The sequence below is a fragment of the Nocardiopsis deserti genome (assembly GCF_008638355.1).
Lineage (GTDB): Bacteria > Actinomycetota > Actinomycetes > Streptosporangiales > Streptosporangiaceae > Nocardiopsis > Nocardiopsis alborubida.
In genome coordinates this window covers 171,196-228,012 of record NZ_ML703347.1, presented here as the reverse complement: position 1 = coordinate 228,012, position 56,817 = coordinate 171,196, and the positions used below count along the sequence as shown (strand labels likewise).

The 56,817-nt window shown below is 73.7% G+C and carries 48 protein-coding genes and 1 pseudogene (1 of these 49 only partly in view); 21 read left to right on the top strand and 28 right to left on the bottom strand.

The annotated features are described in order from the left end of the window. Nucleotides 1-53: 53 nt before the first annotated feature. The 3 genes from FYW99_RS01000 (at nt 54) to FYW99_RS00990 (ending at nt 4,008) form a co-directional block, all read left to right on the top strand. A complete protein-coding gene (locus FYW99_RS01000) occupies nt 54-2,057 on the top strand; it encodes a beta-galactosidase (protein ID WP_150248922.1) in 2,004 nt (667 codons plus the stop codon). Between the two features lie 55 nt (nt 2,058-2,112). Further along, nucleotides 2,113-3,270: a xylose isomerase gene (gene xylA / locus FYW99_RS00995; protein WP_150248918.1), complete on the top strand. Its 1,158-nt coding sequence runs from the start codon at nt 2,113-2,115 to the stop codon at nt 3,268-3,270. A 171-nt stretch (nt 3,271-3,441) separates the two neighbouring features. Then, entirely contained in the window at nt 3,442-4,008 is a 567-nt protein-coding gene (locus FYW99_RS00990) for a hemerythrin domain-containing protein (protein WP_223838617.1), read from the top strand. A 340-nt stretch (nt 4,009-4,348) separates the two neighbouring features. Here FYW99_RS00990 and FYW99_RS00985 read toward each other — a convergent pair whose 3' ends face one another. Both FYW99_RS00985 and FYW99_RS00980 read right to left on the bottom strand, forming a co-directional pair. After that, on the bottom strand, nt 4,349-5,332 hold the full coding sequence (locus FYW99_RS00985; RefSeq protein WP_150248913.1) for a LacI family DNA-binding transcriptional regulator: 984 nt from the start codon (nt 5,330-5,332) through the stop codon (nt 4,349-4,351). A 133-nt stretch (nt 5,333-5,465) separates the two neighbouring features. Beyond that, complete coding sequence (locus FYW99_RS00980; protein ID WP_223838616.1) at nt 5,466-6,086, bottom strand: hypothetical protein; 621 nt, start codon at nt 6,084-6,086, stop codon at nt 5,466-5,468. On the opposite strand from FYW99_RS00980, the gene FYW99_RS00975 reads away from it, so the two are divergent. From FYW99_RS00975 to FYW99_RS00965, 3 genes are all read left to right on the top strand, one after another. Then, nucleotides 6,085-6,534: a hypothetical protein gene (locus tag FYW99_RS00975; RefSeq protein WP_190394531.1), complete on the top strand. Its 450-nt coding sequence runs from the start codon at nt 6,085-6,087 to the stop codon at nt 6,532-6,534. The two genes, FYW99_RS00980 and FYW99_RS00975, sit on opposite strands and share 2 nt — an antisense overlap. Before the next feature lie 201 nt (nt 6,535-6,735). Further along, a complete protein-coding gene (locus FYW99_RS00970) occupies nt 6,736-7,104 on the top strand; it encodes an MFS transporter (protein ID WP_150248904.1) in 369 nt (122 codons plus the stop codon). Next, on the top strand, nt 7,101-7,679 hold the full coding sequence (locus tag FYW99_RS00965; protein ID WP_150248901.1) for a hypothetical protein: 579 nt from the start codon (nt 7,101-7,103) through the stop codon (nt 7,677-7,679). Before FYW99_RS00970 ends, FYW99_RS00965 begins: the two co-directional genes overlap by 4 nt. Nucleotides 7,680-7,689: 10 nt before the next feature. Here the strand turns inward: FYW99_RS00965 and FYW99_RS00960 are convergent, their stop codons facing one another. Next, nucleotides 7,690-10,164 (bottom strand): PEP/pyruvate-binding domain-containing protein, encoded by a 2,475-nt coding sequence (locus tag FYW99_RS00960; RefSeq protein WP_150248898.1) that lies wholly within the window; start codon nt 10,162-10,164, stop codon nt 7,690-7,692. A gap of 269 nt (nt 10,165-10,433) precedes the next feature. Between FYW99_RS00960 and FYW99_RS00955 the strand changes: the two genes are divergently transcribed. Further along, nucleotides 10,434-10,832: a hypothetical protein gene (locus FYW99_RS00955; RefSeq protein ID WP_150248895.1), complete on the top strand. Its 399-nt coding sequence runs from the start codon at nt 10,434-10,436 to the stop codon at nt 10,830-10,832. Between the two features lie 16 nt (nt 10,833-10,848). Further along, complete coding sequence (locus FYW99_RS00950) at nt 10,849-11,490, top strand: hypothetical protein (protein WP_150248892.1); 642 nt, start codon at nt 10,849-10,851, stop codon at nt 11,488-11,490. Nucleotides 11,491-11,705: 215 nt separating this feature from the next. On the opposite strand, the gene FYW99_RS00945 is transcribed toward FYW99_RS00950, so the two are convergent. The 5 genes from FYW99_RS00945 to FYW99_RS00925 form a co-directional block, all read right to left on the bottom strand. Next, nucleotides 11,706-12,341, bottom strand: coding sequence for a class I SAM-dependent methyltransferase (locus FYW99_RS00945; protein WP_150249814.1), 636 nt, complete (start codon nt 12,339-12,341; stop codon nt 11,706-11,708). Between the two features lie 38 nt (nt 12,342-12,379). Next, nucleotides 12,380-12,751: an STAS domain-containing protein gene (locus FYW99_RS00940; RefSeq protein ID WP_061079278.1), complete on the bottom strand. Its 372-nt coding sequence runs from the start codon at nt 12,749-12,751 to the stop codon at nt 12,380-12,382. Between the two features lie 420 nt (nt 12,752-13,171). Further along, the gene (gene meaB, locus FYW99_RS00935; RefSeq protein ID WP_150248888.1) at nt 13,172-14,260 is read right to left on the bottom strand and encodes a methylmalonyl Co-A mutase-associated GTPase MeaB; all 1,089 of its coding nucleotides are present in this window, start codon (nt 14,258-14,260) and stop codon (nt 13,172-13,174) included. Nucleotides 14,261-14,421: 161 nt separating this feature from the next. Then, nucleotides 14,422-16,638, bottom strand: coding sequence for a methylmalonyl-CoA mutase (gene scpA, locus FYW99_RS00930; protein ID WP_150248886.1), 2,217 nt, complete (start codon nt 16,636-16,638; stop codon nt 14,422-14,424). Further along, nucleotides 16,635-18,569 carry a methylmalonyl-CoA mutase subunit beta gene (locus tag FYW99_RS00925; RefSeq protein WP_150248883.1) on the bottom strand — a complete coding sequence of 645 codons (1,935 nt, stop codon included), beginning with the start codon at nt 18,567-18,569 and terminating at the stop codon, nt 16,635-16,637. The genes scpA and FYW99_RS00925 overlap by 4 nt, the downstream gene beginning before the upstream one ends. Nucleotides 18,570-19,268: 699 nt before the next feature. Between FYW99_RS00925 and FYW99_RS00920 the strand changes: the two genes are divergently transcribed. Together FYW99_RS00920 and FYW99_RS00915 are read left to right on the top strand one after the other, a co-directional pair. Beyond that, a complete protein-coding gene (locus tag FYW99_RS00920; protein WP_150248880.1) occupies nt 19,269-20,003 on the top strand; it encodes a hypothetical protein in 735 nt (244 codons plus the stop codon). A 45-nt stretch (nt 20,004-20,048) separates the two neighbouring features. Beyond that, the gene (locus FYW99_RS00915) at nt 20,049-20,903 is read left to right on the top strand and encodes a DUF4184 family protein (RefSeq protein ID WP_150248877.1); all 855 of its coding nucleotides are present in this window, start codon (nt 20,049-20,051) and stop codon (nt 20,901-20,903) included. A 124-nt stretch (nt 20,904-21,027) separates the two neighbouring features. Here the strand turns inward: FYW99_RS00915 and FYW99_RS00910 are convergent, their stop codons facing one another. The 8 genes from FYW99_RS00910 to FYW99_RS31625 form a co-directional block, all read right to left on the bottom strand. Further along, nucleotides 21,028-22,242, bottom strand: coding sequence for a sulfotransferase family protein (locus FYW99_RS00910; protein WP_223838612.1), 1,215 nt, complete (start codon nt 22,240-22,242; stop codon nt 21,028-21,030). 44 nt (nt 22,243-22,286) lie between these two features. Beyond that, entirely contained in the window at nt 22,287-22,688 is a 402-nt protein-coding gene (locus FYW99_RS00905; protein WP_150248871.1) for a spore-associated protein A, read from the bottom strand. 28 nt (nt 22,689-22,716) lie between these two features. Further along, entirely contained in the window at nt 22,717-24,351 is a 1,635-nt protein-coding gene (locus FYW99_RS00900; protein ID WP_150248868.1) for a serine/threonine-protein kinase, read from the bottom strand. 146 nt (nt 24,352-24,497) lie between these two features. Then, a complete protein-coding gene (locus FYW99_RS00895; protein ID WP_150248865.1) occupies nt 24,498-28,898 on the bottom strand; it encodes an FtsK/SpoIIIE domain-containing protein in 4,401 nt (1,466 codons plus the stop codon). 98 nt (nt 28,899-28,996) lie between these two features. Beyond that, nucleotides 28,997-29,293: a WXG100 family type VII secretion target gene (locus FYW99_RS00890; RefSeq protein ID WP_017563317.1), complete on the bottom strand. Its 297-nt coding sequence runs from the start codon at nt 29,291-29,293 to the stop codon at nt 28,997-28,999. Nucleotides 29,294-29,454: 161 nt separating this feature from the next. Further along, nucleotides 29,455-30,102, bottom strand: a complete 648-nt coding sequence (locus tag FYW99_RS00885) for a hypothetical protein (protein WP_017563318.1) — start codon at nt 30,100-30,102, stop codon at nt 29,455-29,457. A 29-nt stretch (nt 30,103-30,131) separates the two neighbouring features. Then, nucleotides 30,132-30,458, bottom strand: coding sequence for a hypothetical protein (locus tag FYW99_RS00880; protein ID WP_150248862.1), 327 nt, complete (start codon nt 30,456-30,458; stop codon nt 30,132-30,134). 187 nt (nt 30,459-30,645) lie between these two features. Continuing rightward, on the bottom strand, nt 30,646-35,463 hold the full coding sequence (locus tag FYW99_RS31625) for a hypothetical protein (RefSeq protein WP_190394505.1): 4,818 nt from the start codon (nt 35,461-35,463) through the stop codon (nt 30,646-30,648). A gap of 316 nt (nt 35,464-35,779) precedes the next feature. On the opposite strand from FYW99_RS31625, the gene FYW99_RS00870 reads away from it, so the two are divergent. Beyond that, nucleotides 35,780-37,240 carry a hypothetical protein gene (locus FYW99_RS00870; protein ID WP_190394504.1) on the top strand — a complete coding sequence of 487 codons (1,461 nt, stop codon included), beginning with the start codon at nt 35,780-35,782 and terminating at the stop codon, nt 37,238-37,240. A gap of 182 nt (nt 37,241-37,422) precedes the next feature. Here FYW99_RS00870 and FYW99_RS00865 read toward each other — a convergent pair whose 3' ends face one another. Together FYW99_RS00865 and FYW99_RS00860 are read right to left on the bottom strand one after the other, a co-directional pair. Then, on the bottom strand, nt 37,423-38,958 hold the full coding sequence (locus tag FYW99_RS00865; RefSeq protein ID WP_150248860.1) for an outer membrane protein assembly factor BamB family protein: 1,536 nt from the start codon (nt 38,956-38,958) through the stop codon (nt 37,423-37,425). A 109-nt stretch (nt 38,959-39,067) separates the two neighbouring features. After that, a complete protein-coding gene (locus FYW99_RS00860) occupies nt 39,068-39,688 on the bottom strand; it encodes a YigZ family protein (protein WP_150248858.1) in 621 nt (206 codons plus the stop codon). A 79-nt stretch (nt 39,689-39,767) separates the two neighbouring features. On the opposite strand from FYW99_RS00860, the gene FYW99_RS00855 reads away from it, so the two are divergent. The 3 genes from FYW99_RS00855 (at nt 39,768) to FYW99_RS00845 (ending at nt 41,662) form a co-directional block, all read left to right on the top strand. Continuing rightward, entirely contained in the window at nt 39,768-40,466 is a 699-nt protein-coding gene (locus FYW99_RS00855; protein ID WP_150248855.1) for a helix-turn-helix transcriptional regulator, read from the top strand. Nucleotides 40,467-40,486: 20 nt separating this feature from the next. Next, complete coding sequence (locus FYW99_RS00850) at nt 40,487-40,981, top strand: DUF3291 domain-containing protein (protein WP_150248852.1); 495 nt, start codon at nt 40,487-40,489, stop codon at nt 40,979-40,981. Nucleotides 40,982-41,044: 63 nt separating this feature from the next. Continuing rightward, nucleotides 41,045-41,662 carry a superoxide dismutase family protein gene (locus tag FYW99_RS00845; RefSeq protein WP_150248849.1) on the top strand — a complete coding sequence of 206 codons (618 nt, stop codon included), beginning with the start codon at nt 41,045-41,047 and terminating at the stop codon, nt 41,660-41,662. Nucleotides 41,663-41,690: 28 nt separating this feature from the next. On the opposite strand, the gene FYW99_RS00840 is transcribed toward FYW99_RS00845, so the two are convergent. Together FYW99_RS00840 and FYW99_RS00835 are read right to left on the bottom strand one after the other, a co-directional pair. Beyond that, entirely contained in the window at nt 41,691-42,410 is a 720-nt protein-coding gene (locus FYW99_RS00840) for a YidC/Oxa1 family membrane protein insertase (RefSeq protein ID WP_150248846.1), read from the bottom strand. A gap of 137 nt (nt 42,411-42,547) precedes the next feature. After that, nucleotides 42,548-42,838 carry a DUF6412 domain-containing protein gene (locus FYW99_RS00835; RefSeq protein ID WP_150248843.1) on the bottom strand — a complete coding sequence of 97 codons (291 nt, stop codon included), beginning with the start codon at nt 42,836-42,838 and terminating at the stop codon, nt 42,548-42,550. Nucleotides 42,839-43,097: 259 nt separating this feature from the next. Between FYW99_RS00835 and FYW99_RS00830 the strand changes: the two genes are divergently transcribed. Continuing rightward, a complete protein-coding gene (locus tag FYW99_RS00830) occupies nt 43,098-43,415 on the top strand; it encodes a hypothetical protein (RefSeq protein ID WP_150248840.1) in 318 nt (105 codons plus the stop codon). A 16-nt stretch (nt 43,416-43,431) separates the two neighbouring features. On the opposite strand, the gene FYW99_RS00825 is transcribed toward FYW99_RS00830, so the two are convergent. Together FYW99_RS00825 and FYW99_RS00820 are read right to left on the bottom strand one after the other, a co-directional pair. Continuing rightward, a complete protein-coding gene (locus tag FYW99_RS00825) occupies nt 43,432-44,394 on the bottom strand; it encodes a sugar kinase (protein ID WP_150248837.1) in 963 nt (320 codons plus the stop codon). Next, nucleotides 44,391-45,989 (bottom strand): N-acyl-D-amino-acid deacylase family protein, encoded by a 1,599-nt coding sequence (locus tag FYW99_RS00820; protein ID WP_150248834.1) that lies wholly within the window; start codon nt 45,987-45,989, stop codon nt 44,391-44,393. The genes FYW99_RS00825 and FYW99_RS00820 overlap by 4 nt, the downstream gene beginning before the upstream one ends. A 184-nt stretch (nt 45,990-46,173) precedes the next feature. Between FYW99_RS00820 and FYW99_RS00815 the strand changes: the two genes are divergently transcribed. After that, nucleotides 46,174-46,554, top strand: a complete 381-nt coding sequence (locus FYW99_RS00815) for a RidA family protein (protein WP_013156475.1) — start codon at nt 46,174-46,176, stop codon at nt 46,552-46,554. 78 nt (nt 46,555-46,632) lie between these two features. Here the strand turns inward: FYW99_RS00815 and FYW99_RS00810 are convergent, their stop codons facing one another. Continuing rightward, complete coding sequence (locus tag FYW99_RS00810) at nt 46,633-47,505, bottom strand: CPBP family intramembrane glutamic endopeptidase (RefSeq protein ID WP_190394503.1); 873 nt, start codon at nt 47,503-47,505, stop codon at nt 46,633-46,635. Nucleotides 47,506-47,579: 74 nt separating this feature from the next. Here FYW99_RS00810 and FYW99_RS32920 point away from each other — a divergent pair. After that, a pseudogene (locus tag FYW99_RS32920) lies at nt 47,580-47,654 on the top strand (RidA family protein); the annotation flags it as partial. A gap of 11 nt (nt 47,655-47,665) precedes the next feature. On the opposite strand, the gene FYW99_RS00800 reads toward FYW99_RS32920, so the two are convergent. Together FYW99_RS00800 and FYW99_RS00795 are read right to left on the bottom strand one after the other, a co-directional pair. After that, on the bottom strand, nt 47,666-48,322 hold the full coding sequence (locus tag FYW99_RS00800; RefSeq protein WP_190394502.1) for an SAM-dependent methyltransferase: 657 nt from the start codon (nt 48,320-48,322) through the stop codon (nt 47,666-47,668). Nucleotides 48,323-48,503: 181 nt separating this feature from the next. Then, the gene (locus FYW99_RS00795; protein WP_150248828.1) at nt 48,504-49,121 is read right to left on the bottom strand and encodes a TetR/AcrR family transcriptional regulator; all 618 of its coding nucleotides are present in this window, start codon (nt 49,119-49,121) and stop codon (nt 48,504-48,506) included. A gap of 207 nt (nt 49,122-49,328) precedes the next feature. Here FYW99_RS00795 and FYW99_RS00790 point away from each other — a divergent pair, with 207 nt between their 5' ends. Beyond that, nucleotides 49,329-51,080: an MDR family MFS transporter gene (locus FYW99_RS00790; protein ID WP_150248824.1), complete on the top strand. Its 1,752-nt coding sequence runs from the start codon at nt 49,329-49,331 to the stop codon at nt 51,078-51,080. Between the two features lie 10 nt (nt 51,081-51,090). On the opposite strand, the gene FYW99_RS00785 is transcribed toward FYW99_RS00790, so the two are convergent. Both FYW99_RS00785 and FYW99_RS00780 read right to left on the bottom strand, forming a co-directional pair. Then, nucleotides 51,091-51,540, bottom strand: coding sequence for a GNAT family N-acetyltransferase (locus FYW99_RS00785; protein ID WP_150248821.1), 450 nt, complete (start codon nt 51,538-51,540; stop codon nt 51,091-51,093). 201 nt (nt 51,541-51,741) lie between these two features. Continuing rightward, nucleotides 51,742-52,959 carry an ATP synthase F0 subunit B gene (locus tag FYW99_RS00780; protein WP_150249806.1) on the bottom strand — a complete coding sequence of 406 codons (1,218 nt, stop codon included), beginning with the start codon at nt 52,957-52,959 and terminating at the stop codon, nt 51,742-51,744. Nucleotides 52,960-53,357: 398 nt separating this feature from the next. Between FYW99_RS00780 and FYW99_RS00775 the strand changes: the two genes are divergently transcribed. The 3 genes from FYW99_RS00775 (at nt 53,358) to FYW99_RS00765 (ending at nt 55,781) form a co-directional block, all read left to right on the top strand. Next, entirely contained in the window at nt 53,358-53,912 is a 555-nt protein-coding gene (locus FYW99_RS00775; protein WP_150248818.1) for a gamma carbonic anhydrase family protein, read from the top strand. A 428-nt stretch (nt 53,913-54,340) separates the two neighbouring features. Next, entirely contained in the window at nt 54,341-54,793 is a 453-nt protein-coding gene (locus FYW99_RS00770; protein WP_150248815.1) for a hypothetical protein, read from the top strand. Nucleotides 54,794-55,007: 214 nt separating this feature from the next. Next, nucleotides 55,008-55,781 carry a hypothetical protein gene (locus tag FYW99_RS00765; protein WP_150248813.1) on the top strand — a complete coding sequence of 258 codons (774 nt, stop codon included), beginning with the start codon at nt 55,008-55,010 and terminating at the stop codon, nt 55,779-55,781. Nucleotides 55,782-55,790: 9 nt separating this feature from the next. Here FYW99_RS00765 and FYW99_RS00760 read toward each other — a convergent pair whose 3' ends face one another. Continuing rightward, nucleotides 55,791-56,817 carry the 3' portion of a sensor histidine kinase gene (locus tag FYW99_RS00760; RefSeq protein WP_150248809.1) on the bottom strand. Its footprint extends 188 nt past the window's final position, so 1,027 of the gene's 1,215 nt are visible here — the last part of the coding sequence; the start codon falls outside the window, past its right edge; its stop codon occupies nt 55,791-55,793.

The window sequence follows — 56,817 nt, the reverse complement described above, 5'->3', positions numbered from 1 at the left end:
AGGGTTTTCGCCCTACTTTGTTGGCGCACACACCAAACCAGAAGGAGTTCCCCATGTCCTCTCCACTGTGGTTCGGCGGCGACTACAACCCCGAGCAGTGGCCGGAGGAGGTCCAGGCGGAGGACGTGGAGCTGATGCGCCGCGCCGGGGTCAACCTCGTGACGGTCGGCGTCTTCTCCTGGGCGCTCCTGGAGCCGAAGGAGGGCGAGTACCGGTTCGAGTGGCTGGACCGGGTGCTGGACCGGCTCGCCGACGCCGGGATCGGGGTCGCGCTGGCCACCCCGACCGCCTCTCCCCCGCCGTGGTTCGGGCTCGCCCACCCCGACGCGATGCCGGTGACCGCGGACGGGACCCGGCTCACCCACGGCAGCCGCGACACCTACGACGTGTGCTCCCCGGCCTACCGGGAGGCCTCGGTCCGCATCGCCCGCGCGCTCGCGGAGCGCTACTCCGGGCACCCGGCGCTGCGCCTGTGGCACGTGCACAACGAGTACGGGACGTGGTCGCACTCCGAACACACCGCCGGGGCCTTCCGCGACTGGCTACGGGGGCGCCACGTGGACCTGGACCGGCTCAACGCGGCGTGGACCACGGCGTTCTGGAGCCAGCACTACTCGGAGTGGGAGCAGATCCAGCCTCCGCGCGCGACCCAGTACCTGCCCAACCCGGCGCACGTGCTGGACTTCCGGCGGTTCCTGTCGGACGCGATGCTCGACCACTTCCTGTCCCAGCGCGACGTGCTGCGCGCCGTCCGGCCGGACGTGCCGGTCACGACCAACCTGGCCTTCGGCGACTGGGTGCCGGTGGACCCGTGGCGGTGGGCCGAGCACCTGGACCTGGTCGCCGTGGACGACTACCCGGACCGGACCGGGCAGGGCGGGGCGGAGCAGACCGCCTTCGCCGCCGACCTGGCCCGCTCGTGGGCGGACCGCGTGCCCGGCCCGGGGCGGCCGTGGCTGCTGATGGAGCAGGCGGCCGGAGTGACCTACACGGGCGAGGTCACCCGGCCCAAGGCCCCCGGCGAGACGGCGCGGCACAGCCTGGCGCACGTGGCGCGCGGGTCGCGGGGCGCGATGTTCTTCCAGTGGCGGGCGTCCCGGGGCGGCGCCGAGCAGTGGCACTCGGGGATGGTGCCGCACGCCGGACCGGACTCCCGGATCTTCCGCGAGGTGTGCGAGCTGGGGAGCGTGCTGCCCCGCGTGGCGGAGGCGCGCGACGCCGACGTGGTCGCCGACGCGGCGCTCACCTGGGACCCCGAGTGCTGGTGGGCGCTGGGCAGCCCGTCGCTGCCCGCGCGGGGCGTGGACTACCTGGAGGCGGTACGCCAGGTGCACCGGGTGCTGTGGCGGTCGGGACGCACGGTGGACATGGTGCGCCCCGACCGCGACCTGCCGCGGGTGCCGCTGCTGGTGGTGCCCGCCCTGTACCTGCTGTCGGACGAGGCGGCCGAGCGGCTGGCCCGCTACACCGAGGACGGCGGAACGCTGGTGGTGACCTTCCTGAGCGGGGCCGCCGACCCGGACGGGACCGTGCGCACCGGCGGGTACCCGGGCGCGCTGCGGGACCTCCTGGGGGTGCGGGTGGAGGAGGTGCACCCGATGCCGCCCGGCGAGACGGTGGGCCTGGACCTGGGTTCGGTGCGCGAGGAGGTCACCCTGTGGAGCGAGCACGTCCACCTGGCGGGGGCCGAGGCGGTGGCCCACTACGCGGGCGGGCCGCTGGACGGGCTGCCCGCGGTGACGCGGCGGCGCCACGGGGCGGGCGAGGCCTGGTACCTGTCGGCCCGGCTGTCGGACCGGGGCCTGGCGCGGCTGCTGGCCGAGGCGGCGGGGACGGGGCCGTTCCCCGAGCCGGGGCTGGAGGTGGTGCGCCGGGTGGACCGGGACGGCGCGTGGGTGTTCGTCACCAACCACGACAACCGGCCGCGGTGGATAGACCCGGCCCGGTTCGGGCTGGACGCGAGCGCCCGCGACCTGGTGTCGGGCGTTTCGGCGCAGGGGATGACCCTGCCGGGCGGCGGGGTGGCGGTGCTGCGCGGCCACCCCGTTGACAATTAGTTGTGACTCTAGACAAACTATTCCGGAGTCCTGCGCCTACCTCAGGAGACACGACATGAGCAGCTACCAGCCCGTGCCCGCGGACAGGTTCACCTTCGGCCTGTGGACCGTGGGGTGGCGCGGGGTGAACACCTTCGGCGACCCCGTCCGCCCCGAGCTCGACCCGGTGGACGCCGTGCGCCGCCTCGCCGACCTCGGCGCGCACGGAATCACCTTCCACGACGACGACCTCATTCCGCCCGGCAGCTCCAACACCGAGCGCGAGGACATCCTCAAGCGGTTCCGCGCGGCCCTGGACGAGACCGGCCTCAAGGTGCCGATGGCGACCACCAACCTGTTCTCGGACCCGGTGTTCCGCGACGGCGGGTTCACCTCCAACAGCCGCGACGTGCGCCGCCACGCCATCCGCAAGGTCATCCGCAACATCGAGCTGGCCGTGTCGCTGGGCGCGAAGACGTACGTGTGCTGGGGCGGCATGGACGGTGCCGAGACCGAGGCGGGCAAGAACGACCACGCCGCCCTGGACCGGCTGCGCGAGGCCTTCGACATCCTGTGCGGCTACGTGCGCGAGCAGGGCCACGACCTGCGGTTCGCCCTGGAGCCCAAGCCCAACGAGCCGCGCGGCGACATCCTGCTGCCCACGGTGGGCCACGCCCTGGCCTTCATCAACGAGCTGGAGCACCCCGAGATGGTGGGGGTCAACCCGGAGGTCGGCCACGAGCAGATGGCCGGGCTGAACTTCGCGCACGGCGTCGCCCAGGCTTTGTGGGCGGGCAAGCTCTTCCACATCGACCTCAACGGCCAGCGCGGGATCAAGTACGACCAGGACCTGCGCTTCGGCGCGGGCGACGTCAAGGAGGCGTTCTTCCTGGTCGACCTGCTGGAGAGCGCGGGCTACGACGGCCCGCTGCACTTCGACTTCAAGACGCCGCGCACCGAGGACATGAGCGGCGTGTGGGAGTCGGCCGCGGCCTGCATGCGCAACTACCTCATCCTCAAGGAGAAGGCCAGGGCGTTCCGCGCCGACCCCGAGGTGGTGGAGGCGCTCGCGGCCTCGCGCGTGCCCGAACTGTCCCAGTCCACGCTGGGCGAGGGCGAGTCCCTGTCCGACCTGCTGGCCGAGGAGATCGACCTGGCCGAGGTCGGCAGGCGGGGGTACCACTTCGAGCGCCTGGACCAGCTCGCCATGGAGCACCTGTTCGGCCTGCGCTGATCCCCGCTCCCGGATCCGGGCCGTGTTCCGCGCGAGGCGCGGGACGCGGCCCGGACCGCGTCCGGGCCGGGGGCGGGTCGGGCCGCGGCGACCGGTCGGCGCCGTGTCTGGACGGCGGGTCCGTGGGTAGTGGCGGTGGTCGGAAGCACCACCACCGAAGCGGAGGCGAACATGGCCGAGGACGCCGTCACCCTGATCATGAAGGACCACCGGACGATGGAGGAGCTGTTCGACCGGCTCCAGTCCGAGCCCGACCAGCGGCCGCGCCTGCTGGAGGAGATCGAGGCGATCCTCACCGCGCACAGCCGTGCCGAGGAGGACGAGGTGTACCCGGCCGCCGCCAAGGCCGCTGGCGAGGGGCCGGAGGTCCGCCACGGCACGGAGGAGCACCAGGAGGCCGAGGAGCTGCTCCAGAAGCTGAAGGACTGCGACCCGAACAGCAAGGAGTTCGAGAAGCGGTGCGAGAAGTTCGTCGACGCGGTCAAGCACCACGTCGAGGAGGAGGAGAGCGACGTCCTGCCCGGACTCAAGGAGGCCGTGAGCCAGAAGCGCGCCCAGGAGCTGGGCAAGGCGTTCTGGGAGCGGCGCGAGCAGGAGCTCAAACGCTTCAACGTCGGGGGCAGGGTTCCCAAGCAGCGCGACCTCTATGAGGAAGCTCAGGAGCTGGACGTCAAGAACCGCTCCAAGATGAACAAGGAGGAGCTGGCCGAGGCCGTGCAGAAGGCCCGGCGCGGCTGAGTTCCCCTCGGGGGCGCCCCTCGGGGCGCGGGACGTGAAACGGCCCCGCCGGGCAGTTGCCCGGCGGGGCCGTCACGTACACCGGAACGGTGCGGCGGTCGCCTCACGGCGCGGTGCACAACACGGCTCCTGCCACCCTTGCGGGCGCGGTATTCCGTGAAGGCTTTGAGTGGAGCCCGGGGGACACTTTCTACCGCACCTTCCGGCACCCCGTACAACGGGAGGGCGGGGTGGGGTATTCCGCGGCCCTGGGACACTTTTTCGGGTGTCCCCCGTCACATCCCCCGGTCGGACGCGGAGCACCTCATGCGCGGAGCACGGTCAGGCGCGCGGAGCACGGTCAGGCGCGCGGAGCGGTGCTCTCCCGGGAGGTGAGCCGGGGTTCGAGCAGAGTCACCCCGGGGTTGCCGGGGCCGTCGATCTTGTCCATGAGCAGGCCGACCGCGCGGGCTCCGACCTCCTCGGCGGGCAGGTCCACCGAGGTCAGCGGCGGGGCTCCGGGCGGGACCGGGCCGATGGCGACCACGGACAGCTCGGGCGGGGTGCGGCCGTGCTCGGCGAAGGATTCGAGCAGCGGGCCGACGGAGGGCTCGTTGTGCACGATGAGACCGGTGAGACCGGGCCGCTCGCGGAGCAGGTCCTCCGCGAGGCCGTGCGCGGTGTCGGGGGAGCACGGGTGCAGGGTGGCGCGGACGCCGCGTTCGGCGGCGGCTCGCTCGAAGCCGGTGGTGGTGCGCTCGGCGAAGCCGGTGCGCCGCTCGTACACCGAGGGCGGCTGTCCGACGAAGGCCAGGTCGGTGTGGCCGAGGTCGGCGAGGTGGTGCACGCAGGCCGCACCGGCGGCGGCGAAGTCGAGGTCCACGCAGGTCAGGCCTTCGGTGTCCTCGGGGACGCCGATGAGGACCGAGGGCAGGTCCAGCTCGCGCAGGACGGGGACGCGGGCGTCGTCGGCCTCCACGTCCATGACGATGACGCCGTCCACCATGGCGCTGCCCGAGACCCGGCGCAGGCCGTCGGGGCCCTCGCCCTGGGTGAGCAGGAGGACGTCGTGGTCGTGCGCGCGGGCGGCGGTGACCACGGAGACGGCGAAACGCATCGCGACGGGGACGTGCACGTCGCCGCGGAGCGGGATGACCAGGGCGATCACGTTGCTGCGGCGGCTGGCCAGGGAGCGGGCGCCCGCGTGCGGCTGGTAGCCGAGGGCGTCGATGCTCTCCTTCACGCGCTGCCGGGTGGTCTCGGAGATCGACCGTTTGCCGCTGAGGACGTAGGAGACCGTGCTCGGCGACACGCCAGCGTGCCGGGCCACATCGGAGATCCGCACCGTGCCGTCCCGTTCGTTATCGAACCGATTCGATGCGATGTTACGCACCGTGTTGTCCCGGAGCGACGCCGATGGGCACCGCCGGGCGAGGAGCGGTCACGGAGCGTGGGGGCGAGGGGAAGGGGCGCCGTGGTCAGTCCTCGTGTCCGAGGGTACCGGAGGAGCCCGTGGAGGCGAGGTCGTAGGTCTCCCGGAACTGGCGGACCCTGCGCTGGCGGCGCATCGTGAGCGGGACGAAGGTCGCGATCATGACCACCAGCACTCCCGCCAGGAACAGGTTGACCGAGGCGAACGGGGTTCCGTTGGCGTACTGGAGCAGAGCGCTGGCGACATTGGGGACGACGAGGACGCAGCCGAACACGAGCATGAACTTCGGCGACCTGGAGGTGTCGTTCTGGTCGGCGAGGATGCGCCCGAGCCGGTTGGTCTCGGGGTCCGGGTGGAGGGTGCCCCGCATGATCTGCCAGTGCGCGGCCCAGACCTTGGCCGGATCGGAATTCCTCGGTACGGGCCTGCCCCTGACCATGCGGCGCATCATCCACGCGGTGCCGAAACCGCTGATTGTCGCCGCGAGCAGCACCAGGAGCACGGTGCCCCCGAGGAAACCGAGGAACAGGGTGTCCGCTCCCTGGGTCAGTGCCAGGGGAACGAAGAAGACAACGATGAGGAGGAGGCCGAACGCTCCGGCTGCCAGGCCTGTACGGAGACCGAACTGACGCGGGTTGTTCTGGGCGTAGACGGTGGATCGGCCCATGAGAGTGCCGAACCGCCCTGGGGCACGGGGGATGTCGCGGTTCCTGTTCATACCGGCGAACTACCCCGGGGCGTACCGCGCACATGGGACCAACGGCCCGAGGGGCGCACGGCGGGCCAAGGCGGTCCGGAGTCGAGCGACCGTGGTCCTGGGGTGCCTGCTGGTCCTGTCGGTGCCGGGGTGTCTGCTCGTGGACCATGTGGGGAGCGAGGCGGCCATGGCGTCGGGTCCGGAGGTACGGGGAACCGTCGAGGCGCTGGACAGGAACGCCGGACGAGGCTGCTGGTTCGACGTGAGGGTCTCCTACCGGGTGGAGGGCCTCCCCCACGAACGCACACCCGATATCGGCTGCTCGGAACGGGGAGGCCTCACGGTCGGCGACACGGTCCTTCTGGAGACGAGCGCGGCCGAGCCGCACCTCGTGCGGATCGCGGACCGGTCCGCGTAGCCGGACGATCTCGACCGACGTGTGCTCTGGGGAGGGCGGGGCGGAGACCGCGCCGGTCCCGGCCGTTCACGAGGACCACACGGGACTGGCCACAAGCGGCCGTGGACGCCTCACACTCCCCTCGCTTGGGTAGGTTCCCTCGCGGCGCGGACGCGCACCGCGCTGTGGCCCCCGCCCACTCCCCCAGCCAAGAGGACCGCAGTGAACCTCCACCTGCCCTACCTGATCGGACCGCTCCTCCTTCTGCTGGTGGGCCTCTTCGCGCTGGTCTGCTGCTTCGCCGCCGCGCCGGAGCGCCGTGCGCTCACCGGTCTGGGCGCGGCGGCACTGCTGGCCTCCTCCGTCCTGTCCCTGCTCGACCAGCTCTTCTCCGGCTGGGTGCGCGAACGGGTGGCGGACTCGGAGACCACCGCGCTGATCACGGGCGTGTCGTACCACCTGTCCGCGCTCCTCCTCGGCGCGGGCATGGTCCTGCTGGTCCTGGCCGCCAGCCGGAGGACGTCGCGGGCCGGGCCGCCCCCTCCGTCGCCCTCCCCCTTCGACGGACCGCATGAGGAGGCCCGGCGATGACCCAGCAGGGCCCCGACCTGGTGCAGTTCCTCCTGACACTGCTGACCGTCGTGCTCCCCCCGCTGCTGGCGGGAGTCCTCGCGCTCACCCTCGCCGGGAGGGCTCCCGGCGGGCGCGGCTTCGTACGCACCGGAGGCGGCCTGCTCGTGCTCCTCAGCATCGTCCAGGGGGCCCGGGAACTCTGGTTCCGGTTCGTCTTCCTCCCGGCCCTGGTGGGCAACGGTGAGATGCCGGTCCCGTTCGCGGTGCTGTACGTCATCGAGATCGGGTCCCACGTGCTGCTCGCGGTGGCACTCGTCCTGCTGCTGTGCGCGGTGATCAGCTCCCGCGGACGGCGACACGCGCCCCGGGGAACCGTCCCGCGGCGACCGGAGCAGCGGGGCGAACGACCGGGCGGTGTCCCGTACGACGGTGGCCGGTCCTCCGCCTACACCTCGAACGCCCACGCGGCAACGGGCGATCCCGGCCGTCGCGGCGACGCTTTCGACGGGGGAGGCGGCCACAACGGCGGCGGGGCTGACGGAGGCGGAAGCGGCCACAACGGCGGCGGAGCTGGCGGAGGAGGCGGTTTCTAGCCCCCGCCGGTCACGGTCCCTCCGGTCCCTCCGGTCCCTCCCGGTCCTCGAAGCGGACCGTGCCCGTACCGCCGTCGACGGTGATCCGCTGCCCGTCCGGGATCACCTCGGTCGCCCCGGGGACGCAGATCACGGCGGGGATGCCGTACTCCCGGGCGACCGTCGGCCCGTGCGCGATGGTGGACCCCGTCTCCACCACCAGCCCTCCGGCGGTCATGAACAGGGGCGTCCATCCGGGGTCCGTGCTCTGGGCCACCAGGATCTCCCCCGGTTCGAGCGTGGCCCCCGCCGGGTCGTGGATCACCCTCGCCACCCCGGTCACGGTCCCCGAGGAGGCGGGCACGCCGAGGAGTTCCCCGTCCCGCCCGGAGGGCAGGGCGGGCAGCGCGGCCTCCACGTCGGTGCCGTCGGAAAGCAGGACCGGGGGCACCCGGCGGCGCCTGCGCTCACGCAGGTACTCGGCGCGGCGCTCGGCGACGAGCACGCGCTGGTCCGCGCCCTCCACCAGGGCGCGCGCCTCCGGAATGCGGAGGAACATGATGTCGTCGGGCGCGTCCAGCCGCCCCGTCCCGACCATTTCGGCGCCGACGAGGAGGAGCTGCCGACGCGTCTCGGCGATGGCGAACAGCCAGGAGAACTTGGGGTACTCCCGCATCCCGGTCAGGGCGCGCGCACGGTCGAAGGAGAACGACGCAAGACGCGCGCGGACGGGCCGGGAGGCGAGCGCCCTGCGGACCAGCGCGTCCCGTGTGCGTTGGGCCTCGGCGGCGGCCCGGGCGAACCTCCGGTCGGGTTCCTGCTCCGGGTCGCTCACCCGCAGGTAGTTGGCGACCGCAGCGAACAGGGGTGCGGGGTCCTCCGACCACCGGGGCACGCCCACGTCGACCTCGGCGGCGCCGCGGTGCCCGTACCGCTCCAGGAAGTCGTCGAGGCCGATGTCGGGGAGCGTCCCCGCCCGGTACCCGGCCGCCAGGTCCTCGGGCGGTGTGTCCCTGAACAGCTCGCCGTGCCCGCGCGCCCCGACCGCCAACCGCCACAGCGCGAGGTCCATCTCCGTGGTGACGTTGTGCGGCATCCCGCCGAGGACGGCGGCGACCTCTCCCGGTTCGGCGATCCCCCTGAGCAGCAGTTCGGGCGCCTTGGCTGCGAGGATACCGACGCACAGGGGCCCCATCATCGGGACCATCCCCTCCGTCAGGGCCTCGTTCTGGAGGTCCATCGCGTGCCGCAGCCGTTGCCCGGGGGTGAGCGCGTGCTCCGGCTCGCGGGTGGCCCGCTGCCGGAGCACCTCACCGGCCCGCAGGAAGCTCCGCCTGGCGTCGTCGGGGTCGACGAGCGCGGCCACGGCGTCCGCGACGACCCTGCCGGTGAGCGGCAGCGCCCGCACGACGGCCCCGGCCGCCCTGACCGGGTTGATCCGGCCGCCCGGGCGCGCGGCGAACCGCGGGTCGTCCAGGAGGGAGCGGACGGCCGCCGCGGCCCGGGGGCCGTAGACGACCATGCTGCCCGGCAACGAGCCGCGGACCCAACGGTTGCGCAGGTAGGGGGTGAGGTCCAGGTAGAACCTGCCCGCCACGTCGACCACCGCCGTGGCGTCGCCGTCGGGGCCGGTGTTCCGGGAGCCGAGCCACGCGGAGGCGACGGCCCCCATCGCGGACAGGCCCATCGGGGTGAACGGGCGGAGCATGCCCTGCATGTTGCCGACCTCGAAGTAGGCGCGGGGCCCGTCGTCGTGGTGGTCGGGCAGCGGGAAGAGGGTGGTGACCGCGCGGGACTGGAGGATCCAGGGGGTTCCGTCGCGGTCCAGGGCCCACTCGACGTCCTGCGGTGAGCCGAAGTGACGCTGGAGCCGCTCCCCGGCGGCGTGCAGCGCCGCCACCTCCTGCGGGGACAGACATCCGTCGTCCGGCCCCTCGGTCCGGCCGTCCGCGGCCACGACGTAGTGGTCGGGCCGGACCGTGCCGTCGACCACCGCGGTCCCGAGGCCGGGAACGGCGTCCAGGACGGTCTCGCCCCGCGTGCCGGTGACCGGGTTGGCGGTGAACAGCACCCCCGCGGCCCGGGGCTCGACCATGCGCTGCACGACGACGGCCATGTGCACCCCGTCGTCGTCGATCCCCCGGTCGCGCCGGTAGGCGACGGCGCGGTCGGTCCACAGGGAGTCCCAGCACCGGCGGACGGCCGTGAGGAGATCGTCGGCCCCCTCGACGTCGAGGTAGGTGTCCTGCTGTCCCGCGAAGGAGGCGTCCGGCAGGTCCTCCGCGGTCGCGCTGGACCGCACCGCCACCCGACCGCCGCCGAGGGCCTCGTAGGCGGCGGTCACCTCCTCCTCCGGCAGCCTCCCGGAGCGGTGGGCCTCGGTCGTGACGCAAAAACCCGGCGGCACGGGTTCTCCGGCCGCGATCGCCCCGGCCAGCCCTGCGGCCTTGCCGCCGACCAGGTCGGCTTCCATCCCGTCGATCCGATCCAGTTCCACCACGAGCACGAGGTCACCTCCGGCTGTTCTGCCACCGCCTCCCATGTTCCTCGTCGGGGGCGGGTGCCGCCAGAGCCGAAAAGGATCTGTGGAAAAATCCGGCGGCGGCGGGTCCGCCGTCCCACCCCACGCACGCGGACCGCGGCGGGGCCGTCCGCGGCGACGGGCACGCGGCACCGTGCGCGCGGGCACGTGAGAGCAGTCGGTACACGCCTCGACGCGGAGAGCGACCCGGCGCTAGAGTCTGGCCCTGCGCGCCATCCCAGGAAAGGCTCCGGATGTCCGATATCTCTCCCATGTACACCCTCTTCTCCTTCTCCTCCTTCACCTCCCTGTTCTTCGAGGGCCTCTACCTGCTCTTGGGCATCATCGTGCTGGCCCTCACCGGCGTGGTGGCCGCCGACCGCAAGGGGCTCGTGGCCACAGGCGGCGCCCTGCTCGTCATCGGCGCCCTCGGCGACCTGGCGGTCCAGATCTGGGGCTTCTACGCCCTGTACGTGACCATGGCCTCCTCGGTGTCCCCCCCATCCGACCTGCTGCACCTGGTGTTCACGCTGGTCTTCCTCGGAGGCCTGCTCACCCTGGTGCTGGCCGCGGCCAGGCCCGTCGCGGGCCGGTTCGCGCCTCCCCCGCCGCCCGGTGCGCGCCCCGGCCCTCAGTCCTCCCCGACCCGCTGACACGAGGAGCCCTCCGATGTCCTTCCTCTACATCCTCGGCGCGATCCTCCTCATCGTGGTGGGGGTCGTCGCCCTCGTCCGAGCCAAGGGGTCTCCCTCCCCGGGCGCCGTCCGGACCGCCGGAGTCCTCATGGTCGTCGCCGCGCTCGCGCAGTTCGCGAACTCGGTGGTCTCCTTCGCCACCGCGGCCATGCGACTGCCCTTCGAGGCGCTCATCACGGTCAGCGGGCTGGCGAACCTCGTCGTGGAGCTCGTGTACGGGCTCACGGTCACCGGCGCACTGGTCGCGCTCGCCGTCGCGCTGGTGCGGTCGAAGTCCGCGGCCGCCCGCGCCGCGGGTCCGGCCGCCGCGGGCCCTGCGGCCGGTCACGCGTTCGCACCGCCCGCGCCCGGGCGGCCGTACGGGTCGGGGCAGGCCCGCTCGGCGCCGCCCGAGCACGGCCGACCCGGGTACGGGCACGGCCACCCCGGTACACCCGTCGGGCCCGCCGAACACCCGGGGCACCCGGGACCGGAGGGTCACGCGCCCCCGCCCGGTGGACCCGGTGGCGGCACCGGCTGGAGCCCGGGCAACAGCGGGGGCTTCGGCGGTGGCGGAAGCTCCTCCGCCGACGGGGGAGGTTCCTCCTCCGGTGACGGCGGTGGCGGTGGGGACTGATCCCCGCGCGCATGGGTCCCCCAAGGGCCAACCCCCGTGCGGACTGGCTCCCAGCGGGCTGACCCCGGCGGGCCGACCCCCTTGCGGGCTGGCCCCGTCGGAGCCGCTCCGGACAGGCTGGCCTCGGCAGCCTGGTTCCCGGAGGGCTGGAGCCCGCGGACCAGCCCCCGGCAGGAACCGACCAACACGAGACGACGGCCTGACCTCGAACGGGGTCAGGCCGGCCGCGTGTAGAAGAGCGAGTAGCGCCAGAACAGCAGCCGCCGCAGGCGTGCGCCGGTCAGCACCTCCCCGGCCTCCTCCGCGATCTCGCGCAGGCCCATCCGGGGATCGCGCATCGGCATCTCGGCGGTGGGGCCCACGCTGTGCAGGTTCGGCGTGCCGGTGAGCGCGCGCCCCAGCCGCAGGCCGGTCCCGATCACCCACTGCGGGCCCAGGGCGGCCAGGCTGGTCGCGACGTCGGCGGCGTCCTTCCCGGCGTACAGACCGAGGACGGCCAGCGTGCCGCCGGGGGCGAGGGCGGCGGCCATCCGTTCGAGCGAGGCTCCGAAGGGCATGTGGTGGATGCTGGCGATCGAGCTGACGAACCCGTACCCCCCGGGGCGCGGATCCGCCTCCTCCAGCGCGGCCAGGCGGTAGTCGACCGGCAGCCGCGCGGGCGTGCGTTCACGGGCCATGGAGATCATCCGCGGTTCGGGGTCGATCGCGTCGACGGCGATCCCGCGGGAGGCCAGGGCCCTCGCGAACCTGCCGCCGCCGCACCCGACGTCGAGCGCTCGGGTGCAGTGCGGGGGCACGTGGCGGAGGAGGTGTTCGTGGTAGTGGCTGTTGTGGTCCCAGGAGATGTCCACGGGACTCGGGGGAAGGATCGGGCTCATTCGCCCTGAGGCTACCCGGCCTGGCGCTTGGCCTCCAGGGCCTCCATGGCGGCGACGGCGGTGGCCACGGTCTGGTGGACCGGGACCTGACGGTGCAGGCCGACCAGGCGGACGACCTTGGTGACGCGTTCGTTCAGAGCGGCCAGCGCCAGCGATCCGCCCAGTTCACGGACGGTTCTGTAGGCGTTGATGATGACGTTCAGACCGCTGGAGTCCATGAAGTCCAGACCGGACAGGTCCAGGATCAGCCAAGGACCGTGGTCCTCGACAGCGGACTGGATGTGTTCCTGGAGGTCGGCGGCGGTCGCGATGTCGAGTTCCCCCTCGATCGCGACGATGACGCTGCGGCTCTCCACCCGCGTGCTCAGCCCAAGCCTGTGCACGTTCACTCCTCCCGGCCCCACGTTGAGATGGTGAGGGGTCCCTTCGCTTAACCATACGCAGACCGGCGGACCACGCCCACCCGGACCGGCGCCACTCCCACAGAGCCGGTCCGATGTCAGGGGGGAGCGTCTGATACGCCCGCGAGCCTGGTAAGTCGTTGGACACACACGGTATAAGCGAACCGCCCGTTCGGGAATGGCATACCGGAAGAAATTTTCGCCTCCTGGGCACGAACTCGGCAGTGAGCGCCCGTTATCCACCGTTGTCACCGGGACATTTCATGACATGTGATGCGCCGGGGATACCCCGACACCGCTGAACGGCGATGCCACCGTCACCGCGCGTTCACCCGGCGGACAAAACCCGCGCTCCACGGTGAAGGCTCCGGTCCGCGCCCCGGCACCGCGCCGCCTCCGGGTTCACCCATCGGGTCCGCGCCCCGGCACCGCACCGCCTCCGGGTTCACCCGGCGGACGAGACCCCCGGTCCCGGGTGAAGGAGTCCAGCAGCGTACGCGCGGCGAGGGTCGCCGTGGTCTCCCCCGACCGCACCTCCTCCTCCGTCCGCGGCAGCAGCGATGCCACCAGGGGGTCGTGCAGGAACGCGTCCATGAGCTGGTCGCGGACCTGGTCCCACATCCAGCTGACCCCCTGGCGACTGCGGCGCTCGGCCAGCGCCCCGTCACCCAGCGCCGCGCGGTGCCGGGTCACGGCGTCCCACACCTCGTCGAGCCCGTCGCCGGTCAGGCCGCTGCACGTGAGCACCGGCGGACGCCAGTCCGGGTGCACCGGCTGGAGCAGCCGCAGCGCCCGCGACAGCTCGCGGGCCGCTTTGCGCGCGTCCTCGGCGTGCGGCCCGTCGGCCTTGTTGACCGCGACCACGTCCACCAACTCCAGCACGCCCTTCTTGATGCCCTGGAGCTGGTCCCCCGTGCGGGCCAGCGTGAGGAAGCAGAAGCAGTCCACCATGGCGGCGACCGCGACCTCGGACTGTCCGACGCCCACCGTCTCCACCAGGACCACGTCGAATCCCGCCGCCTCCATGAGCAGCATGGTCTCCCGCGTGGCTCGGGCGACACCGCCCAGGGTCCCCGCCGTGGGCGAGGGCCGGATGAAGGCGTTGGGATCCACCGCCAGGTGCTCCATCCGGGTCTTGTCGCCCAGGATGCTGCCGCCGGTGCGCGTGGAGGAGGGGTCCACGGCCAGCACCGCCACCCGGTGCCCGGCCTTGGTCAGCCGGGTGCCCAGCGCGTCGACGAACGTGGACTTGCCGACGCCGGGAACCCCGGTGATCCCCACCCTGCGGGCCCCGCCGGTGTGCGGCAGCAGCCGCACGAGCAGCTCCTGCGCGGCGCGCGCGTGGTCCGGGCGGCGGGACTCCACGAGCGTGATCGCCCGCGCGAGGGTGGGCCGGTGCCCGGCCAGGACCCCCTCGGCGAGTGCGTCCACGTCCACCGGACGGCGCCGCGACGAACGCCGCGCGCCCGGCACGGGACCCTGCTCCGCCACGCCTGCCTCCCTCTCTCCGGCCCCGGGCCGCGCCCCGGCCCGACACGTCTTCCCTCTGCCGCGTCCCCATCCGCCGCGTTCCTCCGCCGACGCGCCCCCGCCCACGGCGTGCCCGTGCCGCCCGGACGGCCGCCCCTGCGGTCGGCGCCCCCGCGCTCCCCCTACCCCAGCCGTTCCTCCAGCTGGTCGAGCAGGTCGACGGCGGCCTCGGCGATGACCGTCCCCGGCGGGAAGATCGCCGACGCGCCCGCCTCCCGCAGCGGCGCGAAGTCCGCCGGGGGGATGACCCCGCCCACCACGATCATGATGTCCCCGCGGTCCAGCCGGGTCAGCTCCTCGCGCAGCGCGGGCACCAGGGTCAGGTGCCCCGCGGCCAGGGAGGACACCCCGACCACGTGCACGTCGGCCTCCACCGCCTGCGCGGCGACCTCGGCCGGGGTCTGGAACAGCGGGCCGACGTCCACGTCGAAGCCCAGGTCGGCGAAGGCGGTCGCGATCACCTTCTGGCCGCGGTCATGGCCGTCCTGGCCCATCTTGGCGACCAGGATGCGCGGACGGCGGCCCTCGTCCCCGGTGAACTCCTCCACCCGGCGGGCCACGCGCTCCATGAGGTCGGCCGCGTCGGCGCTGCCCGCCGCCTCGTCCCTGTACACACCCTGAATCGTACGGATCTGCCCGGAGTGGCGGCCGAAGACCCTCTCCATGGCGTCGGAGATCTCGCCCACGGTTGCCTTGGCGCGGGCCGCGTCGACCGCCGCCGCCAGGAGGTTGCCGGTCAGGGCCTCGTCCGCCCGGGACCCGCCCCCGGCGGCCTCGGTGAGCGCGTCGAGCGCGGCGCGCACCCGGTCCTCGTCGCGCTCCTCGCGCAGGCGGCGCAGCTTCTCCAGCTGCTGGGCGCGCACCCGGGAGTTGTCGACCTTGAGGACCTCGATCTCGTCCGCGGTGTCGGGGCGGTACTTGTTGACGCCGATCACCGGCTGGCGGCCCGAGTCGATGCGCGCCTGGGTGCGGGCGGCGGCCTCCTCGATGCGCATCTTGGGCAGCCCCGCGTCGATCGCGGCGGCCATGCCGCCCGCCTTCTCGACCTCCTGGATGTGCTCCCAGGCCTTGGCCGCCAGCTCCTGGGTGAGGCGCTCCACGTAGTAGCTGCCGCCCCAGGGGTCCACGACGCGGGTGGTGCCCGACTCCTGCTGGAGCAGCAGCTGGGTGTTGCGGGCGATGCGCGCGGAGAAGTCGGTGGGCAGGGCCAGCGCCTCGTCCAGGGCGTTGGTGTGCAGCGACTGGGTGTGGCCCTGGGTGGCGGCCATCGCCTCCACGCAGGTGCGGGCCACGTTGTTGAACACGTCCTGGGCGGTGAGCGACCACCCCGACGTCTGGGAGTGGGTGCGCAGGCTCAGCGACTTGTCCCTGGCCGCGCCCAGGTCCCTGACCAGGCGGGCCCAGAGCAGACGGGCGGCGCGGAGCTTGGCGACCTCCATGAAGAAGTTCATGCCGATCGCCCAGAAGAACGACAGCCGCGGCGCGAACACGTCCACGTCCAGACCGGAGCGCTGACCTGCGCGGATGTACTCCACACCGTCGGCCAGGGTGTAGGCCAGCTCCAGGTCGGCCGTGGCGCCGGCCTCCTGCATGTGGTAGCCGGAGATGGAGATGGAGTTGAAGCGCGGCATCCGCTGCGAGGTGTAGGCGAAGATGTCGGAGATGATCCGCATCGACGGCTTCGGCGGATAGATGTAGGTGTTGCGGACCATGAACTCCTTGAGGATGTCGTTCTGGATGGTCCCCGACAGCTTCTCCGGCGGTACTCCCTGTTCCTCGGCGGCCACGATGTAGAGCGCCAGGACCGGCAGCACCGCGCCGTTCATGGTCATGGACACGCTCATCCGGTCCAGCGGGATCCCGTCGAAGAGCTGGCGCATGTCGTAGATGGAGTCGATGGCCACGCCCGCCATGCCGACGTCGCCCGCCACCCGGGGGTGGTCGGAGTCGTAGCCGCGGTGGGTGGCCAGGTCGAAGGCGACCGACAGGCCCTTCTGCCCGGCGGCCAGGTTGCGCCGGTAAAAGGCGTTGGACTCCTCGGCGGTGGAGAACCCGGCGTACTGGCGGATGGTCCACGGCTGGTTGACGTACATGGTCGGATAGGGCCCGCGCAGGTAGGGCGGGATGCCGGGCAGCCCGTCCACGAAGTCCAGGCCCGCGCGGTCGGCGGGGGTGTACAGCGGCTTGACGCCGATGCCCTCGGGTGTCTCCCACTCCAGGGCGTCGACGGCCTTGCCGGTACCCGCCTCCAGCGCTTTCTGCCAGGCGGCGTGGCCGGAGGCGGTGTCGCCGGAGAAGGCGGGGAGCCGCGGCGGGACGTCGGAGAAGTCGGGGATCATGCGTGCGCCCCCTCGGCAGTGGCGGACGGTGCCGGCGGATCGGTGAGCAGGACGTCGACCAGGTCGGTGAGGAGGGCGACGGCGTCGCACCCCCGGTGGGCGAAGGCGTCGACCCCGGCCTCGCGGTAGGCGTCGCGGGGCGCGCCCGCCAGCAGGACCATGCGGGCCCCCGCCCGTCGGAGCGCCCGAGCGGCCTCCTCGGCCTGCTCGGCGTAGACCGCGTCGGAGGAGCAGAGCACGGCGACGCGGCTGCCCGAGGCGGCGAACGCCTCCGCGACGGCGGCGGCGCCGTCGAGCGGGCCGGGGTCGTGGGACGCGACGCCTCCCGCGGCGAGCAGGTTGGCCGCGAAGGACGCGCGGGCCGTGTGCGCGGCGACCGGGCCCAGCGTGGCCAGGAAGGCGGTGGGCCGTCGGCCGGTGTCGCCCGCGCGTGCGTCGCTGCGGTCGCGCAGCGCCTCGTAGTCGTCGGCGTAGCGGCGCACCGGGAAGCCCCCGGGGACCGGGGCCGGTGGCCTGGCGGGGTCGGCGGGCCGGACCAGCGGGGTCTCGTCCGCGTTGGGGAACTCGCTGACGCCGGTGAGCGGGGAGCGCCGGTGGGCGAGGTCGAGGCGTCGGCGCGTCCACACCGCGTCCACGCGCTCGCGCAGCAGGCCGTGCGCGACGGCCTCGGCGGCCCCGCCCGCGGCCTCCAGTTCCCGGAAGAACGCCCAGCCCGCCCGGTACAGGTCGCGGGTGAGCGCCTCGACGTAGAAGGAGCCCCCGGCGGGGTCGATGACCCGCGCCAGGTGGGACTCCTCGATAAGCAGGGACTGGGTGTTGCGGGCGATGCGGCGGGCGAAGTCGTCGGGCAGGCCCACGGCCGAGTCGAAGGGGGCGACGGTGACCGCGTCCGCTCCCCCGACCCCGGCGGCGAAGCAGGCCACGGTCGTGCGCAGCATGTTCACGTGGGGGTCGCGCCGGGTCATCATCGCCTCGGAGGTGGCGGCGTGCAGGCGCATGGCGCGCTGGTCGGCTGGCACCCCGCTGGCGTCGAGGACCTGGTCCCACATGGCGCGGACGGCGCGCAGCTTGGCGATGACGCCGAACTGGTCGGCGTTCGCGGCCAGGCGGAACTCGATGCGCCGCGCGGCGTCGGGCAGGTCCATCCCGGCGGCGTGCAGGGCGCGCAGGTAGGCGGTCCCGGCGGCGACGGCGAAGCCGAGCTCCTGGGCGTCGGAGCCGCCCGCGTTGTGCACGAGGCGGCCGTCGGCCACCAGCAGCCCCAGCCCGGGGCGCCCCCGGGCCAGCTCCGCGGCCAGGCGTGCGGAGTCGATGACGTCGGGGCGCTCACCGGCCAGTGCCGCGGTGCCGAGGGGGTCGATGCCCAGGTGGGAGATGATCCGGCCGTCGGGGACGCCCGCGTCGGCGTGGGCGTCGAGCAGCGCGGTGGCGGCGTCGGCGTGGTCGGCCCCGGCGTCCAGGACCACGGGCGCGAGGTCGAGGTAGACGTCGCTGAGGGCCTGGCCGAGCGCGGAGACGGGCAGGCCGGTGCCGCCGACGGTGATCCACAGCGAGCTGACGCCGTTCATGAGGTCGGCGTTCAGGCGCCGCCGCAGGGCGGCCGGGTCGGCGTCGGTGTGGCGCGCGCGGATGTCCCAGCCCTCGGGGACCGCTCCGCCGGGCCGGTGGCCCCGGACGAAGGGGGCCAGTCCCGGGAAACCGGGGTCGGCGGCCGGGGGGTCGGAGGTGTAGAGGGGCTCGATGTCGAACCCGTCGTAGGTGTGCGTGACCAGTGCCGACTCGGGTGTGTCGGCGAGCCGGTCCTCGTGGACACCGCTCTTGCGCAGCACCCCCGCCACGAGTTCGCGCCACCGCTCGTGTGCGGCGGCGGGGAACCCGTCGGCCGGGTTGGGGGCGCCGGATCCGGCGGCTCCGCTCTCAGGGACGTCCATACAGTGGATGGTAGAGAATCGCGTCCGGTCGCGCCGCCCCGGGGTGTGGGGCACGGCACATCGGAGTGTCGGTCCGGGCCCGCCGGAGGACACGTCGGTCCGTCCTTCCTCGCCACCGGCTCCCCCGACCCGGCAGCGTGCGGCGCACCGTCCCTCCGACAGTGTGCGGCGCCCCCGGGGGCGGACCGGACGCGCGTGGCCGCGTCCTCGCCCTGCGGGTGACGGTGTGCGCACGAACCGCTCCCCCACGTCGCCCGACGTCCCCGGGAGTCCACCGTCGACTACGGCGAGCACAGCGGGCACGCGATCGAAAGGGTGTAGACGGTCCGCCGGGCGACCTCTCCCCGTCCGTCCCGTCCTCGGGCGGTCCGCCGGGAGGCCCGGGGCCGGGTGGCCGGAACCGACCGCCCGGGCCCGGGGGCGCGGCGCACGCGCACGGTCGGAACCGGGTGTGCGCGCTCCCGTGCCTGCTCACTGCGGAGACGAACGCCTCAGAGGGTCTTCGACGCCCCGTGGACCCCGCATTTCACCGAAGTGTCACGACACGCGTTCTTTCAGTGAAATGGAACACACCCCTGGTGTTCGGTGAACCGACGGAGGGTGACGGGAGTCGGATTGGCGGGCCTCCCCACGCGTTTTACGGTCCACGGCATCCCCCTCCCCCTCCCCCCACCTCCACCAAGGACGAAAAGGACAGAGATGCCCTTCTTCCCCCCTCACGGCCGCTTCGCCCTCACCCCGGCGGTCTCCCTCTCGCTCGTGTTCGCTCTGTCCGCCTGTGGCGGCGGGGAGAACACCGCGGAGGCCTCGGCGCCCTCGGAAGGGGCCGCCGAGGAGACCACCGCCGCAGAGGGCACTCCGCCGGAGGAACTGTCCCAGGAGGAGCTCGCCGGGCTCCTCGTGGAAGCGCCCGTTCCCGGTTCCAGACCCCAGGTGGACGAGTCCGCCCTGCCTCCCGAGCCCGAATCCTCCGCGTCCGCGTCCGAACGGGCGGCCTGGGCCCTGCTGACGGAGGTGTCCCGCAAGGCCTCCCGCGTCGATCCGAGCGCCGCCGCCGCGTGCCCCGAACAGCTGACGGAGCCCGTCGAACCGGGTCTGAGCTGCACCCTCACCTACGGCGGCCTGGACATGCAGTTCCCGGTCCTGGCCGGGGACGGCGGCGCCGCCTTCCGGTTCGAGTACCCGGAACTGCCCACCGTGCGCGAGGTCGTCGAGGACACCATCCGCTTCGACCACGGCGTCGAGGCGGTGTACTGCGACATGGACGACGTCACGGCCGTCGAGCCGGGCGCGGAGCGGGCCCCCTACCTCTGCTACGCCCGGGACGGCGGGCTCGCGGGGTCGGACTCCCCGGAGGACACGGTCTCCCCCTACGAGGTCTACGTGCTCATCGGGGGGACCCTGGCCACCTACCAGTACCTGGACGCGGAGTAGCGGGACCCGCCGGGGCCGGTCCGGTCCCCGCCGAGGGAGGACGACGTGCCCTTCACCCCCAGCCATGTCGCGGCGGTCCTGCCGCTGGCGCGTACCGGGCTGCCCCCGGCGGCCCTGGTCGTCGGGTCGGTGGCGCCGGACCTGCCGTACTACCTGCCGCTGCCCGTGGCCGCGGCGACCACGCACGGCCCCGCCGGGCTGTGGCTGGACGTGCTGCTCGGCGGCGCCGTGCTGGCGGTGTACGCGTACGCGCTCCGGCCCCCGCTGTACGCGCTGGCCGGACGGTCCCCGGCCCTGAGCGTCCGGGCTCCCCGGTCGGCGCGGGAGGCGGCGCGGGCCGCCGCGCTGACCGCCGGGGCCCTGGCGTCGGGGTCGGCCACGCACATGGCCTGGGACTCCTTCACCCAGACGGGCGGGGCCCTGGTGCGGGCCTGGCCGCTGCTGAGCACCCCGGTGGCGGGCCCGCACCTGCTCTACAACGTGCTGATGTACGCGAGTTCGGCGGGCGGTCTGGCCGCCCTGGCCTGGTGGGTCCACCGCGAGCGCGTACGGCGCGCGGGCGCCGGACGCGCGGGCCCTGGAGCGGGCGACCGCACCTCCCGTGACCGCCGCGGCGGGGACCTCCCGGAGCGCCCTGGAGCGGGCTTCCCGGACGGTCCGGGCGGGGGCTCCCCTGGCGGCCCGAACGGTGAGCGCGTGCGCGTCCTGGTCCTGTCCGCCCTCGCCGTGTGCGCGGTGGCGGGCGCGGTGGCGGGCGGGCTGTCCGACCGCGCGCAGGTGAGCGGCTACGACCTCGTGCGGTGCCTGCTCGTCGGGGCGGTCACCGGCACCGGGCTGGGCCTGGCCGCGTGGACGGCCGCGTGGTGGTCGCTGCGACCGCTGCGCCGGACGGCGCGCTGACGCCGCGCGGTCCCGGCCGTCGTCCAGGCGGCCGGGGGCCGCGGCGGCGCGGGCGAGGGTCCGTCCCCGAACCCTGCCCGCGCCACGGCGCAGGCAGGACCGGACGGATCCGCGCCAGGGGCCCTCAGACCCCGTCCCCTCCGGCCCTGGCCGCCTCGGCGCCGGTCAGGTCCGGACCGAACGCCGCGTGCACCTCCTCGGCGGTGAGCCCGTAGTGCTCCAGGCTGTACCGGTGGCCGCCCGGGTTCTTGCGCCGGTCCGCGCGCGTGTAGGCGAGCGTGCGGGCCCGGGTGTCGGGACCGAACTCCTCACCGAGGCTGCGCCAGACGCGTTCGGCCGCCCCGAGCGGGTCGGACGTCAGTTCGCCGTAGGGCAGGTCCAGGAAGCGCTCCGGGCCGTGCTCGCGGCGCACGCGGCGGGCACGCTCGGCGCCTCCCGCCCAGATCTCCAGCCACTCGCGGCCGATCCAGTGCGGGTCCACGTCGCTGTTGTGGATGTGCATCGACGCCTCGGTCAGGCTGGCCCACGACGCCATGGCCCGCGCCGGGTCGCGGTCGGTCAGGACGATCACCGCGTCGGGGAAGACGTTGAGCAGGGCGTCCAGGTTGAACAGGTGCAGGGGCGACTTGAGCACCCAGCGGCGCGCGGGCCGCTTCCACTGCAACGCCTGGAACTGCTGTTTGAGGTAGGCGTAGTCCGGGGTGGCGTCGCGCCCCTGGACCCAGGCGCGGTAGTCGGGGGAGGCCGCGCGCACGTGGAAGAACATCCCGTGCGGCAGGAGGAAGACGCACTCCTCGGGTTCGAGCGGGTGCATGGGGTGGATGGTCTGGAACCCCGGCCCCATGGCGTCCATGCCCCGGACCAGCGTCCGCGCCAGGGCGAGGCGCTCGCGCCTGCTCACGGTGCGCTCCCCGGGCCTGCCCGTGTCGGGGACCGGGCTCAGCATCTCCCACAGCCGCGGGGCGCGGGCCCGGACGTGCTGGGCCAGGAGCCCGTGGCCGAACGTCGTGCCCGTCCTGGGCAGACCGGTGATGAACACCGGCCGCTCGACGGGCAGGGCGGCGATCTCCGGGTTGGCGTCGAGCAGGTGGAGCATGCGCAGACGCGTCTCCAGCCGCCGCCGGACCTCGCTCCGCAGGCCGATCCGGCCGATCGGGGTGACGCCGGGCACCGCCTGCCAGGCGTCGTGGAGCACCCGCATGTCCGAGAGGAAGGGTTCGTCGGAGGGCCAGGGAAGCCCACTGCGCGCGGAGGCCTCCCCCAGCATGGCGTCGAAGGTCCCCTCAGAGGCGCCCAGGTGTTTCTCGAAGGGGCTGAGCAGGGTGTTGACGGGTTTCATCCACCGGGGGTGGTGCACGTTCACAAGCGCCCTCTCCTGTTGTGTCAACCGCAGTTGGTGCCGTTGCGCAGGACCCACTCGTCGCCGACCACGCCGCCCCAGTCCACGCAGTGGCCCGCCGCGTCGACGTAGACCGGGCCCGCGTACTCCGTCCAGTCACCCGGGTCGGTGTCCCACGAGGTGGAGTCGCTGCGTTTGAGGGCCGCGTCCATGTTGACGGCGCTGCCCGGGTCGGACCGCACCACGACGACGCAGTTGCGGCCGTTGGAGTTGTTGTAGGTGAGGAAGATGGTGCCCCCGCTGACGGAGGCCTCGTTGACCACCCCGTACCCGCTCCCGCACTGGCCCCCGTAGGAGGCGGCGGTGGCGGGCACGGGGGTGGTCACCGCCACGGCCAGGGCCAGGCTCGCCACGGCGGCGGCCCTGCGCACGAGGGTCTTCGGCATGTCTCTCCCGTGTCTCATGTTCCGGCTCCTACCAGGGCGGGGTGCCCGTGCCGCTGGTGCTGTGCTGCTCCACCAGGCGGGTGATGGTGACGGTGCCGTCGTCGTCGGTGGTGTAGGTGACCTCGGCGGTGATGGTGCGGCTGCCCTGGTTGACGTAGCCGGTCAGGGCCGAGGGGCTGGAGGGCACCGAGCCGGCGCCGCCGTCGCCGACCGATCCGCCCTGGCTCTGGCAGAAGCTCCACGCGCACACCACGGTGGCCCCGTCGAGCACGGCGTACTGCCCCGAGCCTCCGGAGGGCTGGAAGGCCACGACGTGCTCGCCCGAGGGGCGCGATCCGCTCGCGCCCACCCCGGCGCCCACCGTGGCCGTCGTGGTGGTGGACCCGCCGCCGGAGCCCTCCTCGTCCTCCTCGCTCGCGGACGCCTCCTCGGAGGGCTCCTCGGACGGGTCGTCGGAGGGCGAGGCGCTCTCCTGCGGTTCCTGGCCCACCGGCCCCGGACGCCGCCGCTCCTCCGCGGTCTGCTGCGCGTCGGCCGCGTCGGCGGGCTCGTCCCCGAACCAGGAGGCCATGGGCAGGGAGTCCCAGTTACCGGCCAGGGCCACGCCGCCGAACCCCAGTCCCGCGAGCAGGACCAGGGCACCCAGGGCGGCACCGACCACGGCCAGTACCCTGCCCGAACCACCGGAACTCCGGTCGGGGGCCACCGCGAACTCGCGCTCGGGGGCGGCCTGCACGCCCTGCCAGGTGTGGTCGACCACGGCGGCCATGACGCCGCCCGCCGCCGCGGCGGAGTCCACGGGGGCGTAGGAGCGCCCCGGGTTGCCCGCGGCGACCACGCCGCTGACCAGTTCCAGCGCGGTCGGCCGCTCGGACGCCTCCTTGCTGAGCGCGCGGGCGGCCAGGTCGGCCAGCGGGCCGTTGAAGCCCTCGGTGTCCGGTTCGCCGCTGATCACCCGGTGGGCGACGGCGGCCGGGTCGCCCGTGCCGAACGGCGGGCGCCCGGTGGCCGCGTAGGCGACCAGCGCGCCCCAGGCGAAGATGTCGTCGGCGGTGCTGGGGGGCGCGCCCCGGTAGTGGTCCGGGCTGATCCAGCCGGGCGAGCCCAGCACGGACCCGGTGCGGGTCAGCGCGGTCTGGTCGATCGCGCGGGCCACGCCGAAGTCCAGGACGCGGGGACCCTCCGGCGACAGCACGATGTTGGCGGGCTTGAGGTCGCGGTGGGCGATGCCGACCTCGTGGATCTGGGCGAGCGCCTCGGCCACCCCGGCGGCCAGACCGAGCAGCAGCTGCTCGTCCAGCGGACCGTTCTTGCGCATGTAGGCGCTGAGCGTCATGCCCCGCACCAGCGGGGTGACCAGCCAGGGCCGCTCGGCCTCGGTGTCGGCGGCCAGCAGCGGCACCGCGCAGGCGCCGCCCACCCTGCGCAGGAGTTCCACCTCGCGGGCGAAGCGGGCCCGGAACTCCGGGTCGGCGGAGTACTCGGGGTGGATGAGCTTGACCGCGACCAGGGCGCCGCCCTGGTCGTGGGCCGCGTACACGACGCCCATGCCTCCGGACCCCAGGCGCCTGAGCGGCCGGTAGGGGCCGATGCGCGCGGGGTCGGTGGAGGTCAGTTCGGTCGCGGTCGCGGGGAGAGTGACGGCTGAGGGGTGCGTACTCACTGCTGTCTGCTCACAGGTCTCGTTCGGGGCGGGGTGGGGGAGTACGGGGCCCTCCCCCGGAGAGGGGAGAAGGGGGGAGAAAGGGGCACACTCATGAATATCACCGGTTCTGTTCCGGCCGTCCCGGGCGGGACGGCCGGTGGCGGTCACGGCAGCGGCACCCTCACCTGCTGGATGCGGCCGTCGCCCAGGTGCAGGTAGGCGGTTCCGGGGGTGAGGCGGGGGCTGGACACGCCCTTGGGCAGGCGCATGCCCAGTACCTCGCCGTCGCTCTGGGACTGCGGGGAGAGCAGGGCGCCCACGCGGTTGCGCTTGAGGTGGACGTGCCACCCGTTGAAGCCGCCCTGGAGGGCCTCGTTGGTGCCCGCCGCGACGATGCCCCACCCCGCGCCGACCATGCCGCGGGCGATACGGGTGAACTCCTTGCCGAGGTCGCTCTGGAGGAGGAGTTCGGCGTCGTCGATCACGACCACGGCGGTCTCGCCCTGGAACCGGCCGAGCGCCTCGTGCAGCTGGGAGAGCTTGGGCTCGGCCGCGTCCAGGACCCCCTGCACGCCCGGCTGGTGGCGCAGGTCGGCCAGGCGCGAGGAGCGCGGGGTGACCAGCAGGAGCTCGGTACCGCCCTCCAGCAGCGACCTGGCCATCGTGGTGAGCATGCTGGAACGCCCGGACTGGGGAGGCCCGCTCACCAGGAACGTCGGGACGCGGGACAGGTCGGCGCTGACCGCGGTCAGCTCGTTGCCGCCCACGCCCAGCAGCGCGTGCAGCGGACGCGGGGCCCCGGGACGGTAGCGGACCATGTCGGCGTAGGCGAGCTGGTCGGGCAGGACGTCCACCCGGAACGGGCGCGGTCCGGTGCCCTCCTGCGGGCGCCGGGACACGAAGTCGGCGATGCGGCCCAGTTCGGCGCCCTGCGCCGCGCCCTGCGGGTTGCGGTTGAGCAGGGCGAGCTGCACCTCCATGGCGTCCCCGGCGCGGAAGGCCCGGCCGTCGGGGATCTCCTCGGGCAGCGAGCGGGCGTTGAGCCCCGCGGCGCTGTAGTCGCCGTTGTCGTTGCAGCGCAGCACCAGCAGCTCCTCGGTGGTGGAGGAGTACTTGGTGCGGGTCAGGAGGCGGTCGCCGGTCGCCACGACGTGCACGCCCACGCCCGCCCCGTCGCGCATGAGGGTGGTGACGTCCTCCACCAGGGCGCCGTAGTTGTACTCGCCGAAGGCCTGTTCGAAGGCGTCCACGCGGTCGATGAACAGCACCACGTGGGCGGGGCGCTCGTCCGGCGGCAGCTTGGCGCGCAGCTCCTCCAGGTCGGCGCAGCCGTGCGCGGCGAGCAGCTTCTGGCGCCGGTCCAGCTCCTCGCCGAGCATGCCCAGCAGGCGTACGACCCGCTCCCCCTGTGTGCGCTGGGCCACCGCGCCGCAGTGCGGAAGCCGCTCCATCGGCAGCAGGGCGCCGTTGCCGCAGTCCAGGCCGTACATGTGCACGTCGCCGGGGTGGTGGGTCAGGGCCAGGGAGGCGGCGATGGTGCGCAGCGCCTGGGACCGGCCGGTGCGGCCCGAGCCCATGATGTGCAGGTGTCCCGTCGTGGCCAGGTCGAACACGTACGGGAACTGGCGCTGCTGCGCGGGCACGTCGACCAGCCCCACCGGCGCGGGCTGGACCCGGCCGTGCACGGCCTGCGGAGAACGACCCCGCAGCAGCTCGGACAGGGTGAGCGCGGTGGGCAGCGCGGGCAGCCACGGGCTGGGCTGGCGGCGGGCGCCCGACCGCTCGGTGGCCTCCTTGACCGCGGCGACCAGGACGGTCAGGTCGGTGACCTCCACGTCGCCGGTGTCGGCGGGTCCCTGGACGGCCGCGGGGGCGGGCAGCGCCAGGTCCGACCACTTCACGGCGTGCGCGACCGGGTCGGAGGCGTTGGCGGCGGCCACGACCCGGCGTCCGCCCACCCGGCCGGACTGGAACGGCAGCAGGGAGGCGTGCCCCAGGCGCACGTAGGCGCGGCCGGGGGTGTCGATGCCGATGTGCGCGGACTCGGCGGCGTCGATGACGTCGCGGCTCTCGGCCTCGTCGGTCATCCGCAGGGCGATGCGCAGGTTGGTGTTGGCGCGGATGTCGTTGGTGACCACACCGCCGGGGCGCTGGGTGGCCAGAACCAGGTGGATGCCCAGGGAACGTCCGCGCTGGGCGATGTTGACCAGGCCCTTGACGAAGTCGGGCAGCTCGCGGGCCATGGACGCGAACTCGTCGATGACCAGCATCAGGCGGGGCATCTGCGGCATGCGCGGGTCGCGGTCCAGCAGTTCCAGGTAGTCCTCGATGTCCTTGGCCCCGGCCTTGGCGAGGATGTGCTCACGGCGGTGCAGCTCGGCGCCCAGCGACACCAGGGCCCGGCCCACCAGGTGGGTGTCCAGGTCGGTGACCATGCCGACGGTGTGCGGCAGTTCCACGCAGTCCTTGAACGCACTGCCGCCCTTGTAGTCGATCAGCACGAACGACATGGACTCGGGGCGGTTGACCGCCGCCAGGGAGGCCACGAGGGTCTGGAGCAGCTCGGACTTGCCCGAACCGGTGGTACCGGCGATGAGGGCGTGCGGGCCGTCCCGGCGCACGTCCACCGAGAACGGGCCGTCCAGGCCCAGGCCGAGCGTGGCGACGGTGCTGCGCCCCCCGGAGGCCCAGTGGGCGGCGATGGCGTCGCCGTCGGGCGGCTCCAGGCCGATGACGTCGAGCAGGCGGGCGCTGCGCGGGAGCGACCCGCCGCCCTCTCCGACACTGCTGTCGCGCATGGGCGCCAGGGCGCGGCCCAGCCGGTCGGCCCAGGCCGCGGAGGGCACGTCGGGGCGCACGTCCTCGACGTTGTCGAAGGAGGTGCGGCGCAGGCGCATGCCGTGCGGGGTGGAGCTGACCACGGCCTGGCACTCCTCGGGGAGCAGGCGCTCCTCGGCGTCCAGGCACAGGACGTAGATCCCGGCCTCGGGACCCTCGCGCAGCAGCTGGACCACGCCGGGCAGCGAGCGGATGCGCCGGGCGCCGTCGAGCACCACCACGACCGCGGGCTGGTCGGCGAGGTCGCGGCGGGCCTGCTGACGGGCCTCCAGGAGCATGAGCAGCTCCGACACGCGGCGGGCGCAGGTGGTGGCGTCGATGCCGATCCGGCCGAGCGAGAGCTGGGGGCGGTCGCCGCGCAGGTGGGGCAGGTAGCGGGTCCAGCGCCAGCGGTTGTGGTCGCCCTCCATGGACAGCAGGTACAGGTGCAGTTCGGCGGGGCTGTGCAGGGCGGCGAGCTGGGCGACCAGCCAGCGCTCCAGGGCCTCGGCCCCCTCGCCGCGCCCGGCCACTCCCACGACCCCGTTGTCCTTGACCGACACGCTCACCGGGACGTCGCGCATGTCCCAGGTGACGTCGCGGCGGTGCTCGTCCTTGGTCGGGTCGCTCAGGACCACCCGGGAGGGGATGCTGCCGGTGCCCACGCGCAGCTGGGTGAAGTCCTCGTCGATCTGTCGGCGCTCCCACAGCCGCGCGCGCGGGCCGGTGGCCAGCAGCAGCACGGCGGCGGGATCGGGACAGGTGTCGCGGAGCTTGCGCTGTTCGGCGACGAGGGCGTCGCGCGCGTCGCGGGTGACGCGCTCCTTCTTCTCCTCGTACTCGGTGAGCTGCTTGTCGTAGCGGGCCTTGGTGGTGCGCCGCTGCATGATCTGCATGAACAGCACCGAGACGGGGGCGAGCAGGCCGATCAGCAGGTACTGGGGGCGGCCCATGATGAGCGCGCTGCCGACCGCCATGGTGATCGGGATGAGGATCATCATGATCAGCTGGGTGATCGGGCGGTCCGGCGGTTCGGGCGGGGTGGGCAGCTTGAACTTGGTCTTGGTGGGCGCCGGGTGCAGGCGGGGCGGGCGGTTGTAGTCCAGTCCGGTGCCGTCGTCGGAGGCCACCACGGAGGCGTCGGGGCGGTGGTTGGGCCACACCTCGAAGAGGGTGCCGCCCAGGGTGAGCTGCTCCCCCTGCGGCCAGACGGTGTCGGGGCCGACCTCGTCGCCCTCCAGGGAGCAGCCCCGGCCCCCGCTCGTGCCCAGGATGGTGACGGTCCCGTCCGGGGCGACCCGGATCCGCGCCCAGTAGCCGTCCGAGTCCACGACGAGCACGGCGACCTCGTCGTCGCCGACGACGTAGTCGCCGGGGTCGAGGCGGACCACGCGCCCGGCGTCGGGGCCCGAGACCACGCGGACCTCGACCACGCCGGGCGGCTCGCCCTTGACCGGGGCTGGGCCGCCCACGCCGACGAGGGAGCCGTCGAGGAAGCCCGCGTCGGCCAGGGAGGCGGACGGGTCCACGGGCCGGTCGCCCAGGTACAGCGGCACGTCCTGGCCCGGCGCGCGGGGCAGGGTGCGCACCATCGGGTCGACGGCCTCGGAGAGCTGTCGCACCGTGGAGCTGGGGTCGGCGTCGACGAGGACGTCCAGGCGCAGGGCGGAGGACGCCACGGGGCCGCTGCCGCCGGGGCCGTCCACGGCCGGACCGGTGGCTGGGGTCGCTGTGAAGAGGAGGCGCACGGTGGGACTGCTTCCGGGTTCGTCGTCGGGTCGGGAGCGGGGACGGCGCGAAGGCGCCGCCCCGCCTGCCGGGGGGTGCCGGGGCTCCGCCTCCGGGGTCAGCCCCTGAGGCCCTCGCCCAGCTTGTCGTCGGTCTCGCTGAAGGTCTCGCCGACGGTCTTGATGTACTTGCCGATGCCTTCGAGGCCCTTGTTCACACCCTCGAAGCCGGTGTTGAACTCCTCGAAGAACGGGCGGAAGTGCTTCTCGGCGGCGGGGGTGCTGTAGCCGTCCGAGATGAGGCCGTCGACCTTGCTCTTGATGCCCTCCAGGCGCTCGGTGAACTCGTTGAACTCCTGGATGAGGGAGGACGAGGTCTCCTCGGTCTTGTCGCTGTCGACGTTGTACACGGGCATGTGTGCCTCCTGCTGGTCTGGGTGGGTGGGTGGGTCCGGGTCGCTCGCGCCCGGTCGGCGCGGTCGTGGCGGGAGCCGGGGCCGCTTCCGCGGGCACCATTGTGGTGGATACGTCATCCGGCGGGGTGGTTCGCCCCGTCCACCGCCGGCTCCGGTGCCGCTCAGGTGGTCTGCTCGACCTCGCGGAGCCGGAACCGTGCGCTGCCGGTGACGGCGTCGAAGAGGTCCAGGACCTCCTCGACCTGCTGGGAGTTGGGGCTGGTACAGCTGACCATGACGCGTCTGTCGAGTCCGGGGAGCTCGAAGGCGGTGTGCATGACCACCGACCGGACGACGGCGTCCTCCAGGTCGTGGTCGGCGATGCCGAGGACGCGTCCGCACGTCCCCGCGCCGGACTCGGGAAGGTCGACCACGTCCTTGCGCAGCCAGGTGCCCTCACGCGCGGTGGCGGTGTCCGGGTAGACGTGCTCGATCATCCGGATCGGGTCCATGGCGTGCTGCCCCTTCCCCGCGGGGAAGGCGAACACGCAGACGGTCGCCATGAAGAAGCCGTCGTCGTACTCCTCGAAGACCCCCGCCGCCGCCAGCAGGCCCGCTCCGACCACGTCGCTCGTCACCTGGGCGATGTCGCCGAACATGTCGTTGAGGGCGTCCAGCTCCTCGGGCCGGTTCCCGTGCATCTCGACGGCCTGGGCGCGCAGCCGGGCGAGGGCGTCCCCGCTGAGGTCGTACTGCGTCCACGTCTCGGGGACGGCGATGTCGAACAGGATGTCGACCTTCGGGACGTCCTCTTCGAACTGGTAGGGCATGGAGGTGCCTCTCCTCTACGGCCTCGGGGTCAGACGGCGACCTGGTTGGGCGGGGGAGCGGGCTTGCCGCCCTCCGTCAGGCTCCCGCCCAGCTCCTCGTCGGCCTCCCGGAAGCTGTCGATGACCGGCGTGATCGCCTGGAGCAGGGCGCCCAGGTCCTCGGCCTGGCGCTCGTAGTTCTTCTTGCAGTCCTCGCCGTAGTCCTTGGCCTTGTCCACGAGGTCGCCGGGACCGATGTCCTCGGCCCTGTCCTCGGGGCTCTCGACGTTCTCACCCGTGAAGGCGTTCTGGATGCGCCCCAGGGAGCGCTCCATCTCCTCCAGGGCGCCGACGTCGATCCTCACGACGCGGGCCATGCCGTACTCCCTTCCTCGGTGTGTGCGGGTCGCCTAGTGCGGTGACCGGAAAGGTTCACCGGGACGTGCATATCGAGGATGATCTTGCTCCCAGAGGCACTGCCGACGGTCCACAGTGGCACCAGTAGCAAGATCACCGGGGAGGAGAGTCCCCGGCGCCACACTGGCAACATTTTCGGCCAGCCCACTAGAGAAGGTTCACCCTCTCGTCGAGCTCGGCGTCCTTCTTCTCCAGGCTCGCCTGCTGGGCCTCCGCGGCCGCCAGGACCGCCTCCAGCCTCCGCAGGTCCTCCGGGCGGTTCCCGTCCGCACGGGCGGCCCCGATCTCCTTCTCCAGTTCCGGGATCAGCTCGCCCTCGAGGAACGCGGCCTGTCCCCCGATGGCCTCCCTCTCCGCGGCGATGGCGACCTCCTCGTCGAGGTACTCGTTCGTGATCAGGTCGCGGAGGTCGTTGCGGATCGCCTGGTGGCCCATCTCCAGCGGGAAGGCCGACAGGTGCGACCCCGCGCCGTCCGTCGGCAGCGCGGTGGTCCCGGAGAGCTGGCCCTCGGCCAGGCCCTTGGGAACGGCGGTGCCCAGCTGCACGACGGCCTGGACGACGTCGGTCCCCGTGAAGTCGCCGTCGGCGAACTCCTGCCACCCGATCTCCACTCCCAGGCCGCCGAGGACGTTGACGAAGTTCTTGGCGAGTGTCAGGCGCATCTCCTCCAGCATGGCACCGAAGCTGTTGAGGCTCGGCCGCACCGGGGGGCGGTCCCCGCCCGAGGAGTCCCCGTCCCGCTGCCGCGCCGGAGTCCCCTCACCGTCGGAACCGGCGGTGTCGCCGTCCCCGCGGTCGCCGGGAACACCGGTGCCCTCGTCGGCGTGCGCGGGTGCGCCGTCCCCGTCCGTCCGGGCCCCGGGAACGTCCACCCGGTGCTGCGCGCCCTCGGGCGTGGTGACCCGGACGTGGTCGGGGGTGACGCGCAGGTCGGGTCGGCCCTCGCCGCCGTCCACCCGGATCCCTCCCCGGCCGTCCCGGATCGTGTTGCCGTCGCCGTCGGTGACCGTGGTCCGGCCCGAACGCGTCTGGGTTCCCTCGACGTCCCCCGCACGGAAGCTGACCTCGTCGGACCCGCGGAGCGGGTTCGGGATTCGACCCGGCTCGGGCCGCACGCTGACGCCGTGGTCGGGGTGGGTGTGTCCGGACATGCCGCCGTCGGAGCCGGCGGACACGTGCCAGCGCGGCGGAACCCTGCCCGCGTCCCCGGCGGTCTCGCCCATGCGCAGCGGAGGGTTGCCCGGACTGTCCGCGGAGGGCCCGCGCACGTGGGTGCCGCCGGGGCCGACGCTGATGACGCGGTCACCGTCGCGGACGGTGTGGTCCGTGACGCGGGACACGTCCACCCGGACCTCGTCCGCCCGCGTGCGGACGGTGGCCCCGCCGTCGGTGGTCACGCGGCCCTCGGTGCCCGTGTGCTCGGCCACCGGACCGTACGGGAAAACCGTGCGCGTGGTCTCCCCCCTCCCCAGACCGCCGGAGTCCCCGGGGCGGGCTTCCGTGCGGGTCGCGCCGTCGCCCACGTGGGCTCCGTCGGCGGAGCTGCTGGCGTGGACCCCGTCGGGACCGCCCGCCACCACGCGCCCGGGGCCGCCGGGTGTCTCGGAACCGGATCCGACCCAGTGGTCGCCGGCCCTCATCGCGGTGGAACCGTCGGGGTCGCGGACGGTCTGCAACCGGTCCCCGCGGGCGTCCGGAGGCGTGCTCACCGAGGACTGGCCGTCGCGCGAGGTGGTCAGCGTCCAACCCTGGGGGGTGTCGACCCTCAGAGCCGGATCCGCTCCCGAGACGAGGGTCACCCTGGTGCCGCCCGTGAGCACGCAGGGCTGTCCCGTCTCGGGGTCGGCGCGCAGAGGCGGGTAGGGGCCGTGGGGGCGGCCGTCGGTGTCGTAGGAGCGCGTTGCCCCGTCGGTTCCCCGCACCTCGACGACGGTCCGGCCGTCCCGTTCGGTGATCCCGACGGCGGAACCGTCCTCGGTGCGGACCCGGCCCGGCGCGGTACGGGTGTCTCCGACGGTGACGTCGCCGTTCGCGTCCTGAACGGCTCGCGGGGTCAGCGAGGGGTTGTTCGTCCTGATCTCCGCGCTGCCGTCCGACCGGACGACCGCGCTGGAGTTGGCTCCCCTGGCGGTGCCCACACCGTCACGGCTCTGCCACAGGTCGACTCCGCGCGCACCGTCGGTCACCCTGACCTCGTGCTGGTCGGCCCGGACACGGGTGTCACCGGAGTCCACGGTGGCGCTGTCGGTCCCGCGGTCGTAGCTCTGCGAGGTCCCGCCCTCGCTGTCGAGCCGGTAGCCGTCGGGGCCGATCTCCGTGCTCCTGCCGGTGAGGGGATCGGTCACCCGGGTGCGCGGCACGGCGGAGGAGCCGTCGTGCGCGGGCCTGGAGACCTCCGGGCCCCCGCCGCCGAAGCGCAGGTCCACCGGCCCGTCCCCGTTCCGGATGATCCGGACGTCGCCGTCGCCGCGGGGCTGCTGGACGGTGAGGCCGTCGCCGGTCCGGATGGTGGAGCCGTCCCCGTCCCGGGAGACGGTGACCTCCCCGTCCGCGGTGGGGACGCGCACCTCGCCGTCCCGGTAGGAGGCCCCTGGCGCCCCGTCCGGACCGGTCAGGTCGACGCCTCCGGACGAGCCGCGCGAGGTGGTGACGGACGAGCCGTCCGCACCGGTCACCTGGAACCCGTTCTCGGCACGCCGGACGGAGGTGCCGCCGACGTCCACGCCGTCGCGGGTGACGTTCATGGTGTAGTCGCCGCCGTCCGCCGGATAGCGGTAGGAGACGTTCTGCTCCCCGTCCGGTCCCCGGCTGGTGCGGTACTCGCCGAAGTCGCCGGACGTGACGGTGGGCTGGCCGGCGGCCCCGGAGCCGTCGCCCGTCCCCGCGTGCGCTCCGTCCCCGCCCGCCCCGTCCGGGGCGGCGGAGGGCTCGGTGTCGGGCCGCCCGGCGGCGTCGGACCGCCCGGCGGCGTCGGCTCCCTCGCCGCGCGGGGCGGGAGCGTCCGGCACGGGCTCTCCGATCTGTCCTGGGCGCTGGGAGGGCAGGCGTACACCCTCACCCGCGACGTTGGCCCCGCCCGTGGAGCCCCCGTACTCGCCCTCGAAGCGCTGGCCTTCGGGGCCGGGGCCGCCGCCCGCCGTGTCCGCGGTGCCGGAGGGGTCGGACGCGCCACCGGCGGAGTGCACGGTCGGCTCGGGGGCGCCGTGGGCGTGGCCGGAGCCCGTGGTGTCCGGGCCGCCGCCGACGCCGACGTCCACCTGGACGTCGCCCGCGTCGGCGGGCGGGCGGCCGGGAAGGGAGACGCCCTCGGTGGAGGTGTTCGCGGCGCCGTTGGACGGGGTGACCTCGCCGGAGAACGTCGGGATGTCCGGAACCCCGGTCCCGTCGCCGGTGCCGGAGGAGGCCGTACCGCCCTGCGGGGAAGCGTCCGGTCCGTTCCCGGAGGGGGAGAGGGAGGGGTCGGCGGCTCCGGGGGTACCTCCCGTGTCGGCGGTCACGGGAGCACCGCCGGTGTCAGGAGCGGACGGGATTCCGCCCGTGTCCGAGGCGGACGGAGTGGCGGCCGGGTCCGGGGCGGACGGGGTCCCGCCCGTGTCCGAGGTAACCAGGGTCCCGCTCGTGTCAGGAGCAGCCGGAGTCCCACCCGTGTCCGAGGTAACCGGGGTCCCGCTCGTGTCAGGAGCAGCCGGAGTCCCACCCGCACCGGGAGTGTCCGGGGTGGCGGCCGGGTCCGGGGACGCGCCGTCGCCGACCGTGGGCGCGGGGTCGGCTCCCGGTGCGGGGCCGGAGCCTCCGCCCGACCCGTCGGAGCCGCCGAGGAAGGACGGCAGCGATCCGTGCTCGCGGGCCGCGCCGACTGCGGCGCCCGGCACGTTGGTCGCGGCGGCGCTGGCGAGCTCGTACCCGAGGTTGATGTCCTCCCAGGAGGTGCCGGCGGCCATCTGGACAGCGATCGAGGAGCCCATGCCGACGGCGGTGTCCCGGGCGCCGGTGGTGATGGTCGTGGAGATGATCGGGTGGTCCCGGCTGACGCGGCTCACCGTCGACGTGACGGTCCGGACGGCGCGGTTGCCGCCCACCGCGCCCCGCACCCCGCTGGTGGCGCCCCGCACCGCGGAGGAGGCGCCGCGCACTCCCGAGGAGATGCTTCCTGTCACGCGCGGGGCCGCGGCGGTCAGCCCCCGCGTCACCGCGCGTCCGCCGCGCAGGAGCACGCCGCCGGGGACGAGGGAGATCAGGTCCAGGCCGAGGGTGGCGACCGTCTCCATGTTGAACCCGAGCTTGCCCTCACGGTGGAGGGTGGACCCGCTGATCGCGAGCGCCCCGAGGGCCAGGGCGATGCCCAGGCCCGGGATGAAGATGGCGGCGATACCGCCGACCACGAGGATCGCCGCGTAGATGAGGGGGTTCTCCTCGACCCACGTGACGATCGCGTCCAGCCATCCCCACAGCTCGTTCGGGTCGCCCTGCTTGGCCTCCTCCAGGGCGTTCTTACAGGTGCCGACGGCGTCGTCCATGTCGCCGAGCACGGTCTGGAGGCGCGTGACGTAGGCGTCGCGGACGGGGTCGTCGCCGTCCGCCTCCTCCTTCCACGCCTCGGGGTCCTCCAGGGCGAGGTAGGCCTGCTCGGCCTCGAAGACGATGATCCCGCTCTGCTCGCGGGCCGTCTCCAGCGCGCCCGTCCAGGTGTCGAGGGCCCTGTAGCCCTTCTCGTAGGCGCTGTGGGCCTTGTCCAGGTACTTGGGCAGTTCCTCGATGAGTTCCTTGAGGGCGTCGACGGTGCTGCCCTCGCCCAGCTGTCCCTTGTCCAGCCTGCGGAGGTCGGTGGCGGCCTGCTCGGCGGCGTCCGCCAGCCCCTCGTAGAACGTCTTGAGCGAGCGGGCGTCATAGGCAGACCACGGAACCGGGTCCTCCTCCTTGTCGAGGAGGTCCCACCTGTAGTGAGTGCGCGGTTGCTTGGCCACGTCCCGTATCGCTCGCTTTCCGGATCGCAGAACGGCGCGGTTCAGGCGGTCTCACACCTGCCACGGGGGTTGGGAGGGGACTGTGCGGGCCCGGGTCCGGGGGCGTTCGGAGAGTCCGACATCATAGACTGCCACGCCCGCGACTGAGCAGACGCCCCAGGGGCGCGCAAAGTTCTCCCGGACCTCGTAGGGTTTGCCTTCGTCATCCCTGACGGCGCCCGCCGCCCCGCGGAAGCGGCTCCAGGCTCGGCGACGCCGGCCCGCGCGGCCCCGGAAGGCGTTCCCCAGCAGCGAAGACAGCCACAGGAGAGAGCGAGTGACCCTGACAGCGGCGGCACGGTCCGGATCTTCGCACGCGCGATCGGCGCGCGGGGGCCGGGCGTTCATGGCGGCCCTCGCCACCTGGTGCGCCGTGTCCGCGGCGCCGGCCGCGGCGGACACCGCCACCGACACCGGGACCTACGACATCTGTCCCACGGTGTACTACTACGTGGTCCCGGAGGGCTCCCCCGGCCTGGAGGGCATCGCCAGCCTCGTCCTGGGCGACCCCGAGCGCGCGGACGAGATCTACGAGTACAACGCGGGCCGCACGCAGGCCGACGGCGGCGCCCTGGGCGAGGACCGCGAGGTGCTCCCCGAGTGGCGCCTGGTGGTGCCCTTCGACGCGGGCGGCGAGGGCGTCTACGAGGGTCTGGACCCCCTGTGCGTGGTCGCGGTCGACCAGGCCAACGCGCTGGGGCAGGAACCGCCCTCGCCTCCCCCCGCCCCGCCCGCGTACACGCCGCCCCCGGAGGAGGAGCCCTCCGCGCAGGCCACCGCCGACGCCGCCGCCGAGGAGGAGCCGAGCATCGACCCGCGCCTGCTCGCGGCGGGCGCGGCGGGCCTGGTCCTGCTGACCCTCATCACCCTGTTCTGGCAGCCGATCGGCCGGGCCCTTGCCTGGCCGTTCCGCAGGGTCGCGGCTGCCCGGGCCAACCGGCCGCAGACGCGGCGGCCCTCGCGCCCGGGAGCGGCGGCGCGGCGCCGCCGGGCCGCGACGGACCTGATCGCCTCCGACCCCGACGCCGCGAGGCGGGCCGGAACGGCGCACGCGGAGCTGATCGGCGCTCCCGCCGACGTGCCCGCGCGTCCCGTGGCCCTGCTGACCACGCCCTCGGAGACGACCGCCGTGGTGCCCGCCGGGGCGACCCCTCCGGCCTCCTCCTGGCGGGCCGTGGACACGACCACCTGGCGCTACGGCAGCGGCCGGTCGTCGGTGCCGGTGCGCTTCGGCACGTCCGTGCACACGGTGACGGGGACCGCGCTGCGGGGGGTGCTGGTGTGCCTGGGGCAGAAGGAGGACACCGACGCCCTGGTGCACGTGGACTTCACCCGCATGCGCGGGCTGCTGGCGGTGGACGGGGACCCGAAGGTGGCCGCCGACGCGGTGCGCGTGGTCGCCGACGGCCTGCACGCGGCGGGCCTCCAGGTGCGGGTGCTCAAGCAGGGGCGACCCCTGCACTCACTGGTCCCCGACACGATCCCGGTGGTGGCGGCCCCGGATCCGATCCACGGGCTGGACCCGGGCACGGAGCCGCCGACGGTGGTGGTGGTCCCGCGTCCGCTGGGGCAGGCCGACGAGCACGTGCTCACGAGCCTGCCGCCGAACACGGTCGTGGTCGCCGCGGGGTCCTCGCACGCCGCGCGCTGGCAGTGGGAGGCCTTCGACGACGGCACGGTGCACACGGGCGCGCTGGGGATCGACGTGGTCCTGCGGACACCCGAGCGCAGGGGCTGACCCCGCCGCCCGGAGCGCTCCCTGCACCGTGCTCTTGTACTTATAGCGGGTCCGGACCGCCGAGCCTCGCTATAAGTACAAGATCATCCCAGTTCAGAACCCCTGCGCCACACCGGCAACGGTTTCGGCCAGTCCGCTGTCCGCACGGTTCCGCGCCAGCGAAGCGCCCCCGCGGGCCCCGGTCAGCTGGCCTCGCCGCCCGGGGCCCCGGAACCCTCCGCGTCGGAGGGCTCTCCGGACTCCCCCTCGGAGGGCTCGTCCGGGAGGGGCCCGTAGACGAAGCGCTGCCGGTCGTGCACGAGGATGGCGTGCCCGCTCTCGGTGACCGCCTCCACGTACGCCGGGAGCTCGTCCTCGACCACGTCCATCGTGACGGCGTCGAGCACCAGCTGCCGGTCCTGTCCGCCGCTGGCGCGGGAGTCGCCGTAGACCAGGCCGTCGAAGGCGAAGGCCGGGGAGATCGACCCCGCCTCCTCCTCCAGGCCCCACAGGACCTCTCCCCCGGCCAGGTCGACCGCGACCACCGGCGCCCCGCCGCTGGCCTGGGGCAGCAGGAGGGTTCCGGTGGCCCCGTCGTAGAGGCTGCCCGCGACCCCGTCGGGGTCGAAGGCCCCGGCGACCGGGTTCGTGCCCGGCTCCTCCAGGGTCCACAGCAGGTCACCGGTGTCGGGGTCGTGCGCGGAGAGGGTCGAGGGCGCCTCGGACTGGGCCCAGCGCAGCAGCAGGACCTCCTCGCCGTCGGCCTCGTCCTCCCCCGCGCCCTCCCCGTCCCCGGTGGCCTCGGCGGCCTCGGTGACCTCGGTGTCCTCGGACGCGGACTCACTCGGGGACTCGGTACCGGAGCCCGGTTCGGGAAGCGCGTAGAAGCCGATCACCTGTGGCGCGGGGGCAGGCGCGGAGGTGGGCAGACCCAGGTCCCCGTCCTCGCCGTCGACCGTCCACAGCTCCTCGCCCGCGGTGTCGGCGCCGACGGAGCGGGCGTGCAGGACGGGGCCGCCGGTGGCGAGCAGGACCAGGTCGTCCCGAGCGGCGACGGGCACTCCCAGCGCGGGCTCCCCGGGCTCCCCTCCGGACCCGGGCTCCTCCGTCCCCTCCTCGGACCCGGAGGTCCCTTCCTCCTCCTCGGGCTCGGCCGGGGCCTCGAACTCGTACTCCCACAGCTCGTCGCCCCCGCCGTCGAGCAGCGCGAACGCCCCGTGGGGCTCCTCGGCGGTCCATCCCCCGGGGCGGCGCACGGCGAGGCCGTCGAGGTAGGTGTCGCCCTCCCGCGCCGGTTCCCACAGCCGCTCGCCGCGGGCGTCGAGGACGAACGGCAGACCGTCGGCGTCCGCCATGAGCAGCACCCGCTCGCCGTCGCGGTCGGTGCCGAAGCCGTCGAAGCGCGCCGCGCCCTCCCACAGCGTCCCGCCGGTGGCGGCGTCGTGCAGGAGGTGGCGGTCCTCGCTGCCGGAGCTGACGAGGAAGGCGCCGCCGACCGGGCTGATGCGCACGCCGAGGGGATCGGCGAAGATCTCGTGGACGTCGGCGGAGCCGCCGTGCAGGTGGCGCAGCACCTCGCCCTCGATCCCGGGCGGCGCCTCCCCCTCGAACGCGGTGGGGACGGGGGCGGGCCCCTCCTCGGGAGGGGGCGCGGAGGGTTCCGGATCACCGGTGCACGCGGTGGCCAGCAGCACCGCGAGTCCACAGGTGAGGGCCCGGGGCACCCGTGAGCGGCGCATGGACGGTTTCTCCCCACGAACGATGACGTTTACGGCAAATCCTAAGCCGCGCCGCGGCGGGCGGACACAGGGAGAGCGAGTCGTTACAGCCATGGGACGTGGCACGGGCTCAGGGCTCCACCTCGACGACCGTGGTCCCCCGCACCTCGAACTCCGCCCTCCCGCCGGTCAGCTCGGCCAGGCGGACCCCGAATCCGGGCAGGTCGGCCTCGGGCAGGGCCACCTCGATACGGACCCGGTCGGCGTAGGCGACGTCGCGCACGGTCAGGGAGGAGTCGCGCAGGTCGCTCTCCAGGCGCCCGCCGAGCACGTAGTCGGCGAACACGTCCACGACGAGGAGTTCGCGTCGCTCCAGGACCCCGAGCGCGTCCACGGCGGCGGACACCGCGTTGCCGTAGGCGCGGATCAGCCCGCCCGCGCCGAGCTTGACCCCGCCGAAGTAGCGGGTGACCACGGCGACGGTGTCGGTGAGCTCCCGGCGCCGCAGCACCTCCAGCATGGGCAGCCCCGCGGTCCCGGAGGGCTCGCCGTCGTCGCTGGAGCGCTGGGTCCCGCCCTGGTCGCCGAGGACGTAGGCGGTGCAGTTGTGGTTGGCGCCCCAGTGCTCCCTGCGGCGCTCCGCGATGAAGGCGCGGGCGGCGTCCTCGGTGTCCGCCCTGGCCAACGCACAGAGGAAGCGGGATCTGCGGATCTCCAGCTCGTACTCGCCGTCGCGTCTGATCGTTCGCATGTCGCCTGTTCGGCAGGGGTCGTGGTCGTCCACCAGTGTCCCACTGCGCGCGGTGCCGGGCCGCGCCGACAATGGGGGCATGGACGACTCCTCGATCGACGCCGCGCAGGCCCTCGCCGACCCCGTGCGCCGCAGGCTGTACGAGTACGTGGCTGCGGCGCACGGCGAGGTCAGCCGGGGACAGGCCGCGGACGCCCTCGGCATCCAGCGCACCCTGGCCGCGCACCACCTGGACCGGCTGGCCGACGCGGGCCTGCTGGAGGTGGCCCGCCGCAAGGTGAGCGGCCGCGAGGGGCCGGGGTCGGGCCGCCCGGCCAAGCTGTACCGGCGCGCGGACCGGGACCTGTCGCTGCACCTGCCGCCGAGGGACTACGAGCTGGCCGCGCACGTGCTGGCGGAGGCGGTGGAGCGGCACGGGGCCGAGGAGGCCCTGCACGCCGCCGCCCGCGAGGAGGGCCACCGGATCGGGGCGGGGCACCGGGGGGAGGCGCTGGCGGACCTGCTGCGCGCCCGGGGCTACGAGCCCGAGGAGGGGGCCGCCCGCGCCTCCGGGAACGGCTCCGGACCGGAGGGGGCCACGGAGGAGGACGACGACGTGCGGCTGCGCAACTGCCCTTTCCACACCCTGGCGCACGCCTTCCCCCCGCTCGCCTGCGGGCTCAACCTGGAGCTGCTGCGCGGCCTGCTGGAGGGGCGCGGCGAGGACGGTGCAAGGGCCCGGATGGACGCCCGTCCGGGCCGGTGCTGCGTGGTGATTTCCAAAAACAATGACCGTTGACATAGAAGTCCGGCCGTGGTGTGCTGTGTCCCGTGAACGAGACCTCCCCCTCCGGGTACCACCTGGCACAGATCAACGTCGGCGTCCTCAAGGCCCCCCTCGACGCCCCCTCCATGGCCGGCTTCGCCTCCCGCATCGACCCGATTAACGCACTGGCCGACAGCGCCCCCGGATTCGTGTGGCGACTGGTCGAGGAGGGCAAGGATGACGCCACCGGCATGCGGCCCTTCGGCGGCGGGCTCCTGATCAACTACTCCGTCTGGCAGGACGTGGAGTCGCTGTGGAATTTCACCTACCGCAGTGAGCACCTGGAGCTGCTGCGCGGCCGCCGGGAGTGGTTCGAGCACCTGCGGGAGGCGTACCTGGTCCTGTGGTGGGTTCCCAGCGGTACGATCCCCACTGTCGAGGAGGCCGGAAGGCGTCTGGACCTGTTGCGCGCCGACGGCCCCACCCCCGAGGCCTTCACCCTCAGGTCGCCCTTCCCTCCCCCGGCAGATCGCGTTCCGCACGCCTAGTCATCCTTTGGGTACGTTGGGTAGTCTTGCGGGCGACCGTTGAGAGCAACCGGGAGTTCCGTCATGCGCATCACACCGTTCGCCGTCGGCCTGGCCCTGACCGCGACCCTCGCCGCCGGATGCGCGCAGTCCGATCCCGCCGAGAGCGACGGCGCGGCCTCCCCGGAAGCCCCCCAGACCGCGCCCACCGCCTCCCCCAGCGTGACCGCGTCGACCTTCCTGCCGCCCGGCGAGGGCACGGGCGCCATCACCTACGACGAGACCGCCGTGCCCGAGGGCGCCACCTCCGACGTGCAGGTGCGCGTCCAGGACGGGCGGACCCACGTGCAGTTCACCGGTACCAGCCTGGAGGGCGGCCGCGACTTCGGCGCCCACGTGCACACCCAGCCCTGCGGTGAGGACCCGGCGGACGCGGGCCCCCACTACCAGAACGAGGCCGACCCGGCCGCCACCGAGGACGAGCCCTCCAGCGACCCCGCCTACGCCAACCCCGAGAACGAGGTCTGGCTGGACTTCACCACCGACGAGGACGGCAACGCCCGCGCGACCAGCACGGTGGACTGGGAGTTCCGCGAGGGCGAGGCCCGGTCGCTGGTGCTGCACGAGCACCACACCCACACCGGTGAGGGCGAGGCGGGCACCGCGGGCGACCGCCTGGCCTGCGTCAGCGTGGACTTCTGACGGACCGGTCCGGGGGCCGCGCCACGGCTCAGTCCGGGATCACCCGGCGCAGGAGGAGCCGCTCCCCCAGCGCCCACGCGCCGGAGGTCAGCAGGTACAGGCCTGCGGCCAGCGGCACGAACGCGGCGACCGCCACGGTCGTGAACTGCATGTAGGTCAGGAGCCCGGGGAGCTGGGGCTGTCCCGGGTTGGCCTCGGCGCCCGCCCGCATCACGGGCAGCATGAGGTAGCGGCGGTTGGCCCAGGCCACGAGGGCGATCAGGGCCAGGAGAGCGGCGAACACGGGTGCCACGGACACTCCGCCCGCGCCGCCCATCAGGGTCGCGCCCAGTTCGACGCCGCCGAAGGTGTGCGCGAGCATCGCCTCCTCACCGCTCCCCGCGCCGATGAACACGCCGTAGAGGGCGATCATGACGGGGATCTGGGCGAGGGAGGGCAGGCAGCCCGCCAGCGGGGAGGTGCCCGCCTCGGCGTAGACCCTGCGCTGTTCGGCGACGAGCCTCTCCGGGTCCTTGCGGTGCCGGGCGGTGACCTCCGCCAGCCGCGGGGCCAGGCGCGCGCGGGCCTTCTCCGCGCGGACCTGCACCACCCCGAGGGGGACGAGCAGGAGGCGCACGGCCACGGTCAGGGCCACGACGGCCAGTCCGGCGGCCAGGCCCCCGGTGAGGGGGGTGAGCAGTGAGGTGAGGGCGGAGAGGACGGTCGAGAGCAGGGTCATGGCGGCCGCGATCGGCCCGAGGCTGTACAAGGCGGGAAGGCCCTTCGTCCGACGGGAAAAGAACAGGCGTCGGGCCGCTCGGGACCGCGCCCGCGCGGGGCGGAGCGCGACGCGCACCCGGGGCGCGGCGCGGACGCGCACACGCGCGGGGGTGCTTGGAGAAGGGGTCAGCGAGCGGCCGGAAGGGCCGCGCCGGGTGCTCTGGGACGGGGCCGTCCCGCCGCGTCGGGGTCACACAGGGTGAGCACGGGCAGGCGAGCGGACCTGCGGCGCATCGCGTGCACCGCGCCCGAGGCCGCGTCGCGCGCCGGGCAGGCGCCGGTGCCGCGCAGGACGTACCAGGCGACGGCCGCGCCGACGGCGGCGACCAGCAGCGCCAGGGAGCCGGGGACCGGGAGGAGTTCGGCGGGGACGACGCCCAGCATGAGGAACTCGAAGAACGCGAGAAGGAGGCTCACGACGCCCTCACCTCCCCGTTCCGGTAGAACCGCATTTTAGGGCATGTTCGGCGGACGCACATCCCGGGTGTGCGGCGCCCGGGGGCGGCCGTCCGCGCCCGGGGACGGATGGGCAGCGGCGGCCGACGGGCGCAGAAATCCGCCGACACTCCGCCGGGGCTCCTCTCGGTTCGCGTGAAGCTGTAGCTAAATGACACAGAGTAACCAACTCCGTGCTCGCCGGGCGCCCCGTGCGGGCCGGCAGAGAAGGGGAGTTACCGTGCCGATCCGCCCTGCGAACCTCGCCACCATGTCCGCCACCATCGCCGGAGCGATCGCCGGACTGTCGAGCAGACAGGACCAGGCTCCCCCGGTCCGGGTCACCTTCGAGTCCGGCTACCAGCAGACCGTGGAGAACGGGGGCTGCCGCACCCTCAAGACGGGACAGGGGGGCGTCACCGGGATCTCCACGGAGAGCAGGGTCAAGTTCGCGCTCTTCTCGGGTACGAGCTGCCAGGGCAGCCGCGCGCTGGCCTCCGGGCACGGCTCGGTGAGCTTCGGCGACCCGGTCCTGGCGGGCGCCATCGTCATCGGCTGAGGGCCGGGACCGGTGCTCAGGTCCCCGCGGAGCCGCGGATCCCGGCGACGTCCGCGGGCAGGGTCTCCAGGACGTCCCCGGGCGAGCGCAGCACCGCGCCCGCGACCGCGTGGCCCAGGCTCAGCCGCCGCTCCACGGACAGGCCGTCGAGCAGGCCGGACAGGAACCCGGCGGCGAACGCGTCACCCGCGCCCACCGCCTCGACCACGTCCACCGGAGGGGACGGCACGAACACCGCGCCGTCGGAGTCGAAGCAGGTCGCGCCGTGTTCGGCGTCCTTGACCACCAGGACCGGCACCTCGGGCAGCACCGCCCGCACGTCCTCGGCCGCCGGGGTGCCCCACAGGCGCTCGGCCTCGTCCCTGCCCACGAAGACCACGTCGGCGCGGCGGGCCAGGTCGAGCAGCACCGGCGCGGCGGTCCTGGCCCCCCACAGGGCGGGCCGGTGGTTGACGTCGAAGGAGCGCAGCGCGCCGTTGCCCGTCCGCCGGTCCAGCAGGTGCTCCACGAGCGCGGCGGCGCGCGCGGACAGGGCCGGGGTGATGCCGGACAGGTGGACCGCTCGGGGGTCGCGCGCCCACACCCGCTCGGCGTCGGCTGCCGACAGCGCGGAGGCGGCCGAACCGGCGCGGTAGTACAGCACGCCCGCGCCGCCGGGGCCGGTGTCCTTGACGTACAGGCCGGTGGGGCGCTCGGGGTCCGTCTCCACGCCGGACACGTCCGCGCCGCATCCGGAGACGGCGTCGGTGACGATGCGGCCGAAGGGGTCGTCGCCGACGCGGCTGACCCAGGAGGCGGTGTGCCCCAGGGCCGCCAGGGCGACCGCCACGTTGGACTCCGCGCCGCCGGTGCCCACCACCAGCTTCGTTCCGGCCGCGAGCGCCTCGGCCGAGGCGAACACCGCCATGGTCTCGCCGACGCAGACGACGTCGGCACTGTTCGTCGGCTCGCTCCCCGGGGCGGTCGGGTGCTCGCTCATCGGCGGTTCCTCCGGACGGATCGGCCGGGCAGGCGGTCGGTGCGACGGCCGTCCCGGACGGTGAAGTTGCCCGACACGAGGACGTGGTGGATGCCTCGGGGGGCCAGGCGCGGTTCCTCGTAGGTGGCGCGGGCGTCCACGGTGGCGGGGTCCAGGACCACCAGGTCGGCGACCGCACCGGCCTGGATGACGCCACGGTCGGTGAGGCCGAGTCTACGCGCGGGCCGGGAGGTGAGGTGGCGGACGCACTCCTCCAGCGTGAGCACGCCGAGTTCGCGCACGTAGTGGCCCAGGTAGCGGGGGAAGGTGCCCCAGCCGCGCGGGTGCGGCTTCGCGCCGACGAGGATGCCGTCGCTCCCGGCGGTATGGGAGCTGTGCCGCATGATGGTGCGGATGTTCTCCTCGTTGCCCACCTGGAGCAGGCAGCCGCTGCGCAGCTCGTCGGCCACGAGCAGCTCCATGTAGAGGTCGCCGGGGAGGCGGCCGCGCGTGCGCGCGAGGTCGGCCACGGAGGATCCGACGGCCCAGGACAGCCCGGGGTCGGCGACGCCGGTGACGACGATGGCGGACCAGTCCATGGGGACGCCGTGGTTGCCGTCGGTCCCCTCCTCCTCGATCTCGCGCAGGACGCGCGCGCGGGTGGGGACGTCGCGCAGGCGCTCCAGGGTGGCGGCGGTGCCGCCGGTCTGCACCCAACCGGGCAGCGGGGCGCCCAGGTGGGTGGCGCTGGCCCGGTAGGGGTAGCTGTCGAGGGTGACGTCGAGGCCGTAGCGGACGGTGGCCTCGTCGATGGCGTCCAGGACCTCGGGTGCGCGGCCGCGGTTCTGCGGGAAGTTGACGTGGCAGTGCGCCAGGTGCAGGGCGACCTGGGCGCGGCGCGCGGTCTCCAGGCACTCGCGGTAGGACTCCACGACGCGGGAGCCGTAGTTGCGGTGGTGGGGGCAGTAGTAGCCGCCCGCGGCGCGGACGGGTTCGAGGAGGGCGACGATCTCGTCGTCGGTGGCGTACATGCCGGGGGTGTAGGTCAGCCCGGTGGACAGTCCGTGCGCGCCGTCGGCCATGCCCCCGGCGACGATCCGGCGCATGCGGTCGAGTTCGTCGCCGGTGGGCGGGCGGTCCTCGCCGCCCAGGACGGCCATGCGCACGTTGCCCTGGGGGACGAGGACGGCGGCGTTGACGGGGGCGCCCGCGTCGATCCGGTCGAGGTACTCGCCGACGGTGCGCCAGGAGTGGTCGAGGTCGGGCAGGCCGTTCCACGCGGCGAGCTGGGCCCGCAGTTCGCCGGCGGTGCCGTCGGTGACGGGGGCGTAGCCGAGCCCGTCCTGGCCCAGGACCTCCAGGGTGACGCCCTGGAGGGTCTTGGCCTCGTGCGCGGGGTCGGCGAGGACGGCCAGGTCCGAGTGGGAGTGCATGTCGACGAACCCCGGGGTGACCGCGAGTCCCTCCACGTCCACGACGGTGCCCGTGGTGCGCGCGCTGCCGGGTGGGACGATGTGGGCGATGCGGCCGTCATGGAGGACGAGGTCGGCGCGGCGGGAGGGGCCGCCGGTGCCGTCGACCACCCGTCCGCCGGTGAGTACGGTCTCGGGATGCACTGTGTCCTCCGTTCGACGTACCGGTCACTCCGGCGCGGCGCGCGGCCGACCGGTGTCCGGTGTGGCCAAGATACGCTGCCCGGAAGAAAATTGGTAACTTTGTTGCCAGTAAAGCGCCCGTGAAACGGCACGGGCACCGGCGCGCGCACGCGCCGCCGGCGCAGACCAGCGAAGGAGTCCACGGATGTCCAAGAAGGCGGTCCGCACCGACAACGCCCCCGCTCCGGCGGGGGCGTACAGCCAGGGAGTGGTCGCGGGCGGGTTCCTGTACACCGCGGGCTTCGGCCCGCAGGAGCCCGAGACCGGCCGCGTGGCCCCGACCGTGGGCGAGCAGACCGCCCAGGTGCTGGCCAACATCTCCGCCGTGCTGGCCGAGCACGGCCTGACGCTGGACGACGTCGTGAAGGCGACCGTCCACCTGGAGAACCTCAAGGCGGACTTCCCGGAGTTCAACGCCGTGTACGAGGAGCACTTCAGCGCCCCCTACCCCGTGCGCACCACCGTGGGTTCGGACCTGGCGAACATCCTCGTGGAGATCGACGTGGTGGCCAAGCTCCGGGACTGAGTCCCGACCGGTCGGCCGGAGCCCACACGGGCTCCGGCCGGCCCCCGCCCCGCCCTCCCTCGCGGCGGCGAACGGCCCTCACAGGAGGCCGAGCAGGATGCTTCCCGAGTTGGCGAGGCCGTGCACGACCAGGAGCGGCCACATCAGGCGGCACCAGCTCCACAGGTAACCGAGGAAGAGCCCCATGACCCCCTGGTTGACGAAGGCCGTGGCCAGGTCCAGCGGGAGGTCGCCCCGCCCTTGGATGGCGACGTGCCAGCACGCCCACAGCAGCGAGGACAGCACGATGGCGGGCCACGCGCCGAGGACCGCCTCCCACCTGGTCTGGAGCCAGCGCCGGTAGAAGACCTCCTCCAGCAGCGCGTTGACCAGGAACACCACGACGATGGTGACGGCCAGGGTCAGGGCGTCCACCGTGCGGCCGTAGTCACTGGGCGGCATGGCGAACGGCCCGGCGTAGGTGAGCGCCGCCCACCCCAGGACCGGGACCGCCGGGGCCCAGCCGTGCCGGACCGGCCCGGGGCGGACCGCCTCCCGCCAGGCTCCTCCCGAGCGCCGCAGCCACTGGAGGAGCAACAGGGGCGCGGCCAGGAGAAGCGTCAGTTTGAGCAGGGTGTGCGCCGGTTCTCCCCCGTCCAGCGCGTACAGCGCCACCGCGAAGAGCAGGGCCAGGCCGGTGAGGACCAGCGCCTCGGCCAGGGGCGGCCGCCCTGCGGGCGCTCCCCCGGTTTCCGGAGGCCGGGGCAGCAGCCACACGAGCGCGATCCCGGCGAGGGCGGGGACCCAGCGTGTCCACATGGGCACGGTGTCGCCGTGGTCGGCGCTGTAGCGCATGTCGGTCTGACCGGACAGCAGGAGCAGGAGCGTGGACCCCGCGACCAACGCGAGACCGAGGACCAGGACGATGACGGAGGCGGGCGGGGCTCGCCGTACCGGGTGTGGGGGAGGCATCCCGGCACTGTAGCCGGGCCCGCGGACAGCCCCGGAGGGCACTGCGCCGCCCACGCCCTGGGGACCGCGCGGCCGTGCGCACCACCGTGGGTTCGGACCTGGCGAACGTCCTCGTGGAGATCGACGTGGTGGCCAAGCTCCGGGACTGAGTCCCGACCGGTCAGGTCTCGCGGCGGGCGCGGACCACCAGGTCGTGCACGGTGTAGGTCTCCTCGCCCATGACCACCGTCCCGGCGCGGGCCTCGTCGGCCAGCACGGTCCACTCCCCCCGGGGCAGGGCCGCCACCACCTCGTCGCCCGTGTGGAACAGGTCCGGGTCCGGCGGGCGCGGCACGCCCTCCTCCAGGTCGCGGGGGTGGTGCGCGACGACCAGGAGCTCGCCCCCGGGCGCGACCGCCGAGGCCAGCGCGGCGAAGAACCGCGCGCGCCAGTGCTTGCGCAGGTGCATGAACTGCGAGGTCACCAGGTCGAACGCGTCCTCGTCCGGGGACCATCGGGTCACGTCCGCCCGCTTCCAGGTGATGCGGCCGGGCACGTCCCCGCCCCGCTCGCGGGCGTGGGCGGCGCCCTTGTCCAGCGCCACGGTCGAGATGTCGAGCGCGGTCACCCGCCAGCCGCGTTCGGCCAGCCAGATCGCGTCGGCGCCCTCGCCGCTGCCCACGTCCAGCGCCCGTCCGGGCCCGAGGTCGGCCGCCTCGGCCACCAGGTGGCGGTTGGGCCTGCCGCTCCAGACCTTCTCCTGGGAGCGGTAGCGCTCGTTCCAGAAGTCCTCGCCCATCTCCTCGGGCGGGGAGTCCGCCGTGTGTTCACCGGTCATGTCGACCACCTCCGCGCCCCACTCTCCACGCGCGGCCCGCCGGACGCGACGTTCTTTGCCGTCCTGGCAAACGTGTCGCCCGCCTGGGTGAAGGAGGCGCGGGGAGGAGACGCGGGGAGCAGGCACGGGGCGGGAGCGCGGGGAGGAGGCGGAAGGGCCCGACCGGAGGGACCGCCCGGGGTCACCGGCTCCCCGGCGCGTCCCCCTCCTCCTCGGCGAAGTCGTCCAGGCACAGGTCCAGCAGCGCCTGGATCCGCTCCGTGAGCCGTTCACGGTCGAGCGCGCGCAGCGCCGTGGCCCCCTCGACCACGCGCACCCGGGTCAGCCCCAGCATCACGGCCGAGAGCAGGGAGGCGTGCGCCCGGGCGTCGTCGCCGTCGAGGTAGACCGTCAGCGGGTCGATCATCGCGCTGGTGATCCGCCCCTGGTAGACCGCCTGGAGGTCGGGGTCGCCCGCGGAGTCGTCCAGGGCGCGCTGGAGCGCGGTGGCCTCACCGTGCAGGCGGCTCACCGCGTGCTCGGCCAGCCGCTGCGTGAGGGCGGCGGGTTCGCCCTCGATCAGCCCCGGGAAGACGCCGTCCTCGCGCAGGAGCTCGGCCAGCAGCCCGCTCTTGGCACCGAAGTAGCGGTTGATGAGCGCGACGTTGACCCCCGCGTGCGCGGCGATCATCCTCGACGACACCGAGCCGTAGCCCTCGTTGGTGAACAGTTCCTTGGCGCTGGCGAGGATGCGGGCCCTGGTGGCCTCCCGTCCCCGTGTCGGCCCGGGGCCGCCTCCGGTTTCGTCCGGACGGTCCATCTGCGTACCCCTTGGCGGCTGCGATCTGGCGGTCAGTACTCCAGGTTGACACCTCCGGAGAACCGACGCATACCGAAACGTGCGGAGAGATATCGATTTGACAGGTCAACAGTGTTTACATATACCTGGGGACAGGACGACGCCCCCGGCAGCACGCCGCGGGGCCTTTTGTGCGTCCGCGATCGGGGGGCTTGCGTGGGACAGTCGTTGCGTGGAGGAACCGGGGCCGGGGACACTCCCCCGGACGTCGAACCCCAGGCGGTCGCGGGAGCGCGGACCTGCGATGATCCCCCCACCGGAACCCCTCTGACGAACACACCGCCCGAGGACGTCCCCGCGGACGCCTCCGCCGCGGACGCCCCGGCCGCCTCCCCCGTCGACGAGGGCCCCGAACTGCCCTCGCGCCGCGTGGTGCGCCGCATCATGGTCGGCCTGGTCCTGGCCATGCTCACCTCGATGCTCACCAACTCCATCGTGGGCACCGCCCTGCCGACGATCATGGGCGAACTGGGCGGCCAGGACCGCCTGGCCTGGGTCGCCACGGCGGCCCTGCTCACGATGACCGCCTCCACCCCCGTGTGGGGCAAGCTCTCCGACCTCTGGGGCCGCAAGCTCCTCTTCCAGCTGGCCCTGGGCATCTTCATCGTGGCCTCGGTCGCCGCGGGCCTGGCGCAGGACATCAACTGGCTGATCGCGGCCCGCGCCCTCCAGGGGCTGGGCGTCGGCGGGCTGGCCACGCTGCCCAACATCATCCTGGGAGACGTGGTCCCGCCCCGCGAGCGCGGCCGCTACAGCGGCCTCATCGGCATGGTGTTCGGGGTGTCCACCGTACTGGGACCGCTGGTGGGCGGGTTCCTGGTGGACAGCCCGCTCGGCTGGCGGTGGTGCTTCCTCATCACCGTGCCGCTGGCCCTGTTCGCCTTCGTCGTCATCCAGTTCATGTTCACCATGCCCTTCGTCCCCCGCCGGAACGCACCCGTGGACTGGCTGGGCGCCGGGCTGATCTTCAGCTCCGCGAGCACCCTGATCGTGCTGCTGAGCCTGGGCGGCACCCAGTTCCCGTGGAACTCGCCGCTGTCCTACGCCCTGGGCGCGGCGGCCGTCCTGCTCACCGCCGCGGCCGTGGTGGTCGAGCGGCGGGCGCGGGAGCCGATCATCCCGGCACGCCTCTTCGGCGACCGGACCTTCGTGCTGTCCTCGCTCGGGTCGGCCTGCGTCGGGATGATGATGTTCGGCCTGATCATCTACATGCCGCAGTACCTCCAGATGGTGCACGGCATGACGCCGACCGTGTCGGGCCTGATGACGCTGCCGCTGGTGGCGTCGTTCCTGGTCACCTCGATCGGCTCCGGCTACGCGGTGGGCGGCAGCGGCCGCTGGAAGGCCTACCCGGTCACGGGCATGGCCCTGTGCCTGGTCGGGTTCACCGCCCTCAGCCTGGCCCACCTGGACGCCGGGCTGACCACGGTGGTCGCGGGCCAGGCGATGGTCGGCCTGGGGCTGGGCCTGTGCATGCAGATCCTGCTGCTGGCGACGCAGAGCGCCCTGCCCGTGACGGACATGGCCACGGGCACGGCCTCCGTCGTGTTCTTCCGCAACCTGGGCGGCGCCACCGGCGTGGCCGCGTTCGGCGCGGTGATGGTGGGGCGGCTGAACACCGAACTGGCCCAGGCCTCGGCCGACGCGCGGGCGCGGGTCGCGGCGGACGCCGCCGCCGGGACCGACTCGGGCGCGCAGGAGCTGTCGGTCGGGCTGTCGGAGGCCGCCGAGGCCGCGCAGGGCTCCCCCGAACTGGTGCACTCACTGCCGGAGCCGGTCCGCGAGGTGATCGTGGGCGCCTTCGACCACGCCATGCAGGGCGTGTTCCTGGCCGGGATCCCGATCGCCGTGATCGGGCTGGTCACCGTGGCGTTCATGCGGGGCGTGCCGCTGAGCGGGGGCCCGGCCGCCAAGCGCTGACGCCCGCGGGTCACAGGTAGCGGCGGAAGCCCTCGGCGGAGCTGTCGAAGCCCAGCGCCGTGTGGAACCGGTGGACGTCCTGCCCGTTCTCGTGCGACAGCAGTTCCACCTTGTAGCACCCGGCCCGCGTGGCGCGGTCGAGCGCGTCCTCCATGAGCGCCCGGCCGATGCCGCGGCCCCGGGTCAGGGGGTCGACCACGAGGTTGTCCACCACGGCCCAGGGCTGGGCGTCGTGGGTCAGGTTGGCCACGACCAGCAGGTCCAGGGTGCCGATGATCTGGCCGCGCTGCTCGGCGACGAGGATCGTGCGGTCGGGGTCGTTCTCCATCCGCGTCCAGGCGCGCACGGCGGCGGAGGACATGCGAACGTGCGCGCTCTGCGCGTGGGTGGTGTCGCCGAGTTCCCTGAGAAGACGCAGAATCGCACCGAGGTCCGACCGGATGGCCGCGCGGATAATCATGGCTGTCGGCATCGTAGCCGACAGCCTGCGACAAGGCGGACGTCACCCTACATGCGGCCACAAAACGCCGGGGGCGGGGACATGGTCCCCACCCCCGGATCGCGTTCCGGGGCGGCACGCCTCCCGGGGAGCGCCGCGGGTCCGGAGAGGGCTGGCCCGGGAGGACTCCCGGCGGTTCCCGTCCGTGTGGAGCCCGCGGGCTCAGGGCTTGCGGATGACCCGGACGCCGTCGTCGCCCTTGGGCGGCTGGTTGTGGCCGGACTCCGGGTGGCGGTAGACACCGGTGATGCCCGGGTCGCCGCCCTGCTCCTGGCCCTTCTGGCCCTGCTGGGGGCCGGACTGCGGCTGCTGCGGACCCGCGTGGCTCTGCTGCGGGCCGGACTGCGGCGTCTGGTCGCCCTCGGGGGCGGGACCGGTGAAGCGGGCGCCCTGCGGAGGACGGGGAGCGGACTGGGCCTGGTCCTTCGGGGAGGAGTCTCCCGCCGGGTCCTGGCCGGTCTGCTCCGGCTTGGCCACCGGCCTGATGCGCACGGTCGCCTCGTCCGGCTGCTGCTGGAGGGGAGGCAGCTTGGTGGTGGCCTCGTCCTTGTCCTCGTCCTTGTCCTCGGCCGGGGCCGGCTTGGCCGGGGCGGGCGCGGCCGCCTCGGGACGGGGCTGCGGCCGGGAGGGCTCCGGGGCGCGCTCGGGGGCCTTGGCCGCCGCAGCGGGCTTGGCCGCGGCGGGCTTGGCCGGGACCGGCTTGGCCGGGGAGGGGGCGGAGACCACCTCTTCGCGGGACAGCCCGCTCTCCAGCGCGCCCGCCTTGTCCTCGGCCGCGACCAGGTCGGCCAGGGTCGAGTGCATGTCCTTGAGGCGGCGCAGCGCCTCGGCGTGCGTGGCGGTGAGCGTGGCGAGCCTGCGGTCCGCGGTGTCGTGGATCTTCTTCGCCCGCGCCTCGGCCTCGCCCAGACGGCGCTCGCCCTCCTGCTTGGCCTGCTCCCGGAGCTGGTCGGCCTCCTTCTTGGCACTGTCGACCATCGAGTGGGCCTCCGAGCGCGCGGAGGACAGGATCCGCTCGGCGTGCTCCTCGGCGTCCCTGCGGTACTTGGCGATCTCCTCCTGGGCCTTCTTCTCGGCCTCCTTCACCTCGGACTCGACCCTGGAGCGGCGCTCCTGGGCCTCCTCCTCGGCGATGCGCAGGATCTCGGCCATGCGCTCGCTGATCTGCTCGTGCTCCGGCTTGACCTGTGCCTTCTCACGGGCTATGGCGAGGTCGCGCTTGTACTGCTCCAGCTCGTCGTCCAGCCGCTGGAGACGCTCGCGCTGGCTCTTGAACTGGTTGTCCGTCCGCACGAAGTAGTCGTCGACGTGCGCCTTGTCGTAGCCGCCCTTGCGCACCGTCGGAAACCTGTCCTGCTGGAGTCCGCCGCCCGGCAACATATCGCTCATGTGCCCTTCATGTCCTTACACCGTTGTGACTGTACGACGCAGAAGGTGCGAGTTGACCCGTACCCATTGTCACTACGACACCCGTCGGGCCTCGTTAGCGACATACGCCCGATAGTGCCCTTTTCTGCATACCGGCCCGGCCGCTTGGGGGTACCGGTCGGGAGCGGAGCGTAACGCCGTGGACACCGTCCAGGCGACCAAGGTAGACACGCGCGGCGCGGCCGCGTCAAGATCCCCGACCGGCACATCGCCGTGCGGACCCCGGTCACGTTCTTACTAAGGTATGCGCGATCATCCCCGTACGGGGGCAGAGCGGTCAACTTCCCGCTGATCCGCCCCCTCACGGGGAGATGGGACACAGTGGTACGAGACGCAGGGAGGGCCACGAGATGGACAACGGCCGCACGGAAGGCGGGCCCGCGGGGCCCCGCGTGGGCGGGGCGGACTTCGGGCGACCGGAGGTCCACCCGAGCGCGTGGATCGCGCCAGGCGCGGTGGTGGTCGGCCGCGTGCGCCTGGGCGCCCAGAGCAGCGTCTGGTACGGGTCGGTGCTGCGCGCCGACACCGAGGACGTCGTCGTCGGTGACAGGGTCAACATCCAGGACCAGTGCGGCCTGCACTCCGACCCCGGGGAGCCCGTGCTCCTGCACGACGACGTGAGTCTGGGTCACAAGGCGATGGTGCACGGCGCGGTCGTGGAGGAGGGCGCGCTCATCGGCATCGGCGCCATCGTCCTGGGCGGCGCCCGCGTCGGCCGGGGCGCCCTGGTCGCGGCGGGCTCCCTCGTACCGCCGGGCAAGACCGTTCCACCGGACACGCTGTGGGCGGGCGTGCCCGGCAAGGTGGTGCGGGAGCTCAACGACAACGACCGGCTGGTGCTCCAGCACACCCCGGCCCACTACGCGGCGCTCGCCGCCCAGCACCAGGACGTCACCTGGGCCTAGGGAACGGCTCGCACCGCGGGGACTCGACCTCCAGCGCCAGACACCACCCGGCCCGGGTCCGACCGGAGATGTTGCCAGTGTGATGCTTGGGGCCCTGACCAGCGATGATCTCGTACTTGTAGCCGATGTCGGCGGCCGAGCCTCGCTACAAGTACAAGATCACGCCGGGTGGGGACGAAAGTCGTACCCGGGGCGTCGGCGCGGTGGTCCGAAAGCACCGCGCCCGTCCGGGCGGGGCCGCCCTCCTGGCTAACCCGGGTGACTCCGCCGCCTGGTCCTCACGGGTCATGCGCTCCGGTCTCCCTGCGCGTAGCCTGGTTACTACTCACGCCCGCGTGGGCACGGACCCGTCGCACCCGTACCCACGGCACTCCGGTGCGGGGTGCTCCGTCCTGTCGCGACACCGTTGTCCCAGGGGGTGAGCTCACGTGAACGACAGCCTCGACCTGCACGACCACCTCCACGACCACGTCGCGCTGGACGAGATCGAACTGTACGCCGAGGTGCTCATCGCGGTGGCCGACGCCGACCGCCCGCTCAGCCCCGCGGAGATCGACCGGGTGCTCGGGCTGTCCGAGGCGCCCGCGGCCCCCGCCGGGCCGGTCCGCTCCGCGCGCCCCCTCCCCGGCGAGGGTCCCGGTCCCCCCGCCGGGACGCCACACGTCCCCGACCCCGCCCCCGAGCGGCCTCCCCGCGCGGCGGGGCCCGTGCCCGGTCCCCCCGAACCGCGGGACGGGCCCCCAGGGACGCGGCGCGCGTGGTCCACCGATCCGCTTCCGGCCGAGTACCGGCTGCCGCCCGCGGTGCTGCCCGCGCCCCGCGACGTGCCCGAGCCCCACCTCCTGTGGTCCCCGCTGCCCCTCGCCCCCTGGCACGTCTGAGGCCGTCCGCCCCTCCCGGTCCACGGGCAGGAGACCCCTCCGGAACGCCGGGGAGGGCGGAGTCCTGCCGCACCGCGCGGCGGTGCTGTCCGGCCGCGCCACCCGGAAGCGGCCCGATCCGGCCACGGCCGCCCGACTCCGTACCCTCCGGTCTGGGTAGTGCTTCTGTGGACCCCGGCCCCCGGGAACCCCCAGCAGCACACAGGAGCCCCTGATGTCACCAGGACCGGACACGCCGGACCGCGACCACCGACGCGGTATCGGCCCCCGCCCCCGCACCGACGGCCGCGAGCCCGACAGCGCCCGTCGGGTCACCCTCACCATCGCCCTCGTCGTGACCTTCGTCTTCCTTCTGGCCACCGCGGCCGGACTCGGCTGGTTCCTCTCCGACGGCGGACCGCTGTCCGGTTCGGAGTCCGCCGAGGAGCGCGGCGACGCGGCCGACGGCGGTGGCGCGGAGGAGAGCGACAGCGGTGGGAGCGACGGTGGTGAAGACGGCGCGGGGGAGACGGAGGGCCTGACGGACAGCGGCGCGGACACCGGCGCGGACCCTCCGGCCGGGTTGGCCTACGAGCTGCCCGGTGAGGAATGGCACAGGCTCGGCGACGAGGAGGTCCCCTCCGAGTACTCCTCCTACGCGGTCCTCGGTCCGGCCGAGGACCCGGACGCGGTCATCGTCACCGGCACCGAGGAACTCGGTTCGGTGGAGCCGATCGCGGTGGCGGGAGTACGCCTGGCCGTGGACATGGCTGCCGACCTGGCCGCCGAGGGCGGCGTGTGGGCCGAGCCCTCCGGCGAGACCGACGTGGACGGGCTGCCCGCCTTCGGGGCGACCATGGGCAGCGACTCGGGGGACACCTACGGCCGCTTCGTGATCGTGGAGCTGGACGACGGTCGGGGCGCGTTCATGCTCGGGGTCAACACCGCGGGCGGGGACGGCGCCACCGAGGACATCGACGCGGCCTTCGCCTCGGTGGGTACGCGCTGAACCGGGGCGTCAGAGCGGCAGGACCGCGCGGAGCAGGAAGCCCCCCTCCGGGGTGTGGGCCGCGGAGAGGGTGCCGCCGCCCATGGCGACCCGCTCGGACAGACCGGCGAGCCCGTTGCCCGACTCCCTCCCGTCCTGGCCGCCGCCCCGGGCCCGGTCGTTGAACACCTCCACCACGAGCGTCCGGGGGCCCACGGTGCTGTCGCGGGTGAGGGTGAAGCCGATCTGGCACTCGTGGGCGTCACTGTGCCGCAGGACGTTCGTGCCGCCCTCGCGCACCACCCAGGCGGCGAGCGCCGCTGTCCGCGGCGGCAGGACCAACCCCTCCAGCCCGGTGGTGACCGTCTTTGTTCCCCCCGCGTCGAGCACCGCGCGGACGGCCTCCGTCTCCCCCACCAGGTCGACCTCCCGGTAGCCGCTGATCGCCGACCTCACCTGCTGGAGCGCCTGTCTGGCGAGTACCTGCACCTCCGCCATCTCCGCGCCCGCCCGGTCGGGTGCCCGCTCCACGAGCCGTTCGGCCAGCTGGGCCTTGACCGCGAGCGCGGAGAGGCTGTGTCCGAGCAGGTCGTGCATGTCGCGGGCGAAGCGGAGCCGCTCCTCGCTCACCGCGAGCTGGGCACGGGCCCGCTGTCCGGCGACGGCCTCGCGGCTGATGTCCCACAGCCACATCATGGAGAGCGAGCCCGCGGCGAACATCAGTCCGCAGAAGACCATCGCCAGCCACACCAGCAGGTAGAGGAGCGGTTGGAACTGCGTCTCGAACCCGTAGAAGGGGATCACGAGCCAGGGCAGGACCAACAGGGCGGCGGTGACGTAGGCGCTGCGCCTGCGCGGGGCGAGGAAGACCCCGGTCCCCCACCACGCGGCCAGGAAGAACACGGTGTTGATCGGCTCCTGGATGCACAGGGTGGCCACGGCGAGCAGGCCGAGCGAGGTCCAGTAGGCGCGTGGGTCCGGTTTCCGCCTGCCGTCCATCCTGGCCCGGAGCATCACGATCAGCAGCACGGCGATCGGAACGGAGACGGCCACCCCG

What these genes read in the sequence shown, in the direction of transcription:
- FYW99_RS00925 (WP_150248883.1), bottom strand. Translation starts at nt 18,569, where the DNA reads ATGGACGTCCCTGAGAGCGGAGCCGCCGGATCCGGCGCCCCCAACCCG.
- FYW99_RS00825 (WP_150248837.1), bottom strand. Translation starts at nt 44,394, where the DNA reads ATGAGCGAGCACCCGACCGCCCCGGGGAGCGAGCCGACGAACAGTGCC.
- FYW99_RS01000 (WP_150248922.1), top strand. Translation starts at nt 54, where the DNA reads ATGTCCTCTCCACTGTGGTTCGGCGGCGACTACAACCCCGAGCAGTGG.
- FYW99_RS00885 (WP_017563318.1), bottom strand. Translation starts at nt 30,102, where the DNA reads ATGCCCTACCAGTTCGAAGAGGACGTCCCGAAGGTCGACATCCTGTTC.
- FYW99_RS00950 (WP_150248892.1), top strand. Translation starts at nt 10,849, where the DNA reads ATGTCCTTCCTCTACATCCTCGGCGCGATCCTCCTCATCGTGGTGGGG.
- FYW99_RS00780 (WP_150249806.1), bottom strand. Translation starts at nt 52,959, where the DNA reads ATGTTGCCGGGCGGCGGACTCCAGCAGGACAGGTTTCCGACGGTGCGC.
- FYW99_RS00905 (WP_150248871.1), bottom strand. Translation starts at nt 22,688, where the DNA reads ATGCCGAAGACCCTCGTGCGCAGGGCCGCCGCCGTGGCGAGCCTGGCC.
- FYW99_RS00800 (WP_190394502.1), bottom strand. Translation starts at nt 48,322, where the DNA reads ATGACCGGTGAACACACGGCGGACTCCCCGCCCGAGGAGATGGGCGAG.
- xylA (WP_150248918.1), top strand. Translation starts at nt 2,113, where the DNA reads ATGAGCAGCTACCAGCCCGTGCCCGCGGACAGGTTCACCTTCGGCCTG.
- FYW99_RS00775 (WP_150248818.1), top strand. Translation starts at nt 53,358, where the DNA reads ATGGACAACGGCCGCACGGAAGGCGGGCCCGCGGGGCCCCGCGTGGGC.
- FYW99_RS00965 (WP_150248901.1), top strand. Translation starts at nt 7,101, where the DNA reads ATGACCCAGCAGGGCCCCGACCTGGTGCAGTTCCTCCTGACACTGCTG.
- FYW99_RS00880 (WP_150248862.1), bottom strand. Translation starts at nt 30,458, where the DNA reads ATGGCCCGCGTCGTGAGGATCGACGTCGGCGCCCTGGAGGAGATGGAG.
- FYW99_RS00980 (WP_223838616.1), bottom strand. Translation starts at nt 6,086, where the DNA reads ATGGGCCGATCCACCGTCTACGCCCAGAACAACCCGCGTCAGTTCGGT.
- FYW99_RS00795 (WP_150248828.1), bottom strand. Translation starts at nt 49,121, where the DNA reads ATGGACCGTCCGGACGAAACCGGAGGCGGCCCCGGGCCGACACGGGGA.
- FYW99_RS00920 (WP_150248880.1), top strand. Translation starts at nt 19,269, where the DNA reads ATGCCCTTCTTCCCCCCTCACGGCCGCTTCGCCCTCACCCCGGCGGTC.
- FYW99_RS00765 (WP_150248813.1), top strand. Translation starts at nt 55,008, where the DNA reads ATGTCACCAGGACCGGACACGCCGGACCGCGACCACCGACGCGGTATC.
- FYW99_RS00815 (WP_013156475.1), top strand. Translation starts at nt 46,174, where the DNA reads ATGTCCAAGAAGGCGGTCCGCACCGACAACGCCCCCGCTCCGGCGGGG.
- FYW99_RS00855 (WP_150248855.1), top strand. Translation starts at nt 39,768, where the DNA reads ATGGACGACTCCTCGATCGACGCCGCGCAGGCCCTCGCCGACCCCGTG.
- FYW99_RS00890 (WP_017563317.1), bottom strand. Translation starts at nt 29,293, where the DNA reads ATGCCCGTGTACAACGTCGACAGCGACAAGACCGAGGAGACCTCGTCC.
- FYW99_RS00865 (WP_150248860.1), bottom strand. Translation starts at nt 38,958, where the DNA reads ATGCGCCGCTCACGGGTGCCCCGGGCCCTCACCTGTGGACTCGCGGTG.
- scpA (WP_150248886.1), bottom strand. Translation starts at nt 16,638, where the DNA reads ATGATCCCCGACTTCTCCGACGTCCCGCCGCGGCTCCCCGCCTTCTCC.
- FYW99_RS00860 (WP_150248858.1), bottom strand. Translation starts at nt 39,688, where the DNA reads ATGCGAACGATCAGACGCGACGGCGAGTACGAGCTGGAGATCCGCAGA.
- FYW99_RS00975 (WP_190394531.1), top strand. Translation starts at nt 6,085, where the DNA reads ATGAGAGTGCCGAACCGCCCTGGGGCACGGGGGATGTCGCGGTTCCTG.
- FYW99_RS00910 (WP_223838612.1), bottom strand. Translation starts at nt 22,242, where the DNA reads ATGAAACCCGTCAACACCCTGCTCAGCCCCTTCGAGAAACACCTGGGC.
- FYW99_RS00810 (WP_190394503.1), bottom strand. Translation starts at nt 47,505, where the DNA reads ATGCCTCCCCCACACCCGGTACGGCGAGCCCCGCCCGCCTCCGTCATC.
- FYW99_RS00990 (WP_223838617.1), top strand. Translation starts at nt 3,442, where the DNA reads ATGGCCGAGGACGCCGTCACCCTGATCATGAAGGACCACCGGACGATG.
- FYW99_RS00845 (WP_150248849.1), top strand. Translation starts at nt 41,045, where the DNA reads ATGCGCATCACACCGTTCGCCGTCGGCCTGGCCCTGACCGCGACCCTC.
- FYW99_RS00785 (WP_150248821.1), bottom strand. Translation starts at nt 51,540, where the DNA reads ATGATTATCCGCGCGGCCATCCGGTCGGACCTCGGTGCGATTCTGCGT.
- FYW99_RS00955 (WP_150248895.1), top strand. Translation starts at nt 10,434, where the DNA reads ATGTCCGATATCTCTCCCATGTACACCCTCTTCTCCTTCTCCTCCTTC.